This window comes from Azospirillum sp. NS33 (assembly GCF_059703765.1).
The window spans coordinates 1-47,980 of record NZ_BAAKJB010000047.1 but is presented as its reverse complement, the minus strand read 5'-3'; the positions used below and the strand labels follow the sequence as shown (position 1 = coordinate 47,980).

Sequence of the window (47,980 nt, the reverse complement as noted above, 5' to 3'; positions counted from 1 at the left end):
CGTGGAACCGCCGCCGCCGCCGCCGCCCAACCCGCCGGCTCCGCCGGTCGCCGTGCCACCACCACCACCACCGCCGAACCCGCCGGCTCCACCGGTTCCGGTGTCGCCGCCACCGCCGCCGCCGCCGCCGAAGGCGCCCCCGGCGCCCCCGGCGCCGTCCGAATTGGAGAGGCTGCCGCCGCCACCGCCGCCGCCGCCGCCCAACCCGCCGTTTCCTCCTGCGCCGCCCGCCAAGCCGCTGTTGAAGGCATGGCCGCCACCGCCCCCACCGCTGAAATCCCCGCCCGCCGCACCGTTGCCCGCGGCCACCTGAATGCCGTCCAACTCTCCTCTGGCGCCGCCGCCGCCGCCGCCGTCGGGACCGGTTCCGACGCCCCCCGATCCACCAATGATGCCGCCTCCAAAACCTCCCTCGGGGCCGCCGCCGGGGCCGCCGCCGCTGTTGCTGACTCCGTCGCCGCCGGAGGTGGAGAAGCCGCCGCCGCCGCCGCCGCCGTCCGTGGTTCCACCTCCGCCACCCGCGAAGACTCCGGCGCCGCCGCCACCGCTGATGTTGGCGGTCCCGCCGACGCCGAATCCGCCGGAGACCCCGCCGGTGTCCGGGCCGAGCAGCCCGCCGCCGCCGCCGCCGCCGCCATCGACGGTCGATCCGCCGCCGCCCCCCGGACCGCCGAGGCCGCCGCCGCCGCCGCCGCCCTGGCTGGCTGCGCCGGTGCCGCCGGTGCCGCCGATGGCCGTGGCGTCCGCGATCGTCACGCCGGTCAATTGGGCGTTGGCGCCGGTGTTCACGAAGATCGCCGCACCGGCACCCAGCCCGCCGCCGCCACCGGTTCCGCCGGCGCCGCCCCGGGCCAGGGCGTTGTCGATCGTCAGGTTGGAGATCGTCGCCGTGCCGTCGAGCACGAAGAACACGCGCGCAGTGCCACCGGCGTCGATGGTGAAACCGCCGCCGTTGATCGTCATGCTCGCCGTCAGCGGCGGCAGCTTGACGCTGCCGAGGGACATGTTGCCCGTCAGGACGATGTCGGTGTCGATGCCGCTGTTGGCGCCGACGATCGCATTGTACAATTGAGTGGCGTTCGCAACATTGACGGCCATCGATCGGTCTCCGGTTCGCAACACGGGTGGCGGGGAAGCGGTTGACCCTTGCGTCTCCCGGCCGGATCGCGAGGAGAGAGGACGTCCACCGATGTTTTTCAACTTTCTGTTGCCGCGAGGCGGTTATGGGTCGGCGCTGCGCGGCGTCAAAGACGCTTCACGCGCGCGGGTGCCAGTACTGCGCATGACGGCAGGGTCTCCGGCAAAGCAATCAGAAAAATTCGTCCCACTTGTAGCATTGCTCTGCTGGGCGGTCACATAAATTTTCGCGGAACCGCCAATAAATCCTTTCCAGTGGGCGCGGCGACGAAGACCAGACAGATTCTTGACTGAGTTTTATCGATTCTGTCGGAAATCGGGCATGGGGATCACCACGGGTCGCGAGCCAGGCCGGGCCGCGCCGTCCCGAACCGCCGGCGGTGACGGCGTGACGGTGCCGAAGGCCACCATCCCCGCCGGCCATCCGCCCCGCTGAAAATCACTCCCGCCATCCTTTCGGGGGGGCCTCTTCCCCCACCCCCTCCCCAGGATGGCCGATGAGAGCGACCGGCGGCCACAGCCGTCGGCGAGGACATCCGGGGGGAGGGCTGGTGAAACGCATCATCTACAGGATCGCCAGGACGGTGGTCCGCCACAACCGAACGTCGTTCCTCGTCCTGGCGGCCATCACCCTGGCCCTGGCCGGCGGCCTGCCCAACGTCGAACTGAAGACCATCTTCAGCGACCTGCTGCCCGCCGATCATCCCTTCGTCCAGACCTACAAGGACCATCCGAACTTCGGCAACCCGCTGACCGTCACCGTGATGGTCAAGCGCCGCGACGGCGACATCTACAACGCCGCCACGCTGGCCAAGGTCTGGGACCTCACCCGCGACATCGACCTCGCTCCCGGTGTCGACCACGACCAGATCCTGTCGGTGGCGACGGAGAAGGCGCGCTACGCCGTCGCCACGCCGTTCGGCATCGATGCCCAGCCGCTGATGGGCGACCACCCGCCACGCGACGCCGACGAGATCGCCACCTTCCGCGACCGCGTGCTGAAGGCGCCCAACGTGCGGCGCTTCATGGTCTCCGAGGACGAGACCGCCACCCTCATCACCGCCACCTTCATCGAGCACCGCCTCGACTACGGCGAGGCGTTCGCCTACCTGCAACGCCTGGCATCCGCCGCGGCCGACGCCGACCACCAGGTCTTCCTGGCCGGACAGCCGGTGCTGACGGGCTGGGTCTATTTCTACGAATGGCAGATGCTGGGCATCTTCGGCGTCACCGCGGCGGCGCTGCTGCTGGCGCTGATCCTCTACATGCGCAACGTCGCCGGGGTGGTGGCCCCGCTGGTGGTCAGCGCGGTGGCGGCGGTGTGGGGCTTCGGGTTCGTCGGCTGGCTGGGCGTGCCGATCGAGCCGCTGGTGATGGTGGTGCCGCTGCTGCTGGTGGCCCGCTCCTTCAGCCACTGCGTCCAGTTCACCGAGCGCTATTACGAGATCCTCACCCACGTGCCGCACCGCCGCAAGGCGGCGGAGGTGGCGCTGGGCGTCATGTTCGCGCCGGGCGTGCTGGGCATCGTCACCGACGCCGCGGGGCTGTTCCTGATCGCCGTGGCGCCGATCCCGGCCATGGAACGCTTCGCCCTGTTCTGCGGATTCTGGGCGATGATGCTGATCCCCACCAACGTTCTGCTGGCGCCGCTGCTGCTGATGTGGCTGCCCAAGCCGCGCAACGTGGCGCGCATTGTCGGGACCGGCGGCGCGGACGGGGACGGCACGGGCGGCGGCACGGGCGGCGGCACGGGCGGCGGTGGCGTCGGGTCGGCCCACGGGCGCATCAAGCGCCTGCTGAACGGGGTCGCCCATCTCTCCTTCGGCCGGCGTGCCCCCGCCACCACCGCGGTCGTCGTGGTGCTCACCGCGCTCAGCGTCTGGCAGGTGACGCAGCTCGCCGTCGGCAACCCCGTGGAGGGCAGCAGCCTGCTGCGCCCGGACTCCGACTACAACACCGCCGTCGCCGCCATCAACCGCCACTTCCCCGGCCTCAACACCCTGGAGATCGTCTTCGAGGCCAAGGACCAGGACGCCCTGGACCGCGTTGCCCGCAAGGCCGACACCGTCCTCACCATGGCCCGCCTGCAGACCATCCTGGAGGCCGGCGAGCACCCGCCCGAGGCCACGCTGTCCTTCGCCGACTACCTGCCCGAGGCCAACCGGCTGTTCAGCGGCGGCAATCCCAAATGGGCACCGCTCGATCCCGACGACGCGGCGGTCGGTGCGGCGACCGGCGCCCTGATGGTCGGCACCAGCCCCAAGGCCTTCCTGCACGTCACCGACTTCGAGCAGCGCAACGCCACCGTCTCGCTCTGGTACAAGGACAACAAGCAGGGGACCGTCGACCGCGCGCTGGAACAGGCGCGCGCCGCGGTGGCCCAGGTCGGTCCCGACCACGAGCTGTTCCGCATCCGGCTCGCCACCGGCACCATCGCATTGCAGCAGTCGGTCAACGACGTGGTCGACCACTACCAGTGGGTCATCCTCGCGCTGCTCAACGTCATCATCCTGGTCACCTGCTCCTACGCCTACGGCTCGCCGGTGGCCGGGCTGATCCTGCTGATTCCGGTCAACCTGTCCAACCTGTTCCTCGGCGCGGTGATGGCGCTGATGGGGATCGGGCTCGACGTCAACACGCTTCCCATCGCCGCCATCGGCATCGGCGTGGGCATCGACTACGGCATCTACCTGCTCAGCCGCATCCACGAGGAATACCAGGACTACCGCGAGGAGGGGGCGGCGATCCTCGCCTCGGTCACCACCACCGGCAAGGCGATCTTCTTCACCGCCTCCATCGTGCTGGTCGGCATCCTGCCCTGGTACGTGCTGTCGGAACTGAAGTTCCTGGCCGACATGGGGCTGCTGCTGGTGATGGTCATGCTGATCAACATGGTCATCGCGCTGATCGTCCTGCCGCTGCTGGTCTGGCTCGTCAAGCCGCGGTTCCTGCGCGATCCCGACCTGCTGGTGGGCGAGGGGCTGAACCTCTCCGAATACGTCTTCCACGAGGACGGCATCGTCGCCGACGCCACCCGCACCGGGCAGGACGACACCCGGCCGGACGCCGGCCCCGCCGGCCCGCCGCTGGCGGCCGCCCCGGGCGCGGCCCGCAAACACTGAAGACCAAGCATTCAAGGGGAGAGAACGTCATGCACATCAGGAAGTACGGCCCCGATTTCACGCGGCGCGCCTTTCTGGAGAAGACGGCGAAGGGCGTGCTGACGGCCGGCGTGCTGGCCCCGCTGTGGCCCACCATCGCCCGCTCCGGCGACATCGGCAAGGCCTACCCGGACGAGCTGCTGTCCATCGAGCTTTACACCAAGGGCCGCATCAAGCCCGGTGACGTGGTCACCGCCGACAACGTCGAGGTGGTCAAGGACCTGCTGGACCCCATCGCCTACATGCAGGTCAAGACCATGGGGCGGCGGATCAACATCGTCGAGACCACCCGCGACGCCACCAAGCTGTTCCCCCACGACTACCTCGAAGCCACCCTGCGCAACGCCGGCAAGGGGCGCCTCGCCGCCGACGGCAACGTGGTGACCGACACGGGCGAGCCGTGGATCGGCGGCAACCCCTTCCCCGATCCGAAATCCGGGCAGGAGGCGTTCGCCAACCTGGTGCTGTCCTGGGGCCGCCACGACGACGCCGTCTACGGCATCCGCGACTGGGACATCTCGCCCGACGGCGGCCTGTCCTACCAGTACGATTTCCTGTGGGCGGAGCAGAACACGGTGGGCCTGGTCTCCCACCCGCAGCCCTATCTGGAGGGGCAGAAGGACAAGCTGCGCTACCAGTCCGTCTGGTTCACCGCCCCCAACGACACCAAGGGCACGGCCTTCCTCAACACCTGGCACTACGACCAGAGCAAGTTCCCCGACCTGCTGGGCTACCTGCCCGCCTTCAAGCGGGTGCGCCGCTTCCCCACCAACCAGCGCTTCGAGCCGCTGGTGCCGGGCATCACCATCTTCCTCTCCGATTCCTGGGCGGCCGGCGACCCCATGCTGACCTGGGGCAACTACAAGCTGGTCGGAGCCAAGCCGATGCTGGGCTCCGCGTCCGGCAACTTCACCGGCGGCCGCCACGCCAACTGGGAGCGCCCGGTGCACGGCGGCCCGCAGGGCAACACCTTCTTCGAGGACAGCAAGGAGCTGATCCCCGAGGTGCTGATCGTCGAGGCCGAGCCGGTGCACTTCCCGCGCGCCCCCGTCAGCAAGAAGCGGGTCTACCTCGACGCCCGCAACATGATGTTCGTGGGCTACATCACCTTCGACCGCCGCGGCGAGATGTGGAAGTCGTTCGAGCCGGCCTTCGGCCAGTACAGCGACGGCGCCACCACCATCATGGACAACGGGCAGGTCGGCTGGTCCTGGACCCACGTGCACAGCCACGACATCCAGTCCAACCGCATGAGCCGCTTCCTCCAGGCCAAGGAGATCGTCGGCGGAATCCAGAGCCGCTGGAACATCGGGCCGGACATCCACGACCGCTACCTGACCTCCCAGGCCATGCAGCGGTTCGGCACCTGAGCGGCCGCACTTCGTCCTTCATCGCGGGGAGACGCCCATGCGCGCACACCTCCCGGCCGCGGCGCTCTGCCTGTTCCTGGCAGGCGCCCTGGTCGGCGGGACCCGACCGGCCGACGCGGCCGGCGGCGGGTTCACCACGCTGTTTCAAGGCACGCCGCACGACGCGGTGTTCGACGTCGCGGTCCGCGGCACCGCGGGCTGGGCGGTCGGGGCCGGCGGGCTCGTCCTGTCCTCCGGCGATGGCGGCGCCACCTGGACACGCCGGCCGGCGGCGTCCGACCGCGCCCTGCTGGGCGTCGCCATCGGCGCCGGCACCGTGCTGGCGGTCGGCCAGGGCGGCACCATCCTGCGGCTGGACGACGGCGCCTGGACCCCGGCCGCCAGCGGCACCGAAGAGCGCCTGTTCGCGGTCGGCGCCGCGGCCGGCGGCCTGGCCGTGGCGGTCGGCGCCTTCGGCACCGTGCTGCGCTCCACCGACGCCGGGCGGAGCTGGCAGGCGGTGTCCTTCGACTGGGCGGCGCTGACGCCGGAAGGGTCGGAGCCGCACCTCTACGGCGTCCAGGTCGACGGCGACCGGGTCGTGGTGGTGGGCGAGTTCGGGCTGGTCCTGCGCTCCGCCGATGGCGGGCGGAGCTGGGCGGTGGCGGCGCGCGGCGACGCCTCGCTGTTCGACGTGGTCATCGATGGCAACGGCCGCGGCCTCGCCGTCGGCCAGAAGGGGGTGATCGCCCGCACCGCCGACGACGGGCGGAGCTGGACCACGGACACGGTGCCCGCGGAAGCGCTGCTTGGCGTCTGGGCGGCCGGCGGCAAGGCGTTCGCCGCGGGGATCCGCAGCGCCTACGTCAGCCGCGACGGCGGCCGGACCTGGGACCCGGTGACCCGGGGAGACATCGCCACCGGCTGGTACCAGGCGGTGGGGGAAGGGGCCGGCCGCCTCGTGCTGGTGGGTCACGGCGGCCGGGTGGTCGCCCTCGATCCGTTTGCCGCGGGACGCACCGGCCAAACGCGTGCAGACAATCCGAAACGGGAGGACACACAATGAATCGAACGGCAGCGTGGGGGGCTGTCTCCCCGGTGGCCCTGATGGCAATGGCCCTGATGGCGGCCGCAGGCCCGGCGGTGGCGGCCGACGTCACCGTGCAGGGATTCGTCCGCCAGGACACGGCGGTCAAGGTCAACAACGCCGAGAATCCCTTCAACCAGAGCGGCAACCTTTTCAACAACCGCACCGTGGTGCAGGACAGCACGCTGGTCGGCGGCGGCCGCACCGACGTGACGCGGACCGCCGGCGGCGAGGCGGACAACCGCTTCAACTACCTGACGACGCGGGTCGAGATCGACACCCAGGCGCGCTTCACCGACGAGATCACGGGATTCGCCAAGCTGCGCGGAATCTTCGCCCCCGACGTCTACGACAACGAACACATGGGCAGCCTGTTCGAGGTGCCGCTGCACGGTGACCGCGGCACCTACCTGGAAATGGCCGGCGACAACTATATGGTCGACCTGCCGGCCCTCTACCTCGACTACGCCGACGGGCCGCTGTGGGTGCGCGCCGGCAACCAGCAGATCGCCTGGGGCGAGTCCCTGTTCTTCCGCGTGCTCGACGTGCCCAACGGCCTCGATCTGCGCCGCCACCTCATCCTCGACCTGGTGAGCGAGGAGTACGCCGACGAACGCGTGCCCGCACCCGGCGTGCGCACCTCCTACCGTGTCAACGAGACCGTCCAGGTCGAGGGCTTTGCCCAGATCTTCAATCCCTCGGTCATCGCCAACCCCAACACGCCCTACAACCTGATCCCGTCGCAGTTCACCATCCACCAGCAGGAGGGGTTCGACGACGTCGCCGGATCCGTCAACTTCGGCGGCCGCGTCCAGGTCCAGCTCGGCGACCTCGGCCTGCAGTTCCTCACCGTGCACCGGCGCAACCCCGACGGCGTCTACCGCTGGACGCGATCGGGCATCAACCGCGACCTGCCGGGCGCGCCGGGATCCGGCGCGGTGCTGGCCGACACCCCGTTCGAGGTGAGCGACACCGGCGTGCTCTCGGCCGAGGAGTGGTTCACCTACGCCGGCATGACGCGGCTCAACGGCGCCACGGCGCTCGATTCCGCGGTCGGCGACTTCCCGGCGTCGCAGCTGCTGGGCGCCTTTCCCACCAACGCCAACAAGGCGCTGGCGGGATCGGAGCTGGACTATTTCTTCCAGGCGTCGGGCGGCCTGCGCGGCCACATCGAGCGCGTCTACCCCCGCGAGACGATCTTCGGCATCGGCGCCAACTACATCTTCACCGACGAGCCCGACAGCGTGTTCGACCAGCTCGTCGTCCGTGGTGAGGTCACCTACACGCCCGGCAAGAAGTTCACCAACCCCAGCCTCGGCCAGGAGTTCATCGAGAAGGACGAGGTCGTCGCCTCGCTCAACTTCGAGAAGTACCATCGCTTCTCACAGGACTTCCCGGCCACCTTCATGGTCGCGCAGTACCTCTTCAAGAGCGAGAGCGACATGTTCGGCCGTCATCTCAGTGGCAATGGCGGCGGCGTCAACGGGCTGCCCGACGGCAACGAGAACTTCCACGCCGTGGCGTTCGCCGTGCAGCAGCCCTTCCCGAACCTGGTGTGGCGGGCCGACCTGTCGGTGCTCTACGACCTGAACGGCGGCCTCCTGGTGCAGCCGGCGGTGCGCTGGAAGCCCAACGCCGCCCTGACGCTCGACCTCTACGCCAACGTCGTCCACTCCGACGGCGGCAACGACGACATCATCGACACCGTCGACTGGGCCGACGAGATCGGCTTCCGCCTCGCCTACCAGTTCTGAGGCGCCGGTGCCGCCGCCGGACCCCGGGCTTCGCCGCCGCGCCGTCCTGGCCGGCGGCGTGCTGACGCCGCTGTGGCCGGCCCTGGCCACCGGCGGCGACGCATCGCCCGCCTACCCCGACGAACGCCTGTCGCTCGACGCCCTCACGGCGGGCGCGGTCGGCACCGGCGGGCGCATCGACGCCGGGAACGTGGAGCGGGTGAAGGCGCTGCTCGACCCCGTGCGCTACCACCAGGTGGCCCGCATGGGCCGCGTGCTGGAGGTGGTGCCGACCACCACCGACCTGATGCGCCTGGCACCGTGGGAGTACGTCGAGGCGACCCTGCGCAACGCCGGCCGGGCGCGCTTCGACGCCAATGGCAACGTCGTCACCGACGATGGAGGCCCGTGGATCGGCGGCCATCCCTTCCCCGCCGCCACCTCGGCCCTGGAGATCTTCGCCGGCCTGACGCTGAGCTGGGGCCGGCACGACGCCTCCGTCTACGCCACCCGGGAATACGACCTCGACGCCGACGGCAGCGTCACCTACACCTACGAGTCCGTGTGGGCCGAGCTGGCGCCGGTCGGGCGGGTGGCGCTGCCGCCCATGCCGGCCTGGCCGGGGCACGAGCACGTGCTGCGCTACCAGTCCGTCATCTTCCTGGGGCCCCGCGACGCAAGGGGCACCGGCTTCCTCAACGTCTGGCCCTACGACCAGCGGCAGTTCCCCGACCTCTTCGGCTATCTCCCGGCGTTCAAGCGGGTGCGGCGCTTTCCCACCAACCAGCGCTTCGAACCGCTGGTCGCCGGCTCCACGCTCTATCTGTCCGATGCCTGGGCGGCGGGCGACCCGTTCCTCACCTGGGGCAACCACCGCATCGTCGGGCGCGGGCCGGCGCTGGCGGCGCTGTCGGGCAACTGGGCCGGCGCCGACCCGGAGTGGCGCCACGGCACCCATGGCGGGCCGCAGGGCGCAAGCTTCTGGAACACCAAGGTCGAACTGGTGCCCGAGGCGGTGGTGGTGGAGGCCGAGCCCGTGGCGTTCCCGCGCGCCCCCGTCAGCCGCAAGCGGGTGTGGTTCGACACCCGCACGCTGATGCCCTTCGCCATGGTCAGCTACGACCGCCGCGGCGCCGTGTTCCGCTCCTTCGACGCGGCGTTCTCGCTGTACGAGGGGCCGCACGGCCGGGTCATGGACGGGGCGCACCCCTACTGGTCGTGGACCCATGTCCACGCCCACGACGTGCAGACCGGCCGAATCACCCGCCTGGAACAGGTCCGCACCCTGCCCGGAGGGCACCGCATGATGGTCAACGAAGACGGCATCTACGAGCGGTACCTGACCAAGGAGGCGCTGGTCCGGCTGGGCGGGTGAGGGCGCCAACAAGGAGGTTGTTCCGTGCCTCACGGTCAGGGTACCTCTGATCCGTGACCACTGGGCGGGGCGGGCAGGCATGATCGATCGTGGACGGCACACCGCTGGCAAGGCGACGCCATGACGGAACGATACGGCGACGCCGCGCTGCGCCACCTTGCCACCGCCGACCTGCTCAAGGATGAAGGACGAAACGACGACGCGGCTTACCATTATGGACTTGTCGGCGAGACGGCCCTCAAGGAGGCCATCGTCCGGGCCATCGGTGTGCCGCTTCCAAAAGCCTTTCGGTTCCACATAAATGACCGCAAAAGGACGCTCCAGGACGCCATTGCGAATGATCACCGCGTGGTTTCCCTTCTAAGGGCCGGTCGACTCGGAGGTGCCGTCGGAACGGAACTGTCCCATGGGCTCCTTCCCTATCGCTTCGCCGGCTGGTCGCTTGCCATACGCTATGCCGATGACACGTGTTGTCCGGTGACGGACCGCGACTTGGCCACCTGGAGCGAGGACGCCATCGCATTGTACAACAGCGGGGTGTTTTGACATGGCGCCGCGTTACGACGATGCCGTGCCAACGCTGATCCGCACCGCTCGGGAGGCGGGCATCGATCTGTCGGCCGACGATGCCATCGTTCTGCGCGAGGCCACCGGCCGTCTTGGCGTGGTTTTCGCCGCGCGTCGCCGGAACAGCGGGCTGGCGGCCAGGCTCGCGACGGCCCTGGGCGCCTATGCGCTCGCTGAGCCCGTCCTGCCGTCATCGCTCTTCACGTCGCTTGCCGCGTCCGGACCGCGCGACGTCGCCGTCCCATTGGGCGAAGGGGCGTTCGCCTGGATCCGCCTCGTCGACCGCCGCATCGTCGGCGCCGACTGGCTGTCCGACCTGATGCCACCGTCGCCGGGAGCCCCCCGGCTGGTGTTTGGGTCACTGAAGGGCGGCGTCGGCCGGACGACGGCGCTGGCGGTGCTCGCGGCCGATCTCGCCCGGCACGGCAGGCGTATCCTCTGCGTCGATCTCGACGTGGAGGCGCCCGGCCTCAGCACCATGCTGCTGAAGTCCGATGCCGACGACGACCGGCGCCCGCGCTACGGCGCGCTCGACTACCTCGTCGAGAACGGGTTGGGCGGGATCAAGGACGACGAGTTGTTCGACTTCATCGGCGTCAGTCATTTTGCCGACGGCTCGATCCATGTCCTGCCGGCGGTTGGCCGAGTCACCGACGACCATCCCGAAAACATGATCGGCAAGCTGTCGCGTGGTCTGGTCGAGGACGTCGGGCCCGAGGGCCGGCAATCCGTGGCCCTCCAGCTTCGGTCGATGGTCGATCGCTTTACGGAATTCGGCTCCTACGACGCGGTCCTGGTGGACGCCAGGGCCGGGTTGGCCGAGGTCACCGCAGGAACGTGGCTGGGGCTCGGCGCGCGCAAGCTGCTGCTGTTCGGCGTCAACCAGCAGCAAACCTTCTCTGGATATCGTTATGTCCTCTCCCATCTCGTCCAGACCCTGGGGGTGCCCGGCGAGGACGACGACGACGACTGGCGGACCCGCGTCACCTTCGTCCACGCCAAGGCTCCCGCAGCGAGCGAAAAGCGCCTGGTGTTCCGCGAACGGCTCTATGAATTGTGCGGAGCAACGCTCTACGACGCCGAGGACGCCGGGGCCGGTGACTGGCCGTTCAACTTCGCGTTCGACGAAACGGGCGCCCAGGTTCCCCACGATGCGGCCTATGTGGCGTTTCATTCCGATTACGACGCGATCGCTCCCCTGGAAGACGGCTCCGTCCTGAGCGAGGACGTCTACCGCGGTCCGTTCGGCGCGTTCCTGGAGCGGGCCTGGAGCCTGTTGGGTTGGGAGAGGCCGGCATGAACGATCTGACACCCAGTCTTGTGGCGCTGCGCGACGTCATGGCGGGTTTTCCGCCGCTCGATTCCCACCACCCCCGGGATCCCATTGATCCCGCCGACATCTATTTTCCCGCATCTCATGGAGCGGCACTCGATCCCGACCGTTCCCTGGTCATCGGCAACCGCGGCATGGGCAAGAGCTTCTGGGCAAGCGCTCTGGTCGACACCAAGACCCGTGACCGGATTGCCGAGGCCGTTCCGGAGGCACGGTTCGGCCAGGGAAAGGTGACCGTCCGCTTCGGGTTTGCGGAGGCGGAGGGAACGGTCGGAATCAGTCGCGACGAATTGGCCAAGTGCGTCCGCGCCGGGGCGTCGGCGGAAACGATCTGGCGGGCGGTGATCCTGCCCGACATCGCCCGCGTGATCGGGCGGGCCGTGCCCGATCGCCTCGCCGAACGCCTCTCCTGGGCGGAAAACGAGCCGGACGATGTCCGCGACGTCATGCGCACAGCCGATCTCCATCTGGTTTCGGACCGGAGCAGGTTGGTTTTTGTCTTCGACCAACTCGAACAGATTGCTGATGATCTCGATTTGCGCAGCGAGTTGACCAGGGGTATCCTGCGACTGGCCCTGGCCTTGAAGAGCTATCGAGCACTGCGCGCCAAGATCTTCATGCGCCCCGACCACCTTGCTGAGGACCGCCTCTTCGCGTTTCCCGATGCGTCAAAGATTCGCGGCGAGGCCATTGATCTGAACTGGCGGGGCGTCGATCTCTACGGGCTGTTGTACGCTCGCCTGCTGCGCAGTGCGCCCGCCGCCTTCACGGCCGTTTGCCGACGAGCCGACATACCGGTCCCGGCCAACGAAGCCCTGCCGATCACCTTGAAGGCCGACGAAGAGCATCAGCACCGCGTCTTCGATGTGATCGCCGGAGAAGAAATGGGCGCGCGCAAGCGCGGCCTGCCCTACACGTGGCTGCTCTCGCACCTCGCCGACGCCCGGAATCAGGTTTCTCCCCGCACGTTCCTTCGCGCGCTGACATTCGCGGCCGAGTACCAGCCAACTCCCGCGAACACCTGCATCGATCACTTTGGCATCCACGAGGGCGTTCGACGGGCTTCGGAAAACCGGCTCGATGATCTGAAGGAGGATTATCCCTGGGTGCCGCCGGCGCTGGACGCGCTGAAGGGCTCTTTGGTGCCCTGCCTACCCGAGGAGATGCTTGAGAAATGGTCCGGAAGCGGCGTGGTGGCGACGCTGCGCCGGATCATCCCCCAGAGAGAGCAGCCGGCCTGGATGATATCCGCCCCATCCGACGGCGAAGCGGCGTATCTGCCGCTGATGGGAGCAATGGCGGACATCGGCGTCATCGAGATCAGGCCGACCACCGGCAAAGTGGACGTTCCGGACATCTTTCGCCTTCCGGCGGGAATCAAACGCAAGGGCGGCATCACCCAGCAGCAGCGGCGCAAGGTGCGGGGCGTCGCGTCGCACGGCACGGCAAAGCCTCCGCCTCTCTGAGCCCCCTCCCTTCTTCCGGGTGGGGCGGATTGTTCGCCCGGCCCCCAAACTCGTCGCGGCGCGCGTGGGCGCCGGCAAGAACGAGGAAGGAGGCATCGTCCCGCCATGGCCGAACTGGGAGAACTCATCTGGACGCCGCCGGAGGCTTTTCGCGAGCAATCCAACGTCGCCGCCTTCATGCGCTGGCTGGCCGCCCGCGGCCGCCCCTTCACCAGCTTCGACGACCTGCGGCAATGGTCGGTCGACGACATCGCCGGGTTCTGGGAGGCGGTGTGGCAGTACTTTGACGTCTCCTCCCCCACCCCGTACCGCTGCGTCCTGGAAAAGGAGACGATGCCGGGGGCGGTGTGGTTTCCCGGAGCCCGCGTCAACTACATCGAACACCTGCTGTCGCGCGGCCGCGGCCGCGGCGCCGCGGTCGCCATCCACGCCCGCGGCGAGGCCACCCCCCACCGCACCCTGACCTGGGACGCGCTGACCGCGCAGGTCCACACCGTGGCGACACGCCTGCGCGCCCTCGGCATCCGGCCCGGCGACCGGGTCGTGTCCTACCTGCCCAACGTGCCGGAGGCCGCGGTGGCCTTCCTGGCGAGTGCCGCCATCGGCGCGGTGTGGTCGAGCTGCTCGCCCGACTTCGGCTCGGCCAGCGTCATCGACCGCTTCGGCCAGATCGCGCCGAAGCTGCTGTTCACCACCGACAGCTACCGCTACGGCGGCAAGGTCTTCGACCGCAGCGGCGACGCCGCCGCCCTGGTGGCCGCGCTCCCCACCCTGGACCACGTGGTCCACGTGCCCGGCCCGCTCGGCACCGCGCCGGTCGGGAGCGCCCTGCCCTTCGCGGACCTGGCCGCGGGCCCGCGCCCCAGGGACTTCGCCTACGCCCCGACGGCGTTCGACGACCCCTTGTGGATCGTCTATTCCTCCGGCACCACCGGCCTGCCCAAGCCGTTCGTCCACGGCCACGGCGGGGTCCTGCTGGAGGCGCTGAAGTTCATGCACTTCCACATGAACCTGAAGCCGGACTCCTGCCTCTTCTACTTCACCACCACGGGCTGGGTGATGTGGAACATCCTGTTGTCCGGCCTCATCTGCGGCGCGGCGGTGGTGCTCTACGACGGCCACCCCCTGCACCCCGAGCCCGACGCCCTGTGGGCGCTGGCGGCCGAGACCGGGATGACCTTCTTCGGCGCCAGCCCGGCCTATCTCAGCCAGCAGATGAAGCTGGGCCTCGAGCCGGCGCGCCGCCACGACCTCGGCCGGCTCGACAGCGTCCTGCTCGGCGGCTCGCCGGTGGCGCCGGAGCACATGGTGTGGCTGCAGGAACACGTGAGCCCCGACCTGTGGATCACCTCCCAGAGCGGCGGCACCGACGTCGCCTCGGGCTTCGTCGGCGGCTCGCCCATGCTGCCGGTCCACGCCGGGGAGATCCAGACGCGCTGCCTGGGCGTCGACGTCCACGCCCTCGACGACGATGGCGTGCCGCGGGTCGGTACGGTGGGCGAGCTGGTGGTGCGCAAGCCGATGCCGTCCATGCCGCTGTTCTTCTGGAACGACGCCGACGGCGCGCGCTACCGCGAGTCCTACTTCACCACCTACCCCGGCCAGTGGCGCCACGGCGACTTCCTGCGGATCAACGAGCGCGGCGGCTGCTTCATCCTCGGGCGCTCCGATTCCACGCTGAACCGCCACGGCGTGCGCATCGGCACGGCGGAGATCTACCGCACCCTCGAACGGCTCGACGCCCTCCAGGACAGCCTGGTGGTCAACCTGGACCTGCCCGGCGGCGGCTTCTTCATGCCGCTGTTCGTGACGATGAAGGAGGGCCACGCCTTCGGCCCCCCCGTGGAGGAGGCGATCGTCGCCGCGCTGCGCCGCGCCTGCACGCCGCGCCACGTACCCGACCGCATCTACGCGGTGCCGGCGATCCCCTACACGCTGACCGGCAAGAAGCTGGAGGTGCCGGTGCGCCGCATCCTGATGGGCGCCGACCCGGACACCGCCGCCAGCCGCGACGCCATGAGCAACCCGGCGGCGCTGGACTGGTTCATCGACTTCGCGCGCAGCCAGGCGGAGCAGGCGGCGCCGGCGTGAGCGGGCGGCCCCGGCGGGTGCGCGATCCGGCACGGCCCGGACGTCCGCCCGCCGTCGCTTGCGCGGCGTCGTTGCGGAGATCGGCCCGGGTGCGCACCGACCAACTCCGGGTCGATCGACCCTCCGTGCCCGAGGGACCCTTGGCCGCCCGAACAAGCCCAGCCGGATGCCTCACAACCGAGCAGCGGTTTACGCCGTGTCACCCCCCGCTTCACCCGATTGCCTTGGGAAAACCGGCTTGGCAGATACGCAACGCCAAGGTATTGCTTGGATGAACCTGTCAAGGTACCGAGCACATGTCGGATATCCCGTTCAGCATCATTATCTCGACCGCCTACGGGCAAATGATTGTCAACCGGTACGACATTAATCAGACGACCGCCCTGCTCAAAGCCGGCCGGTCCATCGATCACATGGAAATTGACCTGCTCCGGCAGATACTGGAGAAACTCGGCCAGGATCTCACGTTCATCGATGTTGGGGCGAATTTCGGTACGTTTTCTCTGGCGATGGCAAAGGCTGTTGGTCAATTCGGGAAAGTCCATGCGTTTGAAGCTCAGAGAATTATTTACAACATGATGGCTGGCAGCGTTGCGTTGAATGGCCTTACCAATGTCTACTGCTACAACATGGCGGTTGGCAGCAGCATGGGCTCTATCGAAATGCCCGTCTTCGACTACGACAAGCCCCTGAACTTCGGCAGTATTGAGTTCGGTCCCGAGCAACGTGAACGGTTGCACCAACTTCGCATGCACGACCCCGGCCGGATCGAACACGTGCAACTTACAACGCTTGACCGATTCGCCTTCCCTCGGGCGGACCTGATCAAGATCGACGTCGAGGGTATGGAGATGGACGTCCTCGACGGCGCCGAAGAAACCATCCAGCGCTGCCATCCCTTTTTGTTCGTCGAGTTCCTTAAGAGTGATCCAGTGACCCTCCGGCAGCGCTTGGAGGGTATGGGTTATGTCCTCCACCAGATCAACGCCAATTACCTCTGCGTGCCGGTCGAGATGGCCGGTCGCGTCCACATCCGCGCGCAGTGATGCAGAAGAACACGGCCCGCCCTCGGGGAGAGAGGCGGACCGGAAGTGACCTTGCCCCCGTGCAACGTCCCCCCCCGCCCGCTACGGCGCGACCCGCTCCAGGATGCGGGCGGTGGCGGCGGAGCCGGGCATCGGCACGACGCTGGTGACCTGGTCGGGCAGGCCCTCCACCGGGGTCTCGCGGGCGCAGGCGCCGCCCACGGCGCCGGCGCGGAAGCCGTGGTCGGTCCAGGCCACGCACTGCACCTCGGGCGTGCGCATGGCCGCGATCATCGCCTTGCCGGCCTCGGTGCGGGCCAGCATGACGTGGGCGCTGAACACCGTCGGCTCGGGGTACAGCACCACCGGGCGCACCGCCTGGCCCAGCACCCGCTCCCACACCGCCGGCTCGGCCCGGGCGAACTCGATCATCTGGTTCTCGTAGCCGACGATCAGGGGCTTGTCCCCCATGCCATTGCGCAGGTAGGCGTCGAACAGCACGCCCGACGAATGCTCCAGATAGCCGGTGCGGGCCAGCATGGTCTTCACCCGCCCCGCCCCGGCGTCGAGATCGGGGCCGGAACCGCCCAGCAGGATCGCCGCCAGGGCCGCGAACTGCGCGCCGGAGTTGGAGCGCCCGGGATCCGTCGGAATGATGGTCATGCCGCCGTAGAGCTGGGGCAGCCCCAGCTTTGCCCAGGGGGTGGCCGTGGCGACCCGCTCCAGCAGCGCCTTGGCGTCGACGAAATAGGCGAAGGCCGAGCCCGCCACCGGCCGGGCGATGCCGGCTGTCTCCAGGGCCTCGGCGATGGGCGCCCAGCTGTAGAAGACGATGGGGGAGGTGAAGATGGTCTCCCGGGCGAGGAAGCTCAGGCCGCGCTCCGCCGCGGCCTCCACGGCGACCGCGCTGCCCGGCCACAGGAAGTCCGGTCCCTGGTCCACATAGGCCGGCTCCATCATCTCCAGCGACCCGGCCTTGCGGGACTCCAGGACGATGCCGGCGTCGGCGCGCAGCCGCTCGCGCACCGCCGGGTCGTCCAGCAGCGCCATCTTCTCCGACCCGGAAAAGCCCATGACGGCGATCTCGGCGGGGCGCGCCGACTGGACCAGGCGGCTGATCGGGTCGCCGCCGCCCCCCGGGGCCAGCACCTGGACCGCGACGGCGATGGCCGCGGCGGCGGCGAACAGGCCGACGCCCAGGATCTTCTTGTTCATGGCGACGGCTCCTTGGCGGCGGGGACGGCGGTGGCGGCCGCCGCCTTGACCTCACTCTCCAGCAGGGTCAGCCGGGCGTCCACGTCCATGGTCTCGGCCGACAGCAGATGGGCCTGGCGCTGGCGGAACACCGGCTCCAGGTCGGCCAGCACCCGCTCCGCCCGCTCCTCCGCCGCGCGGTCCGGCGCGTCGACCGAGCGCAGATAGGCGAGGCGCTCGGCGACCGAGGCGACGTTGCCCAGCTTGTGGGTGAGCACCGGCCGGGCCTGGGTGTAGAGCCCGGGCGAGCGCCGCGCCACGTCGTCCAGAATGTCCTCGGCGGCCTCGGCGATGGCCGTCAGCCGGGCCTCCAGGGCGCCGCCCAGGGCGGCGGCGTGGTCGCGCACGGCGGCGATGCGCCCGGCCACCGCGGTCAGCTCCGCCTCCAGCACCTCGGGCGGCAGGCCGGTGTCGGTGCGTTCCAGCAGATGGGCGAAGGGCCGCGCCGGCGACAGCAGCAGCGCCCCGCCCGCCCACACCAGGGCGCCGATGGCGATGGCCGGGGTCGGCGCCAGGCCGGCCAGGACGGCGGCCAGGATGGCGACGGCCCCGGCCGCGGGGGCGACGAGGTGGCGGTGGCGGACCAGCACCGGGCGGTCCCTCAATTGTAGCCGCGGGCGTTGCGGAAGGCGCCGCCCAGGTCCGCGGTGCCGTCGAACACCCGGGCGCGGGTCAGCTCGGCCACGGCGTCGAGCTGGCTGCGGTCGGCGTCGCCGAAGGTGATGCCGAACACCGGGATGCGCCCCGCCACCTCCCAGTCCGTGGCGAAGGCGCGGGTGTCGCCGTCGCTGCGCCCGTCGGTCATGGTCACGACCGCGGGGGTGTAGTCGGCCAGGGTGCGCCCCTCGGGAACCGCCGCGCGCAGGCGCTCCAGGGCCAGGCGCTGGCAGGCGTAGATGTCGGTGCCGCCCTGGGCCGACAGCGTCGCCAGTTCGGCGGCGATGGCCGGCAGCTCGCCCGCGCCGCGGGCGACGGCGATGTGCCGCGTCCACGGCCGGTCGGAGAACGGGATGAGGATGGTGATGTCCTCCGCCCCGGCCTGGATCATCAGGCGGCGGCTCTCGGCGGGATCGAACAGGCGGGCCAGTGCGGCCTCCAGCGCCGCCTCGCCGTCGCCGTCCATGGACCCGGAATAGTCCAGGCACAGCGCGGTCAGCGACGGCTTGCGCAGCAGCTCCTGGTAGAGCGCCAGGGCCTTGTCGATGACGTCCGGCGTGGGAAAGCGGATGCCGGTCAGGACGCGCTGCGGGTCGATCCCCCACGCCGCCCGGAACACCCCGGGCGGGGCGTCGACGCCGCCGGCCAGCCCGGTGCGCCGGCCGGTCGCCGCCAGGTCGCGCTGCACCTCCGGGCTCAGCAGGTGGCGCTGCAGGCGCAGGAAGAAGTCCTCCTTGCCGCCCGCGGCGTCGCCCTGCGGGTAGAAGGCCAGCGGGCTGTCGGCCACGGCGACCCCGTCGGCCGGGTAGACCAGCCACAGTGTCTCCTGGCCGGCCGCCTCCAGCGCCTGGTTGGCCTCGATCAGCACCGCCTCGTAGTTCACCATGGCGGCGAACTCCCCGGTGGCGGCGGTCTTGAGGTAGAGGTCCTTCAGCCAGCCCGACGAGCCGGCCGTGCGGTCGACGCCACGCAGCAGGTCGCGCACCCGGGAGCGCACGCTCTTGCGGTCCAGCACCGCCGCGTCGACGACCGGGACGCCGGACAGGGCGGTCAGCATGGCGATGTAGGCGGAAAAGCCGCTGTTGGACTGGGTGGCCGAGGTCATGGCGAAGCGCAGCCGCCCCTCCTTCACCCGCGCCAGGATGTCGGCGGTGGTGGGCGCGCCGCGGTCCAGGCCCAGGGCGGCGGCCGTGGACCGGCGCACGCCGAAGGCGACGGGGGAGCGGAAGATCGACTCGGCGTGGCGCACCCGGCGGCCGCGGTCGCCCATGTCGATCCAGCGGCTGTGCGCCGGCCACACCGCGTCGTAGGCGAACCCCTCCTCCTCCAACGCCAGGCGGATGTCGACCGAGCCCTGGTAGGTGATCGGGCACGCCCACCCCTCGGCCTCGCAGAACGCCGCGACGATCGGCTCCAGCGACGCGTTCTCGGAGCCGGAGACGATGGCGAGCGTGCCCTGGGGCGACGGGCCGCAGCCGGCCAGCGCCAGGGTGGCGGCCAGGATGGCGGCCATCACGGCGGTCATCACGGTGGCGGCACCGGACGGGAGACGGCGGGGCATGGCGGTGTCCTCCGGGGCGGCGGCTCAGGCGGTGTGGACGCGCTTCAGCTCGGCCTCGGCCTCGGCCAGGCGGCGGCGGCCCTCCTCGCGGGCGCGGCGGGCGTCGGCCTCCAGCCCGTCCACCGTCTCCAGGGTGCGCACCAGCGAGCCGATGGCGTCGGCGATCACGTCGACGTCGGCGATGCCGCGGGCGGTCTGCTGGTGCACCGCCGCCATGTTCTCGTCCAGCGCCTTGGCCATGCCGCTGATCTGGGCGTTGGTGAAGTCGGTCATCGCCGCCAGGGTCTCCAGCCCGTTGCGCTGGCGCAGCTGCTCGATGTGGATCAGCATGGTGGACTTCCACGCGGGGATGGCGTGGGTCACGGTCATGCTCATCTCCTGCAGCAGCAGGATGCCGGAGGACTGGACCTGGCGGATCGTCGGCATCTGCATGTAGGCGATGCTGCGCGACTTCTCCAGATTGGCGATCTTGCGGTCCAGCAGCTCGATCGCGGCCTTGGCGTCGCGCACCTTCTGGGCGGCCAGGATGGCGTCGGGGGAGTCGCCCCGGGCCGCCGCCTCCGCCTCCAGGCGCGGCACCTCGGTGCCGCGCAGCTCCGCCAGCAGCTCGTGGCCGGCGGCGATGTGCAGGCCCAGATCGTGGAACTGCTGCTCCGTGCGCTCGAACAGCTGGTCCAGCATGACCAGACCATGGCGGATCGTCTGCTCCTCGTCCTGCACCAGCATCACGATCGAATCGATCTGGGCGCGCGCGGTGCGGAAGCGGTCCGTGAACTTCTCGATCTCGCGCCGGAGGTTGAAGAACAGCCGCGACAGCAGCCCGCCGCCGGGCTTCAGCGCGTTGGCGTCGAGCCCCTGGGCGGTCAGCTTGATCGCGCTGAGGTGCTCGTGGACCGGCCCCAGGTCGCGCGCCATCACCTGGCTCAGCACGGCGTCGGCGAAGGTGCCCACCGCCTGCTCCGCGGCGGCGCCGAAGGACAGGATCGACGGCGCGCTGGTGATGTCCACGCTCCGCTTGATCGCCTCGATGCGGGGCCGGTCGGCCGCCGCGGGCGCCCGGTCGGGGGCAAGCACGGTCAGCGCCGCGTCCGCCTTCACGGCCGGCAGGGTGCTGGTGGGCGCATCGGTCGGCGTGGTCATGGCGAGGCTCCGGCGGGTGGCGGGGTCGGTACGCGCGTGCGAATCAATCCCCTGCCCCTTTGTAGTACCGGGGTTGCGTTGCACTTTTGTGACAGCGCGGTGGATCGGCGCGGATTTGGCGGGCGGAGCATCCTGCCCGCCGACGGCCCGGTCGCGCCCTCTCCGCGCCGTCGCTCCTGGCCCCCTCCGCCACCACCCCGGTCGGCCGGGTGTTCGCGACCAAACACTCCCCCGGCGCGTCAGGTGTTCGACGCATGCGCGGCGACCGCGTCGTCGTCGAGCCGTCTCAACGCGGGCGACAGGAACCCCAACGCCGTCACAAGGGCGGCCAGCGTCCCAGCGCACACGAACAGCGTGCGCACGCCCGTGTGCTCGCTCAACAGCGCGGCGATCGCCAGGCCGACCGGGGCGGCGAGGCTCATCATCATGTTCAGCAGCGACTGCACCCGTCCCAGCAGATGGTTGGGCACGACCAGTTGCAGCAGGCTCATGCACGGGCCGGCGCTGAGGGAATAGGTCATCCCGCTGAGCACCCACCACGCGACGGCGAGGCCGAACAGACCGGACGGTACCAAGCCGGTCAACGCCAACGACGCAGAGGAGAGCGTCATGCCCCAGAGGATCCACGGAATCTGCCGCCGGGGGGCGAGCGCCGCCACCATCATCGCACCGATCATCATGCCCAGTCCGGAAAGTCCCTCCATCAGGGCCACGTCGCCGGCACCGCCCCCGAAATGCTCCTTCACCAGCAAGGGGATCAGCATGATCGACGGCATGACGGCGAGCAGCCCCACGGCATGCAGCAGGAACAGGTGTTGCAGGCCCTGCGAGCGCCGCACCACGCGCATGCCGTCGCGGAACTCGCCCCGGAAGCCGGTGCGGTCCGCCGCGGGAAGCCGGCGTTGGGGAACGCGGAAGATCAGCAGGGGAACGACGCCGAGAAGGGCCGTGACGACGTCGATGCTGAGCGCCCACCCCAACGGCAGCACGCTCATCGCCAGCGCGCCGAGGGGGGCGGCGATGATCTCCGTGAAGCTGTGCAGGGCGTGCTCAAGACCGCCGACACGCGGCAGGAACGAGCGTGGCACAAGCATCCCGACCGATGCGACGGCGGCCGGCTCCTGGATGGCCTGCATCGCCCCGCGAATCGCCATCATCGAATAGACATGCCAAAGCTCGACCCGGCCGGTCAGGAACACGATCATCAGGATCGCCATGCACGCCGCGCTGACGGTGTCGGCCGCGATCATCAGCCCGCGCCGGCTGCAGCGGTCCGCGAGAACCCCGCCGATGGGGCTGAACAGGGCGTGCGGCAGCAGGGCGGCAAGGCCCGCCAGCGACAGGGCGGCGACACTGCCCGTGGTGTCGGCGATCCACCACATCAACACGAACTGGGTCAGCGACGAGCCGCCGAGGGACAGGGCCTGCCCGCCGAAGATCGTCCAGAACCGGACCTTCCAGCGCGCACCGACGGGATCGGCGGTTTCGGCCGAGATCATGGGTGAGGCCCGCTGCGGGTCTCGTCCGCCGCCCCGCCGCCGAGCGCCGTGTACAGCGCGACCGCGTTGGCGATCTCGTCGCCGCGCAGAGTCAGCAGCTCTTGCTGCGCGGCCTGAAGCTGACGCTGCGCGTCCAGCAGCTCCAGGCGGCTCTCCAGCCCGGCGCGGTAGCGTGTTTCCGCCAGGGTCACGGCACGGGCCGATTCCGACACGGCGCGGGTCTGGGCCGCGATCTGGACGCCGAGCGTGGCGCTCCCCGCCAGGCCGTCGGCGACCTCGCGGAACGCCGTCTGGATCGCCTTCTCATACTGCGCCACCGCCTCGTTCTTGCGCACCGTCGCGAGATCCAGCTCGGCGTCCAGCCTGCCGCCGTCGAAGATCGGCAGGGCGAGGCGGGGTGAGACGCTCCAGACGCCGTGCTGGGACTGGAACAACCCCGTCAGCGACGGCGAGGCGAAGCCGAACGCGGCGGTCAGCGACAGCCGCGGGAAGAACGCGGCGCGGGCCGCGCCCACATCCGCGTTGGCGGCGGCGAGCGTCCGCTCGGCCTGACGGATGTCCGGGCGGTTGAGCAGCAGGTCCGACGGGAGACCGGCGGGCAACCGCGTCACCACCGGATCGCGCTCGAGAGCCAGGGGCGGCGGCAGATCGGCCGGCAGCGCACGCCCGACCACCAGCCGGAGGGCGTTGGCGGCGTGCGCGGCCGCCCGTTCCCGCGCCCGCAGATCGGCCTCCGCCGACGCCACCTGGGCCTCCGCCCGGACCAGGTCCAAGGCACCGCCCCGACCGCTTTGCTGGAGAACGCGGGCAAGCTCCAGCGACCGGCGCCAATCGGCCAGCGTCCGTCGGGAGAGCGCCTGCTGTTCGAGGGCCAGCCGCTCGGCAAAATAGGCCTGGGCGACGGCGCCGGTCAGGGTGACGCGCGCCGCCCGGGCCCCCTCCCCGCTGGCGAGGTACCGGGCGAAGGCGGCGTCGGACAGGGCGCGGGCCCGGCCGAACAGGTCGAGTTCGAAGGCGTTGATCCCGATGGATGCCCCGTGCTGATCGGCGACCGCGGGGTTCCGCTCGCCAAGCCCCGCCGTCCTCTCGCGGCTGTAGGATGCCTGGGCGTCGACGGCGGGCAGCTCGGCCGCCGTCTGGATGCGGGTCTGCGCGCGGGCTGCCTCGACGTTGAGCAGCGCCAGCCGCAGGTCGCGGTTGTTCTCCAGCGCCAGTTCGATGATGCGGAGCAGGCGCCGGTCCCGGAACACCTCCACCCGGCTCAGCCCGGCGGCGCTCACCTCCGCCGGCAGCGCCTCGCGGGTGGGAAAGGCAACGGGAACGGGAGGCGCCGGCGTTTCGAGCGGCGGCACCAGGGAGCAGGCCGACACCGTCAGCATGAGCGTGAACAGGATGGAGAGACGCATGGCTTCGGTCCTTGCCCCGGACGACACACCCACCCTGCACGCGCGTCGGCAGGGCCATGTCCCATGATCGGACGGGCCGGTTGCGGGTCGGTCGGGGTTGTGTGGAGATGCGATGGCGTGTGCGGGAAGCCCGCACAGCCGGTTCAGAGCAGCCGCCGGAGCCGGGGCACCAGCCAGTCCTCGACGTCACGCACGCAGTCGAACAGCACCGGCACGAACACGAGGCTGAGAGCCGTCGACGATATCAGCCCTCCGATCACGGCGATCGCCATCGGGGCCCGGAACGCCGTGTCGAGGCCGAAGCCCACGGCGACGGGCAGCATGCCCGCCAGCATGGCCAGCGACGTCATGATGATCGGCCGCGCCCGGACGGTGCAGGCGTCGACGATCGCCACGCGCCGGGGGGTGCCGCCGCGCATGCGCTCGACCATGTAGTCGACGAGCAGGATCGAGTTCTTGTCGGCGATCCCCATCAGCATCAGGATGCCGATGGCCGCCGGCATGTTGAGATCGGTCCCGGTCAGCAGCAGGGCGAGGAAGGCGCCGCCGATCGACAGCGGCAGCGCCGCCATGCGGGTGATCGGCTGGATCCAGTCCTTATAGAGCAGCACCTGGATCGCGTAGACCATCAGCAGCCCCAGCCCGATGGCGGTCAGGAAGCGGGAGGACAGGTCGGTCATCTCCTCGACGTCGCCGGTGTCGCGAACCTCGATGTCCTTCGGAAGCGCCTGCATGGCCGGCAGGGCGCGGATCTGCTCCATCGCGTCGCCAAGCGGCAGACCGTCGAGATTGGCTTCGACCGTGATCTTGCGGCGGCGGTCGTACCGCTCGATGCTCGACGGGCCGGACCCGAAGCGGATGTCGGCCACGGCGGCAAGCGCCACCGTCCCCCCCGATGCCGTCGGAATGCGCAGTTCCCGGATGGTGTCGAGAGACGTCGCCGGACCGGCGGCGAGCCGCGCGCGGATGGACAAGCGCCGTCCGTCGCGGTTGAGCTTGGCAAGGTTGCTGTCCGTGTCGCCGATGGTGGCGATGATCACCGCGTCGCTCAGCGCCTGAACGGTCACGCCGAGCTGGGCCGCCTTGGCGAAATCGGGAACGATCAGGATCTCCGGCTGTGCCGCGGGCATCGTGCTGCCCACCGAGTTGATGCCGGCGATGCCCCGCATGTCCCGCTCGATGGCGATGGCCGCCGCTTCCAGGGCCGTCGCGTCCTCGCTGGTGAGCGCGATGCTGATGTCCTTGGCGCCGGCGGCGTTGGCGAACGTCACGCGGGCGTCGGGCTCGGCCTCCAGTTCCGGCAGCACCAGGCTTTCGAAGTCGCGCTGGCTGATGGCGCGCGCCTTCGGCGGCACCAGCTTGATGTCCACGGTCGCGGTGTTGACGCCGGTGTCGCTGCCGGCGTTGGTCAGCACGTACAGCACCTCGGGGTGCGCCTTCAGGGTCCGCGCGACGCGCTGCGCGACCGCATCCGTTTGCGCCAACGTCGAGCCGCGCGGCAGTTCGATGGTCAGGCTGGATTGCGAATAGTCCTCGTACGGCAGGTATCCCGTCGACACGAACGGCACCATGCCGAACGACAGCGCGAGGCTGAGGGCGGCGATGCCCAGCGTCTTGCCGCGATGGTCCAGCGTCCACCCGACCAGGCGGCGGTAGCGCGCGGTCCACACCCCCGTCGCTTCGGGGCGGTGCGCCGGGGCCTTCAGGACGTACGCGGCGATCAGCGGCGTCAGCAACCGCGCGACGAGCAGCGAGAAGACCGCCGCCACGGCCACCGTCACCCCGAACTGGACGAAGAACTGGCCGGACGTGCCGCCCATGAAGCTGACGGGCAGGAACACGGCGCAGATCACCGCCGTCGTCGCCACCACCGCCAGGCCGATCTCGTCGGCCGCGATCATCGCCGCGTCATAGGGCGTTTTCGCCGTCGCCATGTGGCGATGGATGTTCTCGATCTCGACGATCGCGTCATCGACGAGCACGCCGGTGACGAGCGAAATCCCCATCAGGCTGACGAAGTTCAGCGAGAAATCCAGCAGATGGATGACGAGGAAGGTGGGGATGATCGACAGCGGGATGGTCAGCGCCGCCAGCACCGTCGCCCGCCCGTCGCGCAGGAACAGGAAGACCACCAAAATCGTCAGCGCCGCGCCTTCGAGGAAGGCCGACACCGTCGACTCGTAGCTGGTCTGCGTGAAATCGACGAGCGAGAAGACTTCGGTGAAGACGAGGGCGGGGTTGGCGGCGTGCATCTCCGCGATCGCCGCCTTGACCGCGGCGCCGGTGGAGATCTCGCTGGCCCCCTTGGCGCGCTGAACGGAGAAGATGACGGCCGGCTTGCCGTCTATCTTGGTGATGGAGCGCGCCTCCGCCCCGCCGTCGGTGACGTCGGCGATGTCGCCCAGGCGAACGCCGCGGCCGGAGCCAAGACCGATCCAGGTGTCGCGCAACGCCGCCACCGACGGCGCCCCGCCGAGTGTCCGCACGCTGTATTCCGTGCCCCCCTCCACCAGACGCCCACCGGGGAAATCGGCGCTGGTCTGGGCCAGCTGGCGGCTGATGTCGGCGGCGGTCACGCCGAAGGCGGCGAGCCGCGACGGATCGAGGGTGACGGTGATCTCATGCGTGGCACCGCCGTGACGCGTCACTTTCGCCACGCCGTGAACGGCCAGGAGGCGCCGGTTCACGGTGTCGTCGATGAACCACGCCAGGTCCTCCGGCCGCATCCCGGGGGCGTCGGCGCTGTAGACGAGCAGGGCCCCGTCCTCGCCCTCCTCGCGCCGCACCTGGGGGTCCTGGATCGTGCGCGGCAACGCGTCGCGAAGGCCGGCGACGGCATCGCGCGCGTCGTTCGTCGCACGGTCGAAGTCGGTCCCCAGATGGAATTCGACGGTCGTCGCGGACACCCCTTCCGAGACCGTCGAGGTGATGTGCTTGACCCCGCGCAGCCCCGCAAGGGCGCCTTCGACGCGGCGGGTGATCTGGGTCTCCATCTCGCTCGGCGCCGCACCGGCCTGGCTGATCGTGACGCTGACCGCGGGCACGACGATGCTGGGCATGTTGCTGATCGGAATCTTCGAGAAGGCCACCAGCCCGGCGATGGTCAGGGCCAGGAACAGGACGATCGGCGGGATCGGGTTGCGAATGGCCCAGGTGGACACCGGCATCGCCATGATCAGCGGTCCTCCACCGGCGTCACGATGTCGCCCGAACGGACGAGCGACCCGGCCCGGGCGACGACGCGCACCTCGGGCGTCACCCCCGCGACGAGCGCCACCTCGTCCTTCTGCACCAGCAGCCTGACCGCCCGGCGCGCGATGCGGCCTTCGGCCGTGACCGTCCACACGAAGGCGCCGGCGGCGTCGCGCTGGATGGCGGTCGCCGGCACGGCCAGGGCGGCGACCGTGGTCAGCGCGATGTCGCCATGGACGAAGCCGCCGACCTTCAGCCCCTCCCGGCCGGGGATCGACACGCGGACCGGGGCCGCGCGGTCGGCCGCGTCGATGCGCGGCGCTATCAGTCGCACCGTTCCCGACAACGGACCCGGCATCCCGGAGATCGACAGTCTGACCGGCGCCATCGGCGATACGCGGCCCGCCGAACCCTCCGGAACGCGCAGCTCCGCCTCGATGTCGCCATCGCGGGCGATGCGGAACAGCGCCTCGGCGGGGTTCGCCAGCCCACCGACCGTGGCCCGACGCTCGAACACGATGCCGCTCTCGGGAGCCGTGACGACGGTGCGCCGCTCGGCCAGCCGCGCCTCCTCCAGCTTGGCCCCGGCCGCGTCCACGGCGTTCTTCTTTTCGCTGACGAGGCCCTTGCTGACGGCCCCGGTGTCCTTGATGGAGTCGACGCGGGCGAACTCGTCGCGGGCCTTGGCGTACTCCGCCGCCATCTGGGCGACCAGCAACCGCACGGTCTCGGGATCGAGCACAGCCAGCGTGTCGCCCTTGCGGACGCGGTCGCCGACCTCGGCCGACACGCTCAGGATGCGGGCGTTGGCGACCTCGGCGACCACCGCGACGTCCTCGCGCGGGACCAGCGTTCCGGTCACGCCGATGCGCTCGACCACGCGCTCTTCCCGGGGTGTTGCAACGCTGACGCTCAGAACCCCGATCGGCGCGACACGGCGCACGGGGTTCGGCTCGTCATCGGAAAGCGAGATCCCGGCACAGGCCACCCCGCCCAGAACCGCCGCCGCAAGAAAGACTGTCCGCTTCATGGCTCCGCCAACCTTCGGTCGAAGGCACGGCGCTCGGCGCCGGCCACCCGACGCCTTGGTGGCAGAGAGCGGTTGCGATCGGGCCGAGGGTGTGTGGAGATACAATGGAGATGGGACAAGGACGGACGGCAACGGTGGAGAAGCAAGCGCTGGTTCTGGTCGCCGAGGACGACCCCGACATCGCCGACATCCTGGCCGCCTATCTGGAGCGGGCGGGGACCCGCGTGGTGCGGGCGGAGGACGGCCGGCGTGCGCTGGACCTTCACCGGTCGCTGAGCCCCGACCTGCTGTTGCTGGACGTGCAGATGCCGCGCCTGGACGGCTGGCAGGTGCTGGCGGAGGTTCGCCATCGCGGCGACACCCCCGTCATCATGCTGACCGCCCTGGACCAGGACATCGACAAGCTGATGGGCCTGCGCATCGGCGCCGACGACTACGTCGTCAAGCCGTTCAATCCGGCGGAAGTCGTCGCGCGGGTCAAGGCGGTGCTTCGCCGGGCGAGCGGAGAGGGCCGGGCCGACTCGCGCCGCGTTCTCCGCGTCGGCGCCCTCACGGTCGACCTGGAGGGGCACCAGGCGCGGGTCGAGGGCGGGGACGGGCAAGAGACGGCGCTCGACCTGACGCTGACCGAATTCCGCCTGTTGGCCCATCTGGCCCGGACGCCGCGACGGGTGTTCAGCCGGGGCGATCTTCTCGAAGCCTGCCTGCCGGAGGGCGAGGCGCTGGAACGCACGGTCGACAGCCACGTGAGCAAGCTTCGCAAAAAACTGGAAGCGCAGGGTGTGACGGGCGTGCCCGCGAACGTGCGGGGCGTCGGCTATCGCCTGGGGGGAGCGTGACGTCGATGTCGGGGCGACGAAAGGGGTCCGGCCTGCGCCGCCAGATCGTCCTGTCGATGACGGTTCTCGCGTTCAGCGTGGCCTTGCTGGTGATCTTTGGATCCTATGTGTTCTATGCCGTTTTCCTGATCTACTCGCCGGACAGCATTTCCGACGATCTCGTCCCCGCCCCGGCGGAACTCACCTGGATGGCGGTGACGATCCTCGTGGCGCTGGTGCTGGCAACCAGCGTCGCCGTCAAGCTGGCGCGGCGGATTCTGGCACCGCTCAACTCCGTCGCCGACACCCTGCGGCGGGTGGCGGAAGGCGACCTGTCCGCCCGCGCGGTCGCCGACGACCAGTCGGTGGGCGAAGCGACGCGCCTCGTCTCCGACGTCAACAATCTGGCCGAACGCCTGGAGTGCATGGCCCGGGACCGCGCATTCTGGAACGCCGCGATCGCCCATGAGCTGCGAACCCCGGTGACGGTGCTGCGCGGCCGTCTCCAGGGCCTGGCGGAGGGGGTGTTCCAGCCGACCCCTCACCTGCTGGCGGGGTTGCTGAGCCAGGTGGAGGGCCTGTCCCGGCTGGTCGAGGATCTGCGCGTGCTCAGCCTGGACGAAAGCGGCCGCCTGACGGTTCAGTTGGAGCAGTGCGATCTCGCCGTCGAGATCCGCTCCACGGTCCATGCCGTCGAGCCGACCTTGCGCGCTGCGGGGTTCACGCTTTCCCTGGACGTGGACGAAACCGAAGCGATCTGCGATCCGGTACGGATGCGGCAGGCTCTGCTGGCGTTGCTGGACAACGCCGTCCACCACGCGACCCCTGGGCCGCTGCGCGTCCGCTCGTTCGACAGCGACGGCATGGCTCACCTTCAGGTCGAAGACTCCGGACCGGGAATTCCCGACGGAATCACCGAGCGCGTGTTCGATGCGTTCCATCGCGGCGAGGACGATGGATCCGGTCGGGGCAGCGGCTTGGGTTTGGCCGTGGTGAAGGCGATCGCGCGGGCGCACGGAGGGAACGCAACCTGCCGGGCCACCGCTGCCGGGGGAACGGTTTTCGAACTGGTCTGGCCCGCATGACGTGACGGAGGGCGGCGCCGTCGCGCCGCTGCCCTCTACCACAGGGCGTTGCGGGACGAGCGCTCGATGGTGCGGATCTGCGACATGCCCGGCAGGATCTCGGAGCGGATGAACTCCAGCCGGCGGACCGGGCCGCCGCCGCGGGCGAAACGCTGCTTCCACAGGCTCATCTTCACCGCCAGGCCGCACAGCACCCCGCCGATGGTCAGGTGGTGGGTGAGGATCAGGTTGCGGATGGTGTGGAAGCTCTCGGCGTTGATGTTGCGCCAGAACTCGCGCGAGCGCGTGTCGAAGCTCTCGAAGCGGCCGGTGATCGAGGTGGTGATCTCCGTGAGATCGCGGCCCACCTCGTCCAGCATGCGGCCCAGGCGGGGCTCGCGGCGGACGTCGTTGGAGGTGTGCAGCTCGTTGGTCCAGACCATGAAGGCCTGGACGTCGGGGACGATGTCGTCGAGGCAGTGCTTGAAATAGGCCAGCGACAGGAAGATGTCGGCGTACTCCTCCAGGAACTGGGGGATGGCCGCCAGCGGGATGTCGAGACGGTCGGCGGTCAGTTGCAGGCGCCGCCGCGCCTCCTCCACGTCGGGCTGGCTGAACATGCGCAAGAGCTCGTCCATGCTCGTCACGCCGTCCTCGCCGCCGCCGTAGACATGCTCGATCAGCGGCCGGGTGAACACCCGCATGTAGTCGGTGAGTTCGGCCCGCTTGGCGTCCGACAGGCGCAGGCAGCGGGCCTCGTCGACGTCGATGTTGAGCCGCCGCAGCTCCAGACGCAGGGTGTAGATGTCGAAGCTGGCGGCCGAGGCGATCCGCATGAGCATGTGGATGTCCTGGCGCATCGCGGCGTCGTCGACGCCGAAGCAGCCGGGGAGTTGCTCGATGGTCACCTGGCCGCTGCCGGTCTGGGCGTCGTTGAAGACCTCCGCCACCGTTTCCAGCCGGACGTTCTTGATCAGCCGGGCCCGCCGCAGCGCCGGGTTGGCGAGCGGCAGGATCGCCAGGGGCAGGATGTGGAGGGAGTCGCGTCCCTCGTCCTGCAGGCTGCGGGGCGCCCCCGCCCCCGGTCGGGTGCGCCGCCCCGCTGTCCCGCCCCGCAGGTTCCGGTTTGGCCCGCCCGTTTCGGCTTGCACCTCTCTGCCTCTAGAAGCGCGGGAAATTCAGCAGCGTCATGGTCACCGACGGGTCGATCGAGATGATCGACGGGCTCTGCGACAGCGGCCCGACGCTCGGGATCGCCGCCGTGGCGGCGGCCGGGCTGCCGTTCTTGATGTCGTACATCAAGGCGAAGCGGTCGAGCATCTTCGCCATCTTCTCCGGATCCTTGAAGTCGGCGATGTCCATGCGGTCGGCCAGCAGGTTCTTCTGCTTGTCGACGTCCAGCATCCCCAGCTCGTCGGGGAAGTCCAGCATGGTGAAGACGACCTCGCGCACCGCCTTGTCGGCCAGCACCTGGTACCAGTTGGTCAGGCCCGGCGCCTTGCGCTGGAAATAGAGGCCGAGGCGGACCGCCGGGTTGGTGCTCTCGGAATCGACCTCCAGGTTGACCCGGACGAAGCGGTCGACGATCGCGTCGACGATCTGCGGCTGCTGCAGCGGCAGCCCTCCGGTCTCGGCGAACGACAGGACGGTCGCCATCTCCTTGAACTTGGTGTCGTTCAGGCGGTTGGCCAGCGCGCCGTCGTCGGTCACCCCCTGCTCGAGCACCTTGCGGATCAGCGCCCGGGCGTAGATCTGCGATTCGAGGTCGAAGGCCTCCATGACGAAGCGGTAGAGCTTGTCGTCGGCCATGAACTCCTCGACCGTGGTGACCTTGCCGATGTTCTCCTTGAAGTACGCGATCTCGCGGGTCACCGACGGCCGCTTGATGATGACCTGCTCGAAGCGGTCCTGGTTCATGGTGACGAGCCGCAAATCGGTGATGGTGCTCATGCCTCGATCTCCCCGCCCGCGGGACCGGCATCACCGTCGCCGGCGCCACCGGCCGGCCCGCCCTGCGCGGCCACCTCGTCGGGGTCGCGGTAGCCGGCGGGGATGCGCATGATGACGTCGCCGGTCTCGGTGTCGAGCACGTCGGTGTACATGCGGCCGGTGCCGCCCTCGAGGTTGACGCGGTACGGCTGGACGACCGGCTTGCGGGCGATTTCCGCGGAGTCGCTCTTGGCCGTTTCCTCGACCACCTCGTTGGGCTTGGTGGTCTCCGCCTGGGCGGCGCGCAGGCGGTCGGCCTGGCGCAGGCGCGCCTCGGCGATGGTGTCGGCGCTGGCCGGCGGGCGCTCGCCCGATGGGCCGGACACGCCGCTGACGGGGGACGTCATGGCCTCATCCTCCCGGAAAGAGTTCGGCGGCGTCCACGGCGGGCTTGGCCGGCGGTGTCGCCAACAGGGTGTCCTCGTACTCCATGACCGGGCGCAGCGCGGCCAACGCCTTGTAGTAGTCGCGCTCGCCGATGTGCCCCATGGACCGGGCGATGCGCTCGCGGATGTCGGGGCGCAGGAAGGCCGCGTACAGCGCAGCCATCATGTCGGTGACGGCGCCCACGCTGGTCGCCGCCATCTGCGGGTCGAGCAGCATGCTCTGGATCAGGAAATAGGCGCGGCGCACCGGCGTCCGGGCCTCCTCCTCCTGCAGAATGTCGCTTCCGCGAATGATCTGCGCGAAATTGGACACCGTCAGGGTGTAGCGGCGGTTCTCGTTCTGCACCACGCAGCCGTTGATGACCACCCTCTCACTCGGTTTCAGGCGGAGCTTAAGAGCCATGGGCCAGATCCTCGGCGGGCTGGGATACGCCTTGCAGGCCCTGCATGACCGCACGGTTGATGTCGATCAGCAGGGAGGGCGATCCCTCGCCGCGCAGGATCCGCTGGGTCTCCCGGTCCACCGTGAAGGAGAGGGAGATGAGGCCGGCGCGCAGGGTTTCGGGCAGAGCGTTCCCGTCGTCCAGGAGATCGGCGCGGAGCACGCCCCACAGCTCCAGGTTCCGCCACAGGGCGTCCTTGAGAGGCGGGGATTTGTGGCCAGCGTCGCAGTGCTTTTCCAGCGCCACGGTGATGCGCAGGAACACGCGGTACTCGATCTTCCGCGGAGGGTCGCACTCGGCAATGGTCTGCTGATAGGCGGCGATGCTCATAATCGCACCTTTGGCGTTTGTCAGGGGGGGCGTCGCGGCGGCACGTTGTGGGCGCCAACCGTCGGATCGACCACGCCGGGCACGGCAAGGCGAGGGAAACCGGCGCCGGCCCCGATGGGGTCGGCGCCGGCCCGGCGGAGGGTTAGCGGAACAGCGACAGGATGTTCTGCGGACCCTGGTTGGCGATGGACAGCGCCTGGGTGGCGAGCTGCTGCTGGACCTGAAGGGCCTGCAGGCGGCTCGATTCCTCGGTGAGGTCGGCGTCGACCAGGAGGCCGATGCCCTTGTTCATCGAGTCGGTCAGCTTCGACAGGAAGTTGGTCTGGATGCTGATGCGGTTCTCGATGGAGCCGAGAACAGCGGCCTTCTCGATGACCGCGGTCAGCATGTCGTCGATCGCCATCAGCGACCGAGCGGCGTTGTTCTCCATGTCGAGCTGCTTCAGCTGGGCCAGGCCACCGAAGGCGTCGCTCTCCTGCGTCTCCATCCACACGCCCTCGATCTTGGAGGTGTAGTTGGTGTCGGCAGCGATGTTGCCCGTGGTGGTCCAGTCGGTCACGTCGGCGATCGCCGCGAAGCTGGCGTCCGCGAAGTCGGGCTTCTCGTAGCCGCCGGCGACGGTGAACTGGAGCTGGCGCTTGCCGTCCACCGTGGCGAAGGAGGCGTTGAGGATGCGATCCGTCAGCAGGGTGTCGGCGGTGGCGTAGTCGGTCGGCGCGGCGGCGCCGAGGGCAGCGGCGGCGGTCACCGACACGGCCGCCTCGGCACCGGCGATCGAGTTGACACCCGCGGTGGCGGCGCTGAAGTCGATGTCGGCGGTGAAGATGTCGGTGCCGGCAAGGTCGTAGTTGAACGCGGCATCGCCACGGTCGAACGCCGCACCCGCGGCCTCCGACGCCGCCGTCGCGAACGACGTCGCACCCTCGAAGTCGTTGACGTTGGCGGCCAGGTACGCCGCCTCGGCGATCGCCGCGGTGTCCTTCACGATTTCGGCGCGCTCGGCGACCACGGCCGCCGCCTTGGCCTGATCGACGACCGACGGGATCATCGCGGCGTAGGCCTGCTTGGCGATGGCGTCGTTGATCTTGGTGACGATCGCCGCCTCGGTGGTCGCCTGGTCGGTGTCGTAGGCGATGTCGCTGAGGTCGACCTCGATCTCGAAGGCGATCGGCTGGATCTCGAGAGCCACCGCGTTGTCGGCGACCGTCGGGGTGACGGCGGCACCGGCCGCGTCAACGCCGTTGGTCAGGTAGTTGACGTGCATCTTCTCGGTGGTGAAGGTGAACGACATCTTGTCGAGGCCGAGGTTCTGGCCGTCGATGTAGGTGCCGGTCGCCGTGCCGACGTCGAACGCCAGGGAGGCCTTCGCCGACACCGTGGAGTCGACCTCCTGCTCGATGGTGGACTGGCCGACCACCGAATTGGAACGCATGTCCTGGCGGTTGAAGGAGATGTAGCTCGGCACCACGCCGCTGTCGGTGCGGCTCAGGGTGGACAGCACGTCCACGCCCAGGTCCTTCGGCGAGCCGTCGGGGGAGTAGCTGACCTGCAGCCAGTTGTCGCCGTTGAACGAGGCGGCGTTGACGATGCCTTCGATCTGGCCGATGAACTGGTTGACTTCGTCCTGGATGAACTTCGGGTCGGTGCCGTCGGACTGGGCGGCGACGATGCGCTGCTTCATCTCCGTCAGCATGTCCTTGACGCTGTCGGCGCCGTTGGCGGCGGAGATCGCCGTCGAGGAGCCGAGGCCGAGCGCGTCGGAGACCGCCTTGAAGCCGGCGACGTCGGACTTCATGGTGGTGGCGATCGACCAATAGGCGGCGTTGTCGCTCGCCATGGCGACCTTCAGGCCGGTCGAAATGCGGTCCTGGGTCGTTTCGAGATCGCTCGTGACCTTGCGCAGGGTCTGCAGCGCGGTCATCGCCGAGGCGTTGGTCAGAATCGAGGCCATGGATATCTCCGTTCGTGAGATGTCATAGCGCCTTTCTGACGCCGGGGCCGGTCCGCGCAGGCCTTCCCGTTCGTGTGCGGGAGCGCGGCGGCAAACTTATGGTGACGGTACCGGTTTAAGGCGGCGTAAAAAAACAGGCGGATTTGCCGTCCCCGTTTTTTTGCTTTAGCGCATCCAGTATTCGTCGAATTTTTAAAAAATTCGGCACAGGTTCAACAGGACGTGCCGCGTCCTTCCACACAGCGCGGCGTTCAGCGGCCGGTCAGGCGCAGCGCGCGGTCGGCCATCGCCGGCGTGGTGGGGAACATGGCGATCCGTCCGGCCGCCTTCGGCGCCGCCTCCATCAGCCGCTCGCGCAGGCGTGCCGCCATGTCGGGCGCGGCGTGGTCGGCCGGTGCCTCGAACTTGTAGCCGCGGCCGTAGACCGTCTCGATGTAGCGGCCGCCGCCGGTCGCCTGGTCGATCTTCTTGCGCAGCTTGCAGATGTAGACGTCGATCACCTTGTCGAGCGGGTCCGAGCCGGACAGGCCGTAGACCTCCTCGTAGATGTGCTCCTTGGAGACGACCCGGCAGTGGTTGAGCGCCAGGACGTTCAGGATGGCGTGCTCGCGCTGGCTGAGGCGCAGCCGCACGCCGTCGACCTCGGGGTCGCGGCCGTCCAGGAAGACGGTCAGGCGGCCGACGGTGACGGCGTTGCTGGTCAGCCCGTAGGAGCGGCGGCAGATCGCCTCCAGGCGGGCCCGGATCTCGGTGCTCACCACCGGCTTCACCAGCACGTCGTCGGCGCCGGCACGCAGGATGGTGGCGGTGGTGTTGGCGCAGCGCCGGTCGATCAGGCAGACGATGGCCGAGGTGACCCGGTGGGCCCGCAGCAGCGACACGCAGCCCGCGGTGTCGCCGACCTCGCCGACGATGATCGCATTATAGTTAAGAGCGAGGTGATCCTGGCCGTTCAGCATGTCGTACAGCCCGGCGACGTCGATTCGGTCATGGTAAACTTTACTAAGATCGAGCTGCTTCCCGATGGCTTTGGCAATCAGGTCCCCTGGTTCGATCAGCAACGTCCGCATTGGATTCTCCATGGTGCTGGCAAGCAAGGGCGACACGTTGCCTTTTAGCCAATTTAAGCCGTGTCACGACCTTATCACAGCCTCAAAAGAAACCCGCCAAGGGTAGGATGTCAACGGTTTGTAGTACCTTAAAAAGCTTATGCTGAAAGGCCGGTTAACCCCTCTTAAAGGATCTGTACACGGAAAGACACTGCCTAAAATTTTAGGTTATGCCTCTTTTACTGGTTATCGACCCGCAACCAGGAAGGTCACAGGAGGCTCTCAACGCAACGTTGCTTCCGAGAAATGGTTAACGCCGCGGACTCCGCGTGAACCGGGCCGCACGAAGTGTAAATGCCGGTTTAACCCTAACTACGTAAACCTGGACTCCACCACAGACTCGGAGGGTGCGGTGCGGCGAAAGGGCGGTGTCCGATTTGGACGGGGTGGAGCGGCTGCTTGCGGGCTGATGCTGTCGGCGTGCGTCACGACGGCGGCGGCGCCGGACAGCGCGTATCGCCAGGCATTTGAGAAAGCCGTGACCATTGGCCAATGCGCCGGCCCCGACGTTGAGCGGATGTGGGCCGCCTATCGCCAATGGTACGCCGTCGGCACGGCGATTGCCGGCCACGACCGCGGCGACGAGGCCGCCGCGCTGCTGCGCCAGGGTGACACCTTCCAGGTCCTCGGCTGCCCGGCGGTGGCCCACGCGTCCTATGCCGCGGTGCTGAACCGGTATCCGGAGCCGGGCCTGGCCGCGCTGCGCGAGGCGGCACTCCTGGCCAAGGCCGCCCTTCCGCCGCCGCCACCGCCGCCCGACTCGGGTGCGGGCGCGCCGGCCCCCGCGGCACCCGGCACGATGGTGCCGCCCGCGGCACCCGGCACGATGGTGCCGCCCGCGGCACCCGGCACGATGGTGCCGCCCGCGGCGGCCCCGGCCGGCCAGCCGTTCGATCTCCACGCCTGACCCTGACCCTGACCCTGCCGTCACCGGCGGCGGGGCCGGGCGAGCGCGCTCAGCCCGCCGCCCGCTGCGGTGCGGCCCACGCCTCGAAGGCGGTGCGCACCGGCGCGACCAGGGGCGTGGGGTCGCCGCCCTCGCGCAGGAGACCCTCGGCCGCAGCGCACAGCGCGGACAGGGCGTCGGCGCCGACCAGCAGGCTCGACGATTTCAGCGAATGCGCGGCGGCCATCGCCGCGGCCCGGTCGCCCTCGGCCATCGCCGCCTCGATCGCGGCGACCAGGCCGGTGGCCGAGTCCAGGAAACCGTCCAGCGCCGCCCGCACCGCGTCCGGGTCGTCGCCCACCAGGTCGCGCAGCCGGCCGGGAACCGGGGCCGGCGCCGCCGGGGGCCGGGCCGTCATGGCAGCGGCCGGTGTGACGGGTGTGGCGGGCGCCGGCTGGCGCAGCCTGTGGGCCGCCGGAAGGTGGAGGGCCAGCGCGGCCTCCAGCGCGTCGATGCGGATCGGCTTGGCGAGGTGGCCGAGCATGCCGGCGTCGCGGCACGCCTCGGCGGTGCCTTCGACGGTGTCGGCGGACAGCGCCAGGATCGGCATGGTGTCGCCGCCGATCGCCCGGGCCAGGGCATAGCCATCCATGCCCGGCATGTGCAGGTCGGTGAGCACCAGCCCATGGCGGTCGCGCCGCAGCAGCGACAGCGCCTCCCCGGCGTCGACCGCGACGTCGTGGACCACGCCCAGCCGCGCCAGCACCCGGCGCAACACCAGGCGGTTCGTCGGGTCGTCCTCGACGCACAGCACGACGGCGCGGGACGCCGCCGCCGCGGCCTCCGCCGGGGCGGTCCAGGCGTCGGCCAGGGCGCCGGCCGCGGCGACGGGCGCCGGTGGCGGTGCGGCGCAGGCCGGCGCCGCGATCTCGAACCAGAACAGGGAGCCGGCACCGGGCGTGCTCTCCACGCCGATGGTCCCGTCCATCAACTCCACCAGCCCGCGGCAGATCGACAGGCCGAGGCCGCTGCCGCCGAACCGGCGGGCGATGCTGGCGTCGACCTGGGAGAACGGCTGGAACAGCGCCAGCCTCTGTTCGCCGGAAATGCCGATCCCGGTGTCCTCCACCTCGGCCCGCAGGCGGCCCGGGGCGGGTACCGTGACGCGCACGGCGACGTGGCCGTGCGCCGTGAACTTGACCGCGTTGCCGGCGAGGTTGAGCAGCACCTGGCGCACCCGCACCCCGTCGCCGCGCACCCAGCCCGGCACCGCGCCGTCCAGCGCCACCGTGAACGCCAGTCCCTTCTCGCGGGCCCGCGGTCGCAGGATGGCGGCGGCGCCGTCCAGCACCGCCGCCGGCGCATAGGGGCGGTCCTCGGTCTCCAGACGGCCGGCGTCGATCTTCGACGCATCCAGCACGTCGTCGAGGATCGCCAGCATGGCGTCGGCCGAGCTGCGGACGGTGTCGACCATCTCCCGCTGGTCGCGGTCGAGCGCCGTCGCCGCCAGCAGCTCCGCCATGGTCGCCACCCCGTTCATCGGCGTGCGGATCTCGTGGCTCATGGTCGCCAGGAAGGCGGAGCGCGCGTGGGCCGCGCGCTCGGCGTCGGCGCGCGCACGCTGCAGCTCGGTGACGTCGTAGACCCACACCACCATGGCGTCGGTAACGCCGTAGGGAGCGGTGGCGAAGGACAGGTGGAGGGCGCGCCGCTCGCCGTCGGGCCGCACCGCGTCCACCGCAACCACCCGGTCGTCCATGCCCCGGGCCAGGATGGGCCCGCTGAGGATGCCCATCACCGCCTCGGTCACGCCCTCCCCCTCGACGCCGAGGATCTCGGCGATGCGGCGGTTGCGGTAGAGGATGGTGAAGGCCTCGTCGAGCATGACGGCGCCGATCGGCGCGTCCTCCAGGGCGTCGGCCAGATCCGGCCCGAACACGCCGGGCGGGGCCAGGCCGAAGGGATCCACCGCTCAGCCCTCGTGCGCGGCGATGGTGAAGACCACCGGCGGGATCATCCCCATGTCCGCCAGGTCCGACAGCCGGGCGATCAGCGCACGGTCCAGCCGGATGTGGGAGGGCAGGATCACCTCGCCGCTGTGGGCGCGCACGTTCGCCGCCAGAATGGTGCCCGGCAGCAGATCGGCGACCGGGGTCTCCAGGCGGGTGCGCCGCGCCGCGCCATCGCCGGGCGGCGGCTCCGCCGGCGGCGTCGGCAGCGGCGGTGGCGCCGCCGGGGCGGTCTTGCGCGCCCGTTCCGCCGGCCAGGGGTCCGGGATCGCCACCCGGCGGTAGACCTCCGGCGCCTTGAGGTCGAAGGGCAGCGTCCAGGCGCGGTCCATCCGGGTGAACAGGGCCTCCTTGGTGACCGGCTTGACGACGTAGCCGTTGATGTCCAGCTCCATCGCCGACTGGACCAGGCCGCTGTCGGCGCGGCCCGTCAGCATCACGATGGGGAGGTCGCGGCGGACCTGGCCGAACCCGGAGCGGATGCTGCGGGCCACCGCCAGACCGTTGCCGTCGGGCATCACGAAATCGAGCAGCGCCAGGGTGACCGCCGGCTTGGGCGCGCCGAGGCGGTCGATGGCGTCGCGGCCGCTGGCGGCGATCTCGACGTCGCAGCCCAGGGTCGAGCGGATGATGTTGGCCACGATGGAGCGCATGAAGGCGTCGTCATCGGCGAGAAGGACGATGTGGTGACCGTGCCCGTTGCTCGACATCATGGTTCCCCCTATCCCCTGTCGCGGGCGCAATCCCGATGCGTGCAAGTAAGGCGGATCTCCCGGCCGTGGCAACGGTTCGTTTGCGAACGGCATAGGACTTTAAGGAGTTTTTAACAGGCGTTACCGGGCCTACAGCGCGACATCGGAGTTGAGGCCGGTGTCGAAGCGCAGCCAGTCGCCGGCCAAGGGGCCGACGGTCAGGGTGCCGCGCAGGCGGCAGGCCTCCAGGGCGAGGCGGGCGCTCTCGTGCAGCTCGGCGAGCAGCGCCGCCGGCAGGCCGCCGGCGGTCTGCAGGGCGAGATCAAGCTGGCGGCCGGCCAGGGTCGCGGTGAGCTGGACGGCGCCCAGGGTCGCCGGGCGCGCCTGCAGCACCACGGTGAAGCCGCCGGTGTCGTCGGCGTCGAAGCTGGTGGCGCACACCAGGTCGGCCGGGAGAATCGTCGCCCCGGCGGGGTCGAGCAGCGGCACCCGCTGCACCTGCCAGGCCCGCCCGCCCAGGTGGTGCTGGCGCGGCGCCAGGGCGTCGTCGCATTCGTCGAGCACCAGCCCGTCGTCCAGCCCCTCCAGCTGGGCGACCACGTCGGACGGCAGCCACGCCCGGCAGCCCGCCGCCGCCGTCGCCAGAAACAGCGCCAGCCCCGCGCCGAACGTGGAATCGCTGCGCGGCAGGCAGCCGCGTGCCAGGGCCGCCGCCTCGCCGTCGAAGGGCGCCACCAGGTCGAGCAGGCGAACCACCGCGCCGCTGTCGTGCGGGCCGTCGGTGTCCCCGTCGCCGTCCCCCGGGCCGCGCCGGCCGCCGTCCGGCAGGGGCCGCCCCACCCCGCCGCCCTCCCCCGCCACGGTGCGCAGGCCGGCCACGGCGAACGGGCCGGGCGGCGGCATCGGCCACCGCCCGGCGTCGGACGACGGCGGCGACGGGGTGTCCTGGGGCGGCACCTGGCCCGGCGGCGGGCGCGGCAGATCGGGCGGCATCATCAGTACACCACGGCGTCGCCGTCGTCGGTCTGCGGGATGACGATCGCCCCGTCGTCGGCCATCGACTTGGCCATGGCGACGATCTCGGCCTGGGCGTCGTTGACGTCGCGCATGCGCAGCGGCCCCATGTTCTCGATCTCGTCCATCAGGATCAGCCGGGCGCGTTCCGACAGCACCGACAGGAAGTGGTCGCGCTGGGCCGCCTGGGCGCCCTTGAGGGCAATGGCGATCTGGCCGGTGTCGCAGCGCCGGATCAGGTTCTGCAGCGACACCCGGTCGAGCCGCATCAGGTCCTCGAAGGTGAACATCAGCTGCTTGATCCGCTGCGTCGGCTCGGGAAGCGCCGGCTCCAGGTCGGCGAAGATCTCGGCCATGGTGTCGCGGTCGATGCGGTTGAAGATGTCGGCCATGCGCTCCAGCGAGTCGTTGCCGTGGGTGCGCGCGTAGTTGGCCATGAACTCGCTGTGCAGGATGGACTCGATGTCGAGCAGCACCTCGCGCTGCACGGACTCGATCTGGATCATCCGCTCGATGACCTCCCCGCGCACCGATTGCGGCAGCAGGACGATCGACTTGGCGGCGTGCTCCGGGCGCATCTTGGACAGGATCACCGCCGCCGTCTGCGGGTATTCGCCGGCCAGGTAGTTGGCCAGGACGCCCTCGTTCACGTTCGACATCTTCTCCCACATGGTGCGCCCGGCGGGGCCGCGGATCTCGCCCATGATCTCCGACACGCGGTCGGTGGGCAGGAACCGGGTCAGCATGCGCTCCGTGCTGTCGTAGGAGCCGACCACCGACCCGGTCTTGGCGAACCGCTCGGTGAAGACGCGCAGCAGCGATTCGACCAGGTTCGAGGTGACGTTGCCCAGGGTCGCCATGGCCCGGCTGACGATGCGGATCTCGTCGTCGTCGAGGCGCTCCATCAGCCGGGACCCGCGTTCCTCGCCGAGCGCCAGGAAGATGATGGCGCTCTTCTCGGCACCGTTCAGGCTCTTGTAGTTCTCACGGATCTTGACGGGGGATCCCATGGCGGCACCTCAAAATGAGCAGTCGGCGGAGGCCTGGCCGTCGTCCGGCCCCTCCGGCGGGGTGGCGAGCAGGCGGTCGTGGCGGAAGGCGCCGGCCATCACGGTGCCGGCGACCAGCAAAAGCTCGTGCGGGATCAGCGGGTGGCCCTCGACGGCGGCGAGCAGGTCGAGGACGCTGGCGTCGTCGCCCGGGGCGACGCCGGCGCGGCGCGCCAGGGCGGTGAGGCTGTCGGCCAGCCCGGCGGCGCGAACGGGTGGCGTGACGTGGACGGCCATCGCCTCACACCCCCGTTCCATAGGACCGGATCAGGCTGCCGGCGATGAGGAACCAGCCGTCGGTCAGGACGAAGAAGATGATCTTGAACGGCAGGGCGATCATCACCGGCGGCAGCATCATCATGCCCATGGCCATCAGGATCGCCGCCACCACCATGTCGATGACCAGGAAGGGCAGGAACAGCAGGAAGCCGATCTCGAAGGCGCGGCGCAGCTCCGACAGCAGGAACGCCGGCATCAGCAGGCGCAGGTCGACGGCGGCCGCCGTCGCCGGACCGGCGTCCTCCTCGACGGTCGCCCCGCCGGCGCCGGACGGCTCCTCCGGCGGCGCCACCGTGCCGCCGGAGAAGGCGGCGAAGGCCGTGAGGTCGCGCCCCCGGACATTGGCGAACATGAACTCGCGGAACGGCTCGATCATGCGCTCCAACCCCTGCTCCTGGGTCACCTGCTCGTTGAGAAGGGGCCGCAGGCCGTCCTGCCAGGCGCGGTCCATCACCGGGCTCATGATGTAGAAGGTCAGGAACATCGCCAGGCTGATCAGCACCATGTTGGGCGGCGACTGCTGAAGGCCGAGGGCGGACCGCAGCAGCGACAACACCACGATGATGCGGGTGAAACAGGTGACCATGATCAGCAGGCCGGGGGCGACGCTGAGCACCGTCAGCAGGATGATGCCCTGGACGATCCGCCCCGACAGGCTGCCGCCGTCGCCCAGGGTTCCCAGCGATCCCAGGCCGAGGTCGAAGCTCTGCGCGGCGGCGGGGGACGCCGACAGCACCGCCGCGACGGCCAGGGCCGCAACGGCGGCGGATGCCGCCGGCCAGGTCACAACGGCGGCGGATGCCGCCGGCCAGGTCACAACGGCGGCGGATGCCGCCGCCCGGGTCACAACGGCGGCGGATGCCGCCGCCCGGGTCACAACGGCGGCGGCCGCTGCCGGGGCCAAAACGGCGGCACCCGCCGCCGAAGGAACCGCGCGCAAGGGGGTCATGGTCCGGTCCCCGGTCAGTCGAGGTCCAGTTCCGCGTTGCGCACGATCTCGGTCAGGGTGACGCCGAGGCGTTGGTCCTCGACGATCACCACCTCGCCGCGGGCGACGAGCCGGTGGTTGACGAGGACCTCCACGGGCTCGTCGACCTTGCGTTCCAGCTCGAGCACCGCGCCGCGGCCGAGCTTGAGGAGCTGCGCCACCAGCATGCTGGTGCGGCCGAGCACGACCTGCACGTCGACCGGAACGTTGTAGATGGCGTTGATCGGCCCGTCGGGGCCCTTCTCGCCGTTCTTGGTGTCGTCGACGAGGTTGTCGAGGTTCAATGAAGGCATGATGCGTTTCTCGCTTCCGTCGAAGTCGGGAGGTCAGTCACGGGTGGAGGCGGCGGGAACCAGCGCGGCGATGGTGCGGTCGACGACCGCCGCCAGCGCGCGTTCCAGGTCAGCGGGATCGCGGCGCAGCCCGCCGGCCTCCCACGTCGCGTCGAGGGCGCCCGGTACCAGGGAGTCGTCGGCGACGACGGTGAGGGCGCCGGCGTATCCGGTGTCGGCAGCCATGGCGCGCATCCGGGTGTCGAGGTCGGCGGCCACCGCGGGATGGACCCGCACGCGCAACTCGGGCGCGCCCGCGGCGGCCCGCAGGGCCTCGCCGGCGACCCGTTCCACCTCGGTGCGGGCGGTGGCGCTCATCAGATGCGGCGCCAGGCGGCCGACCAGCGCGGCGAGAAGGCCGGTGCCGTGCGCCTCCAGCCGCTCCAGAAGCGCCGCGTGGGGCGCCTCCAGCGCGGCGGCCCGTTCCAGCAGGCCGGCCAGCCCGTCGGCGATGTCGGCTTCCAGGCGCTTGCGCGCCAGCGCCTCGCCCTCGCGCCGGCCGCGCGCCACCCCGTCGGCCTCGGCCTCCTGGCGGGCCGCGGCGACCGCGGCCTGCAGGGCACGCTCGGAATGGCGCGGCACCGTCAGGGGATCGACCGGCTCGGGCGGTGGTGGCGGCGGCGGCGCTTCGACCCGCGCGCCGCCGAAGCTGCGGTCGAAGCGGTAACGCTGGTAGACCATCACGCGGCCTCCTCATAGAGCCAGGACCGCAGGATGTCGATGGCCTCGTCGGGGTACTGGTCGACCATCTCGCCGAGCCGGCGGATCGACGAGGCGCGCACCCGGCCCTCCACCGCGCGCAGCTCGATGAGCTGCTCCATGGTCTCCTCGATGCCCTGCATCGGCAGGGCGGAGTCGCTCTCCTCGCCGTCCTCGTCGGTCGCGCCCGTGCGCGCCATGCCGGCGGCCCCGGCCGCCCCGCCGGCGGCCCCGGCGGCCGCCCCGGCCGTGGCCCCGGCCGGGCCGGCGAGCTGCGGGACGGCGCCTGCGGCGGCCCCCGCCAGCGCCTCCGCCGCCTCCGCGACGGCCGGCTCGGGGGCCGGGAAGACGCGGCGGATCAGCGGCCGCAGCCCGACCAGGATCAGCAGGCCGGAGAGCACCAGCAGGATGATCCACTGGATCAGCGTCATCACGTTGCGCGACAGGGTGTCGACGATCTCCTGCCAGGGATCGCGCACACCGAGGTCGGGGGCCATCTCGACGAATTCGAGATTCTCCACCGTGACCCGGTCGCCGCGGTCGGCGTCGAAGCCCATGGCGGACCGCACCAGCTCGGCCAGCCGCTCCAGCTCCTGGGCGTCGCGGGGCTGGTAGGTGCGGGTGCCGTCGGCGGCGGTGGTCGTCACGCCGTTGACCAGCACGGCGACGCTGAGGCGGCGCACCTCGCCCGGCTCGATCACCGTCTCGCGCGCGACGTTGGAGATCTCGTAGTTGATGGTCTCTTCCTGGCGCCGCGTGTCGTTGCTGGACTGGGCCGCCTGGGCCTGGGCGTCGACCTCGTTCTGGGGCAGGTTCTGCTCGGCGGTGACCGGCGGCTCGCCGCTGCTGTCGACGCTGCGGCCCTGCTCCTCGACCAGCTGGGTGGACCGCACCACCTGGCTGGCGGGGTCGAAGGTCTGGCTGCGCACGACCTCGCGCTTGGTCTCGATCTCGGCGGCGACCTGGACGCGCACGTTGCCCGGACCCAGCCGCGCCACCAGCATCTGCTCGATGGCGCGGGCGACCCGGTTCTCGGTGGTGGCGCGCATCCCGTCGGCGCGCGCCGAGGCCAGGCCCGGCCCGTCGTCCTCGCTCAGCAACAGCTCGCCCGCGGCGTCCAGGACGGTGACGGAGCCCGGCTTGAGGTCGGGCACCGCGGCCGACACCAGGTGGCGGATCGCCAGGGCCTGGCGGCGCTCCATCACGGCGCGGCCGCGCATGCGCACCACCACGGACGCGGTCGGCGTCGGCGCCGTGCGCGAGAACTCCTCGCGGTCGGGCAGCACCACGTGGACGCGCGCCGCCTCGACGCCGGACAGCGTCTCGATGGTGCGGCCCAGCTCGCCCTCCAGGGCGCGCAGGCGGTTCATGCGCTGCATGAAGCTGGTGATGCCCAACGGCTTGTCGGTGTCGAACAGCTCGTAGCCGACGCCGCCCGACGAGGGCAGCCCCTGTTCGGCCAGCAGCATGCGCACCCGCGACGCCTCGGACTGGGGCACCTCGATGGTGGTCCCGTCATAGGGCGCCGCCACCGGCACGCCCAGCGTCTCGATGGCCTTGACGATGCGCCCCGCCTCGGCCGGCTCCAGGCCGGTGTAGAGCGTCGTCATATGGGGCTGCGACAGCAGGAGGGCCATGCCGGCGATCGCCGCGACAATGCCGACGCCGGTTCCGGCGAGCGCCAGGAGCCGTCCGCGCCCGAGCGATCGCAAAGTGTCGAACAGACTGTCCACGCTCGCCGCACCTTTAAAGTTTCCGAAAATCGGGGGTCCTACTCTCGGCCCCGAACACCAGGCAAGACTATCGGCGGTGCTTTTAAGCGGAGTAAAAAATGCCGGGGATCACCCGGCGACAAATTCCCTAAAAATTTATCCGAGCATGATTTTCCTAAAAATCCAGCCACTCGAGCGGACGGGACGGTATGAATACAAGCATTGACGACTTCGACTTGGCCATGGCGCAGAAAACGGGGCCGTCGCGGCGGGTTCTGATCGTCGTGCTGCCGCTCGCCCGTCTTCTGCTCGGCATGCTGGCGGTTGTGGTGGTGCTCGGCGCCGGCGTCGCCGGCTATTGGCTGGCGGTCGGCCAGGATGGGGTGGACCGCCTGCTCGCCCTGACCGAGCCGGCCGTTCCGATCGAGACCGACGGCGTGATCGAGGTCCCGGACACGATCGTCAACCTGCGCCGCGACACGCCGTCCCGCTTCATGAAGATCGGCATCACCCTGGTGTCGGTGCCGAGCCGGCGGGTCGAGGTCGCGGAGGCGATGCCGCGCCTGGTCGACGCGATGCAGGAGTTCCTGCGCAACCTCGACGAGGACGACCTGGACGGCTCCGCCGGCCTGCACCGGCTGCGCACCGAGCTGAAGCGCCGCTTCAACCTGCTGCTCGCCCCGCCCGGGACCACCCCGGCCGACGGCGAGCCCATCACCGACGTGCTGCTGCGCAGCCTGCTGACCCAATAGCGATCGCGATCCAACCCGCAGAGGCTCAGGATGACCAATCCCTCCGACGGCGAGACCCATGGGGCGGACCAGCCCCACCCCGAACAGCCCCATCCCGACTGGTCCGCCGCCGCCGACGGCGCGGAGCAGCCGATGGCCTGGCCGGCCGCCGGCCAGCACGACGGGTCGGGCGGGGAGTCCGGGGCCGGGACGGCGGACGCGGCCGGCGGCGCGCTGGACGCCGACTGGAACCAGGCGGTGCTGAAGGCCGCCGCGGCCGCCGCGGCGGCCGGCGGCGAGGCCGGTACGGTGGGCGACTCCAAGATCCTCAATCAGGAGGAGATCGACCGCCTGCTCAACTTCGCCATGCCGCAGCTGTCCGACGAGCCACCCAACGCGATCAAGATGCTGATCAGCTCGACGACGGTCAACAAGGACCGCCTGCCGATGCTGGACGTGGTGTTCGACCGCATGGTGCGGCTGCTGAACACCTCGCTGCGCCAGTTCGCGACCAGCAACGTCGAGGCGTCGCTGATGCGCATCGAATGGCTGCGCTACACCGACTTCCTCGACACCATCGAGCTGCCGGCCCTGATCGGCGTGGCCCGGGCGGAGCAGTGGGACAACCAGATGCTGCTGTCGATCGACAGCGCGCTGATCTACTGCATGATGGACGTGCTGCTGGGCGGCCGCCGGTCGCGGCCCGGCCGGGTCGACGGGCGCGCCTACACCTCCATCGAACGCAAGATGACCGAGCGGCTGATGAAGGTCATCCTGCAGGACCTCGGCCAGTCCTTCGACCCGCTGGCGCAGATCGACTTCGTGTTCGACCGTCTGGAGGTGAACCCGCAGTTCGCCACCATCACCCGCGCCACCAACGCGGTGATCCGGGTGCGCATCGCGGTCGAGGTGGAACGCCGCACCGGCCACGTCGACGTGGTCATCCCCTACTCCACCCTGGAGCCGGTGCGCGGCAAGCTGGTGCAGATGTTCATGGGCGAGCGGTTCGGCCACGACTCCGTGTGGGAGAACCACCTGAAGGGCGAGCTGATGCGCTCCAAGCTGGAGCTGGTCGCGGTCCTCAGCGAAACCCAGGTGTCGCTCGGCGAGGTTCTGAACTGGCAGAAGGGGCAGTCGCTGAAGCTGCGCATCAACCCCGAGGGGCAGGTCCTGGTGACCAGCAAAACCATCCCCCTCTTCGCCGGCCACATGGGGCAGCGCAACGGCAACATCGCCGTCAAGGTGGACACCGACCTGGACACCAAGCAGGAGCTGATCGATGGTCTCCTTTCTCATTGATGCCGCGCTGGCGGTCATGCTGGTGACGGCGACGGTCTATCTCGTCATCGTCAACCAGCGGCTGAAGCGCCTGCGCAGCGGGCAGTCGGAGATCAACGCGCTGGTCAGCACCTTCTCGCGGTCGATCGACGACACCG

Annotated in this window: 39 protein-coding genes and 1 pseudogene; 15 read left to right on the top strand and 25 right to left on the bottom strand. The window is 70.1% G+C overall.

Features of this window, described 5'->3' with window-relative positions; genetic code table 11:
- Positions 1-1,200: pseudogene (locus AC6H2I_RS27670) on the bottom strand (hypothetical protein); the annotation flags it as partial.
- Between the two features lie 488 nt (positions 1,201-1,688).
- Between AC6H2I_RS27670 and AC6H2I_RS27665 the strand changes: the two are divergent.
- The 10 genes from AC6H2I_RS27665 (at position 1,689) to AC6H2I_RS27620 (ending at position 16,345) form a co-directional block, all read left to right on the top strand.
- Positions 1,689-4,259, top strand: coding sequence for an efflux RND transporter permease subunit (locus tag AC6H2I_RS27665; RefSeq protein ID WP_497504003.1), 2,571 nt, complete (start codon positions 1,689-1,691; stop codon positions 4,257-4,259).
- A 29-nt stretch (positions 4,260-4,288) separates the two neighbouring features.
- Positions 4,289-5,668, top strand: a complete 1,380-nt coding sequence (locus tag AC6H2I_RS27660; RefSeq protein WP_497504002.1) for a DUF1329 domain-containing protein — start codon at positions 4,289-4,291, stop codon at positions 5,666-5,668.
- 37 nt (positions 5,669-5,705) lie between these two features.
- Entirely contained in the window at positions 5,706-6,713 is a 1,008-nt protein-coding gene (locus AC6H2I_RS27655) for a WD40/YVTN/BNR-like repeat-containing protein (protein ID WP_497504001.1), read from the top strand.
- A gap of 41 nt (positions 6,714-6,754) precedes the next feature.
- Positions 6,755-8,488 carry a DUF1302 family protein gene (locus tag AC6H2I_RS27650; RefSeq protein ID WP_497504000.1) on the top strand — a complete coding sequence of 578 codons (1,734 nt, stop codon included), beginning with the start codon at positions 6,755-6,757 and terminating at the stop codon, positions 8,486-8,488.
- 7 nt (positions 8,489-8,495) lie between these two features.
- On the top strand, positions 8,496-9,842 hold the full coding sequence (locus AC6H2I_RS27645; RefSeq protein WP_497503999.1) for a DUF1329 domain-containing protein: 1,347 nt from the start codon (positions 8,496-8,498) through the stop codon (positions 9,840-9,842).
- 120 nt (positions 9,843-9,962) lie between these two features.
- The gene (locus AC6H2I_RS27640; protein WP_497503998.1) at positions 9,963-10,388 is read left to right on the top strand and encodes a HEPN domain-containing protein; all 426 of its coding nucleotides are present in this window, start codon (positions 9,963-9,965) and stop codon (positions 10,386-10,388) included.
- Between the two features lies 1 nt (position 10,389).
- The gene (locus tag AC6H2I_RS27635; RefSeq protein WP_497503997.1) at positions 10,390-11,709 is read left to right on the top strand and encodes a KGGVGR-motif variant AAA ATPase; all 1,320 of its coding nucleotides are present in this window, start codon (positions 10,390-10,392) and stop codon (positions 11,707-11,709) included.
- The gene (locus AC6H2I_RS27630; protein WP_497503996.1) at positions 11,706-13,208 is read left to right on the top strand and encodes a hypothetical protein; all 1,503 of its coding nucleotides are present in this window, start codon (positions 11,706-11,708) and stop codon (positions 13,206-13,208) included. The genes AC6H2I_RS27635 and AC6H2I_RS27630 overlap by 4 nt, the downstream gene beginning before the upstream one ends.
- A gap of 105 nt (positions 13,209-13,313) precedes the next feature.
- The gene (locus AC6H2I_RS27625; RefSeq protein ID WP_497503995.1) at positions 13,314-15,299 is read left to right on the top strand and encodes an acetoacetate--CoA ligase; all 1,986 of its coding nucleotides are present in this window, start codon (positions 13,314-13,316) and stop codon (positions 15,297-15,299) included.
- A gap of 296 nt (positions 15,300-15,595) precedes the next feature.
- Positions 15,596-16,345 (top strand): FkbM family methyltransferase, encoded by a 750-nt coding sequence (locus AC6H2I_RS27620; RefSeq protein WP_497503994.1) that lies wholly within the window; start codon positions 15,596-15,598, stop codon positions 16,343-16,345.
- An 81-nt stretch (positions 16,346-16,426) separates the two neighbouring features.
- On the opposite strand, the gene AC6H2I_RS27615 is transcribed toward AC6H2I_RS27620, so the two are convergent.
- The 8 genes from AC6H2I_RS27615 to AC6H2I_RS27580 all read right to left on the bottom strand — a co-directional run bounded on the left by AC6H2I_RS27615 (position 16,427) and on the right by AC6H2I_RS27580 (position 28,063).
- Complete coding sequence (locus AC6H2I_RS27615; RefSeq protein ID WP_497503993.1) at positions 16,427-17,539, bottom strand: hypothetical protein; 1,113 nt, start codon at positions 17,537-17,539, stop codon at positions 16,427-16,429.
- A complete protein-coding gene (locus AC6H2I_RS27610; RefSeq protein WP_497503992.1) occupies positions 17,536-18,168 on the bottom strand; it encodes a hypothetical protein in 633 nt (210 codons plus the stop codon). The genes AC6H2I_RS27615 and AC6H2I_RS27610 overlap by 4 nt, the downstream gene beginning before the upstream one ends.
- 11 nt (positions 18,169-18,179) lie before the next feature.
- Positions 18,180-19,796, bottom strand: coding sequence for a substrate-binding domain-containing protein (locus tag AC6H2I_RS27605; RefSeq protein WP_497503991.1), 1,617 nt, complete (start codon positions 19,794-19,796; stop codon positions 18,180-18,182).
- A 24-nt stretch (positions 19,797-19,820) separates the two neighbouring features.
- Positions 19,821-20,936 (bottom strand): toxic anion resistance protein, encoded by a 1,116-nt coding sequence (locus AC6H2I_RS27600; protein WP_497503990.1) that lies wholly within the window; start codon positions 20,934-20,936, stop codon positions 19,821-19,823.
- A gap of 239 nt (positions 20,937-21,175) precedes the next feature.
- Entirely contained in the window at positions 21,176-22,435 is a 1,260-nt protein-coding gene (locus tag AC6H2I_RS27595) for an MFS transporter (protein ID WP_497503989.1), read from the bottom strand.
- The gene (locus AC6H2I_RS27590) at positions 22,432-23,841 is read right to left on the bottom strand and encodes an efflux transporter outer membrane subunit (protein ID WP_497503988.1); all 1,410 of its coding nucleotides are present in this window, start codon (positions 23,839-23,841) and stop codon (positions 22,432-22,434) included. Before AC6H2I_RS27590 ends, AC6H2I_RS27595 begins: the two co-directional genes overlap by 4 nt.
- A gap of 143 nt (positions 23,842-23,984) precedes the next feature.
- A complete protein-coding gene (locus tag AC6H2I_RS27585; RefSeq protein ID WP_497503987.1) occupies positions 23,985-27,014 on the bottom strand; it encodes an efflux RND transporter permease subunit in 3,030 nt (1,009 codons plus the stop codon).
- A 2-nt stretch (positions 27,015-27,016) separates the two neighbouring features.
- Positions 27,017-28,063 carry an efflux RND transporter periplasmic adaptor subunit gene (locus AC6H2I_RS27580; protein WP_497503986.1) on the bottom strand — a complete coding sequence of 349 codons (1,047 nt, stop codon included), beginning with the start codon at positions 28,061-28,063 and terminating at the stop codon, positions 27,017-27,019.
- 104 nt (positions 28,064-28,167) lie between these two features.
- Between AC6H2I_RS27580 and AC6H2I_RS27575 the strand changes: the two genes are divergently transcribed.
- Both AC6H2I_RS27575 and AC6H2I_RS27570 read left to right on the top strand, forming a co-directional pair.
- Positions 28,168-28,902 carry a response regulator gene (locus AC6H2I_RS27575; protein ID WP_497503985.1) on the top strand — a complete coding sequence of 245 codons (735 nt, stop codon included), beginning with the start codon at positions 28,168-28,170 and terminating at the stop codon, positions 28,900-28,902.
- Between the two features lie 5 nt (positions 28,903-28,907).
- A complete protein-coding gene (locus tag AC6H2I_RS27570) occupies positions 28,908-29,966 on the top strand; it encodes an ATP-binding protein (RefSeq protein ID WP_497504004.1) in 1,059 nt (352 codons plus the stop codon).
- A 35-nt stretch (positions 29,967-30,001) separates the two neighbouring features.
- Here the strand turns inward: AC6H2I_RS27570 and AC6H2I_RS27565 are convergent, their stop codons facing one another.
- The 7 genes from AC6H2I_RS27565 to AC6H2I_RS27535 all read right to left on the bottom strand — a co-directional run bounded on the left by AC6H2I_RS27565 (position 30,002) and on the right by AC6H2I_RS27535 (position 36,114).
- The gene (locus AC6H2I_RS27565; protein WP_497503984.1) at positions 30,002-31,096 is read right to left on the bottom strand and encodes a hypothetical protein; all 1,095 of its coding nucleotides are present in this window, start codon (positions 31,094-31,096) and stop codon (positions 30,002-30,004) included.
- Between the two features lie 10 nt (positions 31,097-31,106).
- On the bottom strand, positions 31,107-31,895 hold the full coding sequence (locus AC6H2I_RS27560) for a DUF1217 domain-containing protein (protein WP_497503983.1): 789 nt from the start codon (positions 31,893-31,895) through the stop codon (positions 31,107-31,109).
- Positions 31,892-32,281 carry a hypothetical protein gene (locus tag AC6H2I_RS27555; RefSeq protein WP_497503982.1) on the bottom strand — a complete coding sequence of 130 codons (390 nt, stop codon included), beginning with the start codon at positions 32,279-32,281 and terminating at the stop codon, positions 31,892-31,894. Before AC6H2I_RS27555 ends, AC6H2I_RS27560 begins: the two co-directional genes overlap by 4 nt.
- Positions 32,282-32,285: 4 nt before the next feature.
- On the bottom strand, positions 32,286-32,723 hold the full coding sequence (locus tag AC6H2I_RS27550) for a flagellar biosynthesis repressor FlbT (protein ID WP_497503981.1): 438 nt from the start codon (positions 32,721-32,723) through the stop codon (positions 32,286-32,288).
- The gene (locus tag AC6H2I_RS27545) at positions 32,713-33,093 is read right to left on the bottom strand and encodes a flagellar biosynthesis regulator FlaF (RefSeq protein ID WP_497503980.1); all 381 of its coding nucleotides are present in this window, start codon (positions 33,091-33,093) and stop codon (positions 32,713-32,715) included. Before AC6H2I_RS27545 ends, AC6H2I_RS27550 begins: the two co-directional genes overlap by 11 nt.
- Positions 33,094-33,235: 142 nt before the next feature.
- Positions 33,236-35,044, bottom strand: a complete 1,809-nt coding sequence (locus tag AC6H2I_RS27540; RefSeq protein ID WP_497503979.1) for a flagellin N-terminal helical domain-containing protein — start codon at positions 35,042-35,044, stop codon at positions 33,236-33,238.
- 251 nt (positions 35,045-35,295) lie between these two features.
- Positions 35,296-36,114 carry a response regulator transcription factor gene (locus AC6H2I_RS27535; RefSeq protein ID WP_497503978.1) on the bottom strand — a complete coding sequence of 273 codons (819 nt, stop codon included), beginning with the start codon at positions 36,112-36,114 and terminating at the stop codon, positions 35,296-35,298.
- Positions 36,115-36,631: 517 nt separating this feature from the next.
- On the opposite strand from AC6H2I_RS27535, the gene AC6H2I_RS27530 reads away from it, so the two are divergent.
- Complete coding sequence (locus AC6H2I_RS27530) at positions 36,632-37,060, top strand: hypothetical protein (RefSeq protein WP_497503977.1); 429 nt, start codon at positions 36,632-36,634, stop codon at positions 37,058-37,060.
- Positions 37,061-37,109: 49 nt separating this feature from the next.
- Here AC6H2I_RS27530 and AC6H2I_RS27525 read toward each other — a convergent pair whose 3' ends face one another.
- The 9 genes from AC6H2I_RS27525 to fliF form a co-directional block, all read right to left on the bottom strand.
- Positions 37,110-39,008 carry an ATP-binding protein gene (locus tag AC6H2I_RS27525; RefSeq protein WP_497503976.1) on the bottom strand — a complete coding sequence of 633 codons (1,899 nt, stop codon included), beginning with the start codon at positions 39,006-39,008 and terminating at the stop codon, positions 37,110-37,112.
- A gap of 3 nt (positions 39,009-39,011) precedes the next feature.
- Positions 39,012-39,761 carry a response regulator gene (locus AC6H2I_RS27520; protein WP_497503975.1) on the bottom strand — a complete coding sequence of 250 codons (750 nt, stop codon included), beginning with the start codon at positions 39,759-39,761 and terminating at the stop codon, positions 39,012-39,014.
- A 129-nt stretch (positions 39,762-39,890) separates the two neighbouring features.
- Positions 39,891-40,736: a hypothetical protein gene (locus tag AC6H2I_RS27515; protein ID WP_497503974.1), complete on the bottom strand. Its 846-nt coding sequence runs from the start codon at positions 40,734-40,736 to the stop codon at positions 39,891-39,893.
- Positions 40,736-41,764 carry a flagellar motor switch protein FliG gene (locus AC6H2I_RS27510; RefSeq protein WP_497503973.1) on the bottom strand — a complete coding sequence of 343 codons (1,029 nt, stop codon included), beginning with the start codon at positions 41,762-41,764 and terminating at the stop codon, positions 40,736-40,738. Before AC6H2I_RS27510 ends, AC6H2I_RS27515 begins: the two co-directional genes overlap by 1 nt.
- Before the next feature lie 9 nt (positions 41,765-41,773).
- Positions 41,774-42,040 carry a hypothetical protein gene (locus AC6H2I_RS27505; RefSeq protein WP_497503972.1) on the bottom strand — a complete coding sequence of 89 codons (267 nt, stop codon included), beginning with the start codon at positions 42,038-42,040 and terminating at the stop codon, positions 41,774-41,776.
- A 4-nt stretch (positions 42,041-42,044) separates the two neighbouring features.
- Entirely contained in the window at positions 42,045-42,869 is an 825-nt protein-coding gene (locus AC6H2I_RS27500; RefSeq protein WP_497503971.1) for a flagellar type III secretion system pore protein FliP, read from the bottom strand.
- A gap of 176 nt (positions 42,870-43,045) precedes the next feature.
- Complete coding sequence (fliN, locus tag AC6H2I_RS27495; RefSeq protein WP_497503970.1) at positions 43,046-43,363, bottom strand: flagellar motor switch protein FliN; 318 nt, start codon at positions 43,361-43,363, stop codon at positions 43,046-43,048.
- Positions 43,364-43,396: 33 nt separating this feature from the next.
- Positions 43,397-44,083 carry a FliH/SctL family protein gene (locus tag AC6H2I_RS27490; RefSeq protein ID WP_497503969.1) on the bottom strand — a complete coding sequence of 229 codons (687 nt, stop codon included), beginning with the start codon at positions 44,081-44,083 and terminating at the stop codon, positions 43,397-43,399.
- Positions 44,083-45,834, bottom strand: a complete 1,752-nt coding sequence (gene fliF, locus AC6H2I_RS27485) for a flagellar basal-body MS-ring/collar protein FliF (protein ID WP_497503968.1) — start codon at positions 45,832-45,834, stop codon at positions 44,083-44,085. Before fliF ends, AC6H2I_RS27490 begins: the two co-directional genes overlap by 1 nt.
- A 188-nt stretch (positions 45,835-46,022) precedes the next feature.
- On the opposite strand from fliF, the gene AC6H2I_RS27480 reads away from it, so the two are divergent.
- Together AC6H2I_RS27480 and fliM are read left to right on the top strand one after the other, a co-directional pair.
- Positions 46,023-46,565, top strand: coding sequence for a flagellar basal body-associated FliL family protein (locus AC6H2I_RS27480; protein WP_497503967.1), 543 nt, complete (start codon positions 46,023-46,025; stop codon positions 46,563-46,565).
- A gap of 30 nt (positions 46,566-46,595) precedes the next feature.
- Entirely contained in the window at positions 46,596-47,843 is a 1,248-nt protein-coding gene (gene fliM / locus AC6H2I_RS27475; RefSeq protein ID WP_497503966.1) for a flagellar motor switch protein FliM, read from the top strand.
- Positions 47,844-47,980 lie beyond the last annotated feature (137 nt).

What these genes read in the sequence shown, in the direction of transcription:
- AC6H2I_RS27660 (WP_497504002.1), top strand. Translation starts at nt 4,289, where the DNA reads ATGCACATCAGGAAGTACGGCCCCGATTTCACGCGGCGCGCCTTTCTG.
- AC6H2I_RS27655 (WP_497504001.1), top strand. Translation starts at nt 5,706, where the DNA reads ATGCGCGCACACCTCCCGGCCGCGGCGCTCTGCCTGTTCCTGGCAGGC.
- AC6H2I_RS27650 (WP_497504000.1), top strand. Translation starts at nt 6,755, where the DNA reads ATGGCAATGGCCCTGATGGCGGCCGCAGGCCCGGCGGTGGCGGCCGAC.
- AC6H2I_RS27640 (WP_497503998.1), top strand. Translation starts at nt 9,963, where the DNA reads ATGACGGAACGATACGGCGACGCCGCGCTGCGCCACCTTGCCACCGCC.
- AC6H2I_RS27635 (WP_497503997.1), top strand. Translation starts at nt 10,390, where the DNA reads ATGGCGCCGCGTTACGACGATGCCGTGCCAACGCTGATCCGCACCGCT.
- AC6H2I_RS27630 (WP_497503996.1), top strand. Translation starts at nt 11,706, where the DNA reads ATGAACGATCTGACACCCAGTCTTGTGGCGCTGCGCGACGTCATGGCG.
- AC6H2I_RS27625 (WP_497503995.1), top strand. Translation starts at nt 13,314, where the DNA reads ATGGCCGAACTGGGAGAACTCATCTGGACGCCGCCGGAGGCTTTTCGC.
- AC6H2I_RS27620 (WP_497503994.1), top strand. Translation starts at nt 15,596, where the DNA reads ATGTCGGATATCCCGTTCAGCATCATTATCTCGACCGCCTACGGGCAA.
- AC6H2I_RS27615 (WP_497503993.1), bottom strand. Translation starts at nt 17,539, where the DNA reads ATGAACAAGAAGATCCTGGGCGTCGGCCTGTTCGCCGCCGCCGCGGCC.
- AC6H2I_RS27605 (WP_497503991.1), bottom strand. Translation starts at nt 19,796, where the DNA reads ATGCCCCGCCGTCTCCCGTCCGGTGCCGCCACCGTGATGACCGCCGTG.
- AC6H2I_RS27600 (WP_497503990.1), bottom strand. Translation starts at nt 20,936, where the DNA reads ATGACCACGCCGACCGATGCGCCCACCAGCACCCTGCCGGCCGTGAAG.
- AC6H2I_RS27595 (WP_497503989.1), bottom strand. Translation starts at nt 22,435, where the DNA reads ATGATCTCGGCCGAAACCGCCGATCCCGTCGGTGCGCGCTGGAAGGTC.
- AC6H2I_RS27590 (WP_497503988.1), bottom strand. Translation starts at nt 23,841, where the DNA reads ATGCGTCTCTCCATCCTGTTCACGCTCATGCTGACGGTGTCGGCCTGC.
- AC6H2I_RS27585 (WP_497503987.1), bottom strand. Translation starts at nt 27,014, where the DNA reads ATGGCGATGCCGGTGTCCACCTGGGCCATTCGCAACCCGATCCCGCCG.
- AC6H2I_RS27580 (WP_497503986.1), bottom strand. Translation starts at nt 28,063, where the DNA reads ATGAAGCGGACAGTCTTTCTTGCGGCGGCGGTTCTGGGCGGGGTGGCC.
- AC6H2I_RS27575 (WP_497503985.1), top strand. Translation starts at nt 28,168, where the DNA reads ATGGAGATGGGACAAGGACGGACGGCAACGGTGGAGAAGCAAGCGCTG.
- AC6H2I_RS27570 (WP_497504004.1), top strand. Translation starts at nt 28,908, where the DNA reads ATGTCGGGGCGACGAAAGGGGTCCGGCCTGCGCCGCCAGATCGTCCTG.
- AC6H2I_RS27560 (WP_497503983.1), bottom strand. Translation starts at nt 31,895, where the DNA reads ATGAGCACCATCACCGATTTGCGGCTCGTCACCATGAACCAGGACCGC.
- AC6H2I_RS27555 (WP_497503982.1), bottom strand. Translation starts at nt 32,281, where the DNA reads ATGACGTCCCCCGTCAGCGGCGTGTCCGGCCCATCGGGCGAGCGCCCG.
- AC6H2I_RS27550 (WP_497503981.1), bottom strand. Translation starts at nt 32,723, where the DNA reads ATGGCTCTTAAGCTCCGCCTGAAACCGAGTGAGAGGGTGGTCATCAAC.
- AC6H2I_RS27545 (WP_497503980.1), bottom strand. Translation starts at nt 33,093, where the DNA reads ATGAGCATCGCCGCCTATCAGCAGACCATTGCCGAGTGCGACCCTCCG.
- AC6H2I_RS27540 (WP_497503979.1), bottom strand. Translation starts at nt 35,044, where the DNA reads ATGGCCTCGATTCTGACCAACGCCTCGGCGATGACCGCGCTGCAGACC.
- AC6H2I_RS27535 (WP_497503978.1), bottom strand. Translation starts at nt 36,114, where the DNA reads ATGCGGACGTTGCTGATCGAACCAGGGGACCTGATTGCCAAAGCCATC.
- AC6H2I_RS27520 (WP_497503975.1), bottom strand. Translation starts at nt 39,761, where the DNA reads ATGATGTCGAGCAACGGGCACGGTCACCACATCGTCCTTCTCGCCGAT.
- AC6H2I_RS27515 (WP_497503974.1), bottom strand. Translation starts at nt 40,736, where the DNA reads ATGATGCCGCCCGATCTGCCGCGCCCGCCGCCGGGCCAGGTGCCGCCC.
- AC6H2I_RS27510 (WP_497503973.1), bottom strand. Translation starts at nt 41,764, where the DNA reads ATGGGATCCCCCGTCAAGATCCGTGAGAACTACAAGAGCCTGAACGGT.
- AC6H2I_RS27505 (WP_497503972.1), bottom strand. Translation starts at nt 42,040, where the DNA reads ATGGCCGTCCACGTCACGCCACCCGTTCGCGCCGCCGGGCTGGCCGAC.
- fliN (WP_497503970.1), bottom strand. Translation starts at nt 43,363, where the DNA reads ATGCCTTCATTGAACCTCGACAACCTCGTCGACGACACCAAGAACGGC.
- AC6H2I_RS27490 (WP_497503969.1), bottom strand. Translation starts at nt 44,083, where the DNA reads ATGGTCTACCAGCGTTACCGCTTCGACCGCAGCTTCGGCGGCGCGCGG.
- AC6H2I_RS27480 (WP_497503967.1), top strand. Translation starts at nt 46,023, where the DNA reads ATGAATACAAGCATTGACGACTTCGACTTGGCCATGGCGCAGAAAACG.
- fliM (WP_497503966.1), top strand. Translation starts at nt 46,596, where the DNA reads ATGACCAATCCCTCCGACGGCGAGACCCATGGGGCGGACCAGCCCCAC.